This is a genomic window from Pseudoduganella sp. RAF19 (genome assembly GCF_052114165.1).
In the GTDB taxonomy this organism is placed as follows: domain Bacteria; phylum Pseudomonadota; class Gammaproteobacteria; order Burkholderiales; family Burkholderiaceae_D; genus Rugamonas.
This window is the reverse complement of the sequence record NZ_JBFREF010000012.1, coordinates 1-56,942: the sequence shown is the minus strand read 5'-3', so window position 1 is coordinate 56,942 and position 56,942 is coordinate 1. Positions and strand designations below refer to the sequence as shown.

At 61.4% G+C, this 56,942-nt stretch carries 53 protein-coding genes and 1 pseudogene (1 of these 54 running past the window's edge); 26 read left to right on the top strand and 28 right to left on the bottom strand.

The genetic code is table 11. The features are described 5' to 3' along the window. The 12 genes from carB to pstS all read right to left on the bottom strand — a co-directional run. On the bottom strand, positions 1-893 hold the 5' portion of the coding sequence (gene carB, locus AB4Z19_RS27125) for a carbamoyl-phosphate synthase large subunit (protein WP_442036684.1). The gene continues 2,326 nt to the left of window position 1, outside the view; only the first 893 of its 3,219 coding nucleotides appear in the window; the start codon lies at positions 891-893; its stop codon lies beyond the left edge, outside the window. Continuing rightward, a complete protein-coding gene (gene carA / locus AB4Z19_RS27120; RefSeq protein ID WP_442036681.1) occupies positions 894-2,057 on the bottom strand; it encodes a glutamine-hydrolyzing carbamoyl-phosphate synthase small subunit in 1,164 nt (387 codons plus the stop codon). Between the two features lie 315 nt (positions 2,058-2,372). Beyond that, complete coding sequence (locus AB4Z19_RS27115) at positions 2,373-2,894, bottom strand: GNAT family N-acetyltransferase (protein WP_442026516.1); 522 nt, start codon at positions 2,892-2,894, stop codon at positions 2,373-2,375. Positions 2,895-2,929: 35 nt separating this feature from the next. Beyond that, a complete protein-coding gene (locus AB4Z19_RS27110) occupies positions 2,930-3,334 on the bottom strand; it encodes a GlcG/HbpS family heme-binding protein (RefSeq protein WP_442026515.1) in 405 nt (134 codons plus the stop codon). 11 nt (positions 3,335-3,345) lie between these two features. Beyond that, the gene (locus tag AB4Z19_RS27105; protein WP_442036679.1) at positions 3,346-4,347 is read right to left on the bottom strand and encodes a patatin-like phospholipase family protein; all 1,002 of its coding nucleotides are present in this window, start codon (positions 4,345-4,347) and stop codon (positions 3,346-3,348) included. 56 nt (positions 4,348-4,403) lie between these two features. Then, positions 4,404-5,735: a phosphate regulon sensor histidine kinase PhoR gene (gene phoR / locus AB4Z19_RS27100; RefSeq protein ID WP_442026513.1), complete on the bottom strand. Its 1,332-nt coding sequence runs from the start codon at positions 5,733-5,735 to the stop codon at positions 4,404-4,406. Next, on the bottom strand, positions 5,732-6,424 hold the full coding sequence (locus AB4Z19_RS27095) for a response regulator (RefSeq protein WP_442026512.1): 693 nt from the start codon (positions 6,422-6,424) through the stop codon (positions 5,732-5,734). Before AB4Z19_RS27095 ends, phoR begins: the two co-directional genes overlap by 4 nt. Positions 6,425-6,432: 8 nt before the next feature. Next, positions 6,433-7,140 (bottom strand): phosphate signaling complex protein PhoU, encoded by a 708-nt coding sequence (gene phoU, locus AB4Z19_RS27090; protein ID WP_442026511.1) that lies wholly within the window; start codon positions 7,138-7,140, stop codon positions 6,433-6,435. 32 nt (positions 7,141-7,172) lie between these two features. Then, complete coding sequence (gene pstB, locus AB4Z19_RS27085; protein ID WP_442036677.1) at positions 7,173-7,937, bottom strand: phosphate ABC transporter ATP-binding protein PstB; 765 nt, start codon at positions 7,935-7,937, stop codon at positions 7,173-7,175. 18 nt (positions 7,938-7,955) lie between these two features. Continuing rightward, a complete protein-coding gene (pstA, locus tag AB4Z19_RS27080) occupies positions 7,956-8,813 on the bottom strand; it encodes a phosphate ABC transporter permease PstA (protein WP_442026509.1) in 858 nt (285 codons plus the stop codon). Beyond that, positions 8,810-9,781 (bottom strand): phosphate ABC transporter permease subunit PstC, encoded by a 972-nt coding sequence (gene pstC / locus AB4Z19_RS27075; RefSeq protein ID WP_442036675.1) that lies wholly within the window; start codon positions 9,779-9,781, stop codon positions 8,810-8,812. Before pstC ends, pstA begins: the two co-directional genes overlap by 4 nt. 201 nt (positions 9,782-9,982) lie before the next feature. Next, positions 9,983-11,020: a phosphate ABC transporter substrate-binding protein PstS gene (gene pstS / locus AB4Z19_RS27070; RefSeq protein ID WP_442029012.1), complete on the bottom strand. Its 1,038-nt coding sequence runs from the start codon at positions 11,018-11,020 to the stop codon at positions 9,983-9,985. 173 nt (positions 11,021-11,193) lie between these two features. Here pstS and ppk1 point away from each other — a divergent pair, with 173 nt between their 5' ends. Continuing rightward, on the top strand, positions 11,194-13,287 hold the full coding sequence (gene ppk1 / locus AB4Z19_RS27065; protein ID WP_442036673.1) for a polyphosphate kinase 1: 2,094 nt from the start codon (positions 11,194-11,196) through the stop codon (positions 13,285-13,287). A 25-nt stretch (positions 13,288-13,312) separates the two neighbouring features. Continuing rightward, a complete protein-coding gene (sixA, locus tag AB4Z19_RS27060; RefSeq protein ID WP_442026050.1) occupies positions 13,313-13,777 on the top strand; it encodes a phosphohistidine phosphatase SixA in 465 nt (154 codons plus the stop codon). 272 nt (positions 13,778-14,049) lie between these two features. Here sixA and fliD read toward each other — a convergent pair whose 3' ends face one another. From fliD to alr, 4 genes are all read right to left on the bottom strand, one after another. Further along, positions 14,050-15,378, bottom strand: coding sequence for a flagellar filament capping protein FliD (fliD, locus tag AB4Z19_RS27055; RefSeq protein ID WP_442036671.1), 1,329 nt, complete (start codon positions 15,376-15,378; stop codon positions 14,050-14,052). Between the two features lie 84 nt (positions 15,379-15,462). After that, entirely contained in the window at positions 15,463-15,786 is a 324-nt protein-coding gene (locus AB4Z19_RS27050; RefSeq protein ID WP_442026048.1) for a PilZ domain-containing protein, read from the bottom strand. Positions 15,787-15,856: 70 nt separating this feature from the next. Further along, the gene (gene radA / locus AB4Z19_RS27045; RefSeq protein WP_442036669.1) at positions 15,857-17,230 is read right to left on the bottom strand and encodes a DNA repair protein RadA; all 1,374 of its coding nucleotides are present in this window, start codon (positions 17,228-17,230) and stop codon (positions 15,857-15,859) included. A 3-nt stretch (positions 17,231-17,233) separates the two neighbouring features. Then, positions 17,234-18,322 carry an alanine racemase gene (alr, locus tag AB4Z19_RS27040; RefSeq protein WP_442036668.1) on the bottom strand — a complete coding sequence of 363 codons (1,089 nt, stop codon included), beginning with the start codon at positions 18,320-18,322 and terminating at the stop codon, positions 17,234-17,236. A 130-nt stretch (positions 18,323-18,452) separates the two neighbouring features. Between alr and lplT the strand changes: the two genes are divergently transcribed. Continuing rightward, complete coding sequence (gene lplT, locus AB4Z19_RS27035) at positions 18,453-19,715, top strand: lysophospholipid transporter LplT (RefSeq protein ID WP_442026045.1); 1,263 nt, start codon at positions 18,453-18,455, stop codon at positions 19,713-19,715. A 34-nt stretch (positions 19,716-19,749) separates the two neighbouring features. Here lplT and AB4Z19_RS27030 read toward each other — a convergent pair whose 3' ends face one another. From AB4Z19_RS27030 to tsaB, 4 genes are read right to left on the bottom strand one after another with little or no spacing between them, the layout of a single operon-like run. Beyond that, positions 19,750-20,760 carry a DUF1853 family protein gene (locus AB4Z19_RS27030; RefSeq protein ID WP_442026044.1) on the bottom strand — a complete coding sequence of 337 codons (1,011 nt, stop codon included), beginning with the start codon at positions 20,758-20,760 and terminating at the stop codon, positions 19,750-19,752. Continuing rightward, positions 20,744-22,189 carry a uracil-DNA glycosylase gene (locus AB4Z19_RS27025; RefSeq protein WP_442036666.1) on the bottom strand — a complete coding sequence of 482 codons (1,446 nt, stop codon included), beginning with the start codon at positions 22,187-22,189 and terminating at the stop codon, positions 20,744-20,746. Before AB4Z19_RS27025 ends, AB4Z19_RS27030 begins: the two co-directional genes overlap by 17 nt. Then, the gene (gene rimI / locus AB4Z19_RS27020) at positions 22,186-22,659 is read right to left on the bottom strand and encodes a ribosomal protein S18-alanine N-acetyltransferase (RefSeq protein ID WP_442027548.1); all 474 of its coding nucleotides are present in this window, start codon (positions 22,657-22,659) and stop codon (positions 22,186-22,188) included. Before rimI ends, AB4Z19_RS27025 begins: the two co-directional genes overlap by 4 nt. Next, positions 22,656-23,429, bottom strand: a complete 774-nt coding sequence (gene tsaB, locus AB4Z19_RS27015; RefSeq protein ID WP_442027546.1) for a tRNA (adenosine(37)-N6)-threonylcarbamoyltransferase complex dimerization subunit type 1 TsaB — start codon at positions 23,427-23,429, stop codon at positions 22,656-22,658. The genes rimI and tsaB overlap by 4 nt, the downstream gene beginning before the upstream one ends. A 37-nt stretch (positions 23,430-23,466) precedes the next feature. Here tsaB and AB4Z19_RS27010 point away from each other — a divergent pair, with 37 nt between their 5' ends. After that, on the top strand, positions 23,467-23,892 hold the full coding sequence (locus AB4Z19_RS27010; RefSeq protein ID WP_442027545.1) for a thioredoxin family protein: 426 nt from the start codon (positions 23,467-23,469) through the stop codon (positions 23,890-23,892). Positions 23,893-23,957: 65 nt separating this feature from the next. Here the strand turns inward: AB4Z19_RS27010 and AB4Z19_RS27005 are convergent, their stop codons facing one another. Then, positions 23,958-26,228, bottom strand: a complete 2,271-nt coding sequence (locus AB4Z19_RS27005; protein ID WP_442027544.1) for a molybdopterin cofactor-binding domain-containing protein — start codon at positions 26,226-26,228, stop codon at positions 23,958-23,960. 15 nt (positions 26,229-26,243) lie between these two features. Next, positions 26,244-29,360 carry an EAL domain-containing protein gene (locus AB4Z19_RS27000; protein WP_442036664.1) on the bottom strand — a complete coding sequence of 1,039 codons (3,117 nt, stop codon included), beginning with the start codon at positions 29,358-29,360 and terminating at the stop codon, positions 26,244-26,246. Positions 29,361-29,479: 119 nt separating this feature from the next. Between AB4Z19_RS27000 and AB4Z19_RS26995 the strand changes: the two genes are divergently transcribed. Then, on the top strand, positions 29,480-29,986 hold the full coding sequence (locus tag AB4Z19_RS26995) for a DUF1993 domain-containing protein (protein WP_442027441.1): 507 nt from the start codon (positions 29,480-29,482) through the stop codon (positions 29,984-29,986). Positions 29,987-30,130: 144 nt separating this feature from the next. On the opposite strand, the gene AB4Z19_RS26990 is transcribed toward AB4Z19_RS26995, so the two are convergent. Both AB4Z19_RS26990 and AB4Z19_RS26985 read right to left on the bottom strand, forming a co-directional pair. Then, positions 30,131-30,325 carry a DUF1289 domain-containing protein gene (locus tag AB4Z19_RS26990; protein WP_442027442.1) on the bottom strand — a complete coding sequence of 65 codons (195 nt, stop codon included), beginning with the start codon at positions 30,323-30,325 and terminating at the stop codon, positions 30,131-30,133. Beyond that, a complete protein-coding gene (locus tag AB4Z19_RS26985; RefSeq protein ID WP_442027443.1) occupies positions 30,325-30,885 on the bottom strand; it encodes a DUF1415 domain-containing protein in 561 nt (186 codons plus the stop codon). Before AB4Z19_RS26985 ends, AB4Z19_RS26990 begins: the two co-directional genes overlap by 1 nt. Before the next feature lie 181 nt (positions 30,886-31,066). On the opposite strand from AB4Z19_RS26985, the gene AB4Z19_RS26980 reads away from it, so the two are divergent. From AB4Z19_RS26980 to AB4Z19_RS26950, 7 genes are all read left to right on the top strand, one after another. Then, complete coding sequence (locus AB4Z19_RS26980) at positions 31,067-32,404, top strand: transglycosylase SLT domain-containing protein (protein ID WP_442027444.1); 1,338 nt, start codon at positions 31,067-31,069, stop codon at positions 32,402-32,404. A 181-nt stretch (positions 32,405-32,585) separates the two neighbouring features. Beyond that, on the top strand, positions 32,586-33,377 hold the full coding sequence (gene fabI, locus AB4Z19_RS26975; RefSeq protein ID WP_442036662.1) for an enoyl-ACP reductase FabI: 792 nt from the start codon (positions 32,586-32,588) through the stop codon (positions 33,375-33,377). 229 nt (positions 33,378-33,606) lie between these two features. After that, positions 33,607-34,467, top strand: a complete 861-nt coding sequence (locus AB4Z19_RS26970; protein WP_442029559.1) for an SPFH domain-containing protein — start codon at positions 33,607-33,609, stop codon at positions 34,465-34,467. Between the two features lie 33 nt (positions 34,468-34,500). Then, a complete protein-coding gene (locus AB4Z19_RS26965) occupies positions 34,501-34,665 on the top strand; it encodes a hypothetical protein (RefSeq protein WP_442036660.1) in 165 nt (54 codons plus the stop codon). Between the two features lie 315 nt (positions 34,666-34,980). Further along, the gene (locus AB4Z19_RS26960) at positions 34,981-36,633 is read left to right on the top strand and encodes a DEAD/DEAH box helicase (protein ID WP_442036658.1); all 1,653 of its coding nucleotides are present in this window, start codon (positions 34,981-34,983) and stop codon (positions 36,631-36,633) included. 261 nt (positions 36,634-36,894) lie between these two features. Next, on the top strand, positions 36,895-37,791 hold the full coding sequence (locus tag AB4Z19_RS26955) for a L,D-transpeptidase family protein (RefSeq protein ID WP_442036656.1): 897 nt from the start codon (positions 36,895-36,897) through the stop codon (positions 37,789-37,791). Positions 37,792-37,800: 9 nt separating this feature from the next. Beyond that, a complete protein-coding gene (locus tag AB4Z19_RS26950; protein ID WP_442029607.1) occupies positions 37,801-38,544 on the top strand; it encodes a M23 family metallopeptidase in 744 nt (247 codons plus the stop codon). Here the strand turns inward: AB4Z19_RS26950 and AB4Z19_RS26945 are convergent. Next, complete coding sequence (locus tag AB4Z19_RS26945) at positions 38,535-39,071, bottom strand: DUF882 domain-containing protein (RefSeq protein ID WP_442029609.1); 537 nt, start codon at positions 39,069-39,071, stop codon at positions 38,535-38,537. The two genes, AB4Z19_RS26950 and AB4Z19_RS26945, sit on opposite strands and share 10 nt — an antisense overlap. A gap of 98 nt (positions 39,072-39,169) precedes the next feature. Here AB4Z19_RS26945 and AB4Z19_RS26940 point away from each other — a divergent pair, with 98 nt between their 5' ends. The 5 genes from AB4Z19_RS26940 to AB4Z19_RS26920 all read left to right on the top strand — a co-directional run bounded on the left by AB4Z19_RS26940 (position 39,170) and on the right by AB4Z19_RS26920 (position 44,600). Next, positions 39,170-39,598 carry a MarR family winged helix-turn-helix transcriptional regulator gene (locus AB4Z19_RS26940; protein ID WP_442036654.1) on the top strand — a complete coding sequence of 143 codons (429 nt, stop codon included), beginning with the start codon at positions 39,170-39,172 and terminating at the stop codon, positions 39,596-39,598. Next, positions 39,595-40,854, top strand: coding sequence for an MFS transporter (locus AB4Z19_RS26935; RefSeq protein WP_442036652.1), 1,260 nt, complete (start codon positions 39,595-39,597; stop codon positions 40,852-40,854). The genes AB4Z19_RS26940 and AB4Z19_RS26935 overlap by 4 nt, the downstream gene beginning before the upstream one ends. Positions 40,855-40,864: 10 nt before the next feature. Further along, complete coding sequence (locus AB4Z19_RS26930) at positions 40,865-41,827, top strand: LysR family transcriptional regulator (protein WP_442028170.1); 963 nt, start codon at positions 40,865-40,867, stop codon at positions 41,825-41,827. 155 nt (positions 41,828-41,982) lie between these two features. Next, positions 41,983-43,266 (top strand): Glu/Leu/Phe/Val family dehydrogenase, encoded by a 1,284-nt coding sequence (locus AB4Z19_RS26925; RefSeq protein ID WP_442028169.1) that lies wholly within the window; start codon positions 41,983-41,985, stop codon positions 43,264-43,266. Positions 43,267-43,367: 101 nt separating this feature from the next. Further along, positions 43,368-44,600, top strand: coding sequence for a malic enzyme-like NAD(P)-binding protein (locus tag AB4Z19_RS26920; RefSeq protein WP_442036650.1), 1,233 nt, complete (start codon positions 43,368-43,370; stop codon positions 44,598-44,600). A gap of 1 nt (position 44,601) precedes the next feature. On the opposite strand, the gene AB4Z19_RS26915 is transcribed toward AB4Z19_RS26920, so the two are convergent. After that, the gene (locus AB4Z19_RS26915; protein ID WP_442036648.1) at positions 44,602-45,447 is read right to left on the bottom strand and encodes a lipase family protein; all 846 of its coding nucleotides are present in this window, start codon (positions 45,445-45,447) and stop codon (positions 44,602-44,604) included. A 3-nt stretch (positions 45,448-45,450) separates the two neighbouring features. Continuing rightward, positions 45,451-47,271: a DUF885 domain-containing protein gene (locus tag AB4Z19_RS26910; protein ID WP_442036646.1), complete on the bottom strand. Its 1,821-nt coding sequence runs from the start codon at positions 47,269-47,271 to the stop codon at positions 45,451-45,453. A 97-nt stretch (positions 47,272-47,368) separates the two neighbouring features. Between AB4Z19_RS26910 and AB4Z19_RS26905 the strand changes: the two genes are divergently transcribed. Beyond that, entirely contained in the window at positions 47,369-49,432 is a 2,064-nt protein-coding gene (locus tag AB4Z19_RS26905) for a prolyl oligopeptidase family serine peptidase (RefSeq protein WP_442036644.1), read from the top strand. Between the two features lie 141 nt (positions 49,433-49,573). Continuing rightward, the gene (locus AB4Z19_RS26900; RefSeq protein ID WP_442028976.1) at positions 49,574-49,906 is read left to right on the top strand and encodes a hypothetical protein; all 333 of its coding nucleotides are present in this window, start codon (positions 49,574-49,576) and stop codon (positions 49,904-49,906) included. A 17-nt stretch (positions 49,907-49,923) separates the two neighbouring features. Here the strand turns inward: AB4Z19_RS26900 and senA are convergent, their stop codons facing one another. Continuing rightward, positions 49,924-51,123: a selenoneine synthase SenA gene (senA, locus tag AB4Z19_RS26895; RefSeq protein WP_442028975.1), complete on the bottom strand. Its 1,200-nt coding sequence runs from the start codon at positions 51,121-51,123 to the stop codon at positions 49,924-49,926. Positions 51,124-51,158: 35 nt separating this feature from the next. Between senA and senB the strand changes: the two genes are divergently transcribed. The 7 genes and pseudogenes from senB to AB4Z19_RS26860 form a co-directional block, all read left to right on the top strand. Beyond that, complete coding sequence (senB, locus tag AB4Z19_RS26890; protein ID WP_442028974.1) at positions 51,159-52,226, top strand: selenoneine biosynthesis selenosugar synthase SenB; 1,068 nt, start codon at positions 51,159-51,161, stop codon at positions 52,224-52,226. Beyond that, a complete protein-coding gene (selD, locus tag AB4Z19_RS26885; protein WP_442036642.1) occupies positions 52,223-53,272 on the top strand; it encodes a selenide, water dikinase SelD in 1,050 nt (349 codons plus the stop codon). Before senB ends, selD begins: the two co-directional genes overlap by 4 nt. A gap of 118 nt (positions 53,273-53,390) precedes the next feature. Then, positions 53,391-53,867: a cupin domain-containing protein gene (locus tag AB4Z19_RS26880; protein WP_442029947.1), complete on the top strand. Its 477-nt coding sequence runs from the start codon at positions 53,391-53,393 to the stop codon at positions 53,865-53,867. A 175-nt stretch (positions 53,868-54,042) separates the two neighbouring features. Next, positions 54,043-54,603 carry a GNAT family N-acetyltransferase gene (locus AB4Z19_RS26875; protein WP_442030377.1) on the top strand — a complete coding sequence of 187 codons (561 nt, stop codon included), beginning with the start codon at positions 54,043-54,045 and terminating at the stop codon, positions 54,601-54,603. Positions 54,604-55,394: 791 nt separating this feature from the next. Then, positions 55,395-55,697: a DUF5076 domain-containing protein gene (locus AB4Z19_RS26870; protein WP_442030309.1), complete on the top strand. Its 303-nt coding sequence runs from the start codon at positions 55,395-55,397 to the stop codon at positions 55,695-55,697. 59 nt (positions 55,698-55,756) lie between these two features. Further along, a complete protein-coding gene (locus tag AB4Z19_RS26865) occupies positions 55,757-56,551 on the top strand; it encodes a hypothetical protein (protein ID WP_442036640.1) in 795 nt (264 codons plus the stop codon). A gap of 65 nt (positions 56,552-56,616) precedes the next feature. Beyond that, positions 56,617-56,942: pseudogene (locus AB4Z19_RS26860) on the top strand (hypothetical protein); the annotation flags it as partial.

Here is a 56,942-nt window from a genome sequence, read left to right as displayed (position 1 = left end):
ATGACGATCATGCGGCCGTCTTTCGGGTTGATCGAGAACTGCACGTTGGAACCGCCGGTGTCCACACCGATCTCGCGCAGCACCGCCAGCGAGGCGTTACGCATGATCTGGTATTCCTTGTCGGTCAGAGTCTGTGCCGGAGCGACGGTGATGGAGTCGCCGGTGTGCACGCCCATCGGGTCCAGGTTTTCGATCGAGCACACGATGATGCAGTTGTCCGCCTTGTCGCGCACCACTTCCATCTCGTACTCTTTCCAGCCCAGCAGCGATTCTTCGATCAGCAGCTCATTGGTTGGCGAGGCTTCCAGGCCGCGTTTGCAGATGGCTTCGAATTCTTCTTCGTTGTAGGCGATACCGCCGCCGCTGCCGCCCATGGTGAAGGACGGACGGATGATGGTCGGGAAGCCCACTTCGCGCTGCACGGCCCACGATTCTTCCATCGAGTGCGCCACGCCGGAACGTGCCGAACCCAGGCCGATCTTGGTCATCGCGTCCTTGAACTTGGCGCGGTCTTCGGCCTTGTCGATGGCTTCCGGCGTTGCGCCGATCAGTTCGACCTTGTATTTATCCAGCACGCCGTTGCGGTGCAGGTCCAGCGCGCAGTTCAGCGCGGTCTGGCCGCCCATGGTCGGCAGGATCGCGTCCGGCTTTTCCTTGGCGATGATGCGCTCCACGACTTGCCAGGTGATCGGCTCGATGTAGGTCACGTCCGCCATTTCCGGGTCGGTCATGATGGTCGCCGGGTTGGAGTTCACCAGGATGACCTTGTAGCCTTCTTCACGCAGGGCCTTGCAGGCCTGTGCGCCGGAGTAGTCGAATTCGCAGGCCTGGCCGATGATGATCGGGCCGGCGCCAATAATCAGGATGCTTTTAATGTCTGTACGTTTTGGCATTTATTTCTTCTCCGCGGCTTCCATCATGGTGATGAAGCGGTCAAACAGGTAGGCGACGTCGGTCGGGCCGGGCGATGCTTCAGGGTGGCCCTGGAAGCAGAAAGCCGGCGTGTCAGTGCGGGCAAAGCCTTGCAGCGAGCCGTCGAACAGCGACACGTGGGTCACGCGGCAGGTGGCAGGCAGCGTGTCCGCATCCACAGCGAAGCCGTGGTTCTGCGAGGTGATCATCACCTTCTTGCTGTCCAGGTCCTGTACCGGGTGGTTGGCGCCGTGGTGGCCGAACTTCATCTTCAGCGTTTTCGCGCCGGAAGCCAGGGCCATGATCTGATGGCCGAGGCAGATACCGAAGGTCGGGATCTTCTTGGCCAGGAATTCCTTGGTGGCGGCAATCGCATAATCGCATGGCTCAGGATCGCCAGGACCGTTGGACAGGAACACGCCGTCCGGGTTCAGTGCCAGCACGTCGGCGGCGCTGGTCTGCGCAGGAACCACGGTGACCTTGCAGCCACGCGATGCCAGCATACGCAGGATGTTGCGCTTCACGCCGAAGTCATAGGCGACCACGTGGAACTTCGGATTCTCGACTTTGCCGTAACCTTTGCCCAGTTCCCACTCGGTTTCGGTCCATTCGTAGATCGATGGCACCGACACGACTTTCGCCAGGTCCATGCCGTTCAGGCCCGGGAAGTTGCGCGCCAGCTCAACGGCTTGTGCGACGGATGGCTCATTGCCTTGCGTGCCCACCAGGATGGCGCCGGCCTGCGCGCCCTTTTCACGCAGGATGCGGGTCAGCTTTCGGGTGTCGATACCGGCGATGGCGACGATGTTCTCGGCCTTCAGGTAGTCGGTCAGCGACTGGTGGGAGCGGAAATTCGATGCCAGCAGCGGCAGGTCACGGATGATCAGGCCGGCAGCATGGACTTTGGTGGCTTCGACGTCTTCGGTGTTGATACCGTAGTTGCCGATATGCGGATAAGTCAGGGTGACGATCTGGCGGGAATAGCTCGGATCGGTCAGGATTTCCTGATACCCGGTAATGGAGGTGTTAAAAACGACTTCGCCCGTCGTATGACCGGCAGCGCCAATGGAAAATCCTTTGAAGATAGTTCCGTCAGCGAGGGCCAGGATGGCTGGAACGGCAGGGCCAGAAAAAAATGGCGGCAAGGGCAACTCCTGTAAAGTTACCGTAGCGGCGCCACTCAGACAACCCACAGGGAACCCGGGCGCATTTGCCAGGCTTGCAGGTCAGATGATGATGGGATGAGAGGTAGGCGCTACGGTCGAATAGTAATTGGCTAAACCTTTGAATTATAACCCATTCTCGCCCGTTCGGCAATCCTGTCACAAGCCTGTCACGAAGCCGTTTGCGCCAGCACCAAACCCGACCCGCGCGGCCCGGCAATGCCTGAACAGCGCGCCGAAGCCAAACCGCGCTGGGCGCAGGCGCTCTAGATGCGGGTAGCGTGGAGTCTTCGCGCGCTAGGCCGCGTCGCGGTGGCGCTCAAACAGGATCTGGTCGTACCAGGCGCCCTGGTGCTGCATGCTGCGCGTGGCGCGGCCGTAGGCGCGGAAGCCATTGCGTTCCAGCACGCGCACGGAAGCCGCATTCTCAGGCCGCGAGTTGGCTTCAATGCGCCAGAAATCCAGTTTGCCGAACGCTTCATCCAGCAGCAGCGCCACTGCGCGCGAGGCCACGCCGCGGCCGGCGTGAGCCTGGCCGATGCGGTAGCCCAGCGAGGCCTTGTTGAAGGCCACCCGCTGCACCCCAGTCAGGTTCACGCGGCCGATAATTTCGCCGCCGGATTTCAGCAGATATTGATGCGACAGGTCGAGATCGCGCTCGCGCTGGGCAATCGCCAGCGAAGCGCGGACCATCTCGATGCTGTAGTAAGAAGGATCGCGCGGAACGACCCAGTGTTCAAACCACGCGCGGTTGGCCGACTCGAACGCCAGCAGGTCATCGGCATCGCCGACGACAGCGGGAGCGAGCACCAGGTCCATGCGCGAAGGGAGCGGCGAAGCCGGCAGCGAAGGCCTTAGCCCAGCGCGGCGATACCCGCCTTGGCGATCTGCGCATCTTCCGTCGACTTCACGCCGGACACGCCCACCGCGCCAACCGTGTGGCCGTCGATCACAATATTCACGCCGCCTTCCAGCATGCCTTCAACGCCCGGCGCGCTGAGGAAGGAAGTGCGGCCGTTGTTAATGATCTCTTCGTAGATGCGCGATTCGCGGCGGCCCAGCGCGGCAGTGCGCGCCTTGGAAGGAGCAATGTGCGAGGACATCGGCGCCGCGCCATCCAGGCGCTGGAACCACAGCAGGTGGCCGCCATCGTCGCAGATGGCAAAGCTCACGGCCCAGTTATTCGCCTTGGCTTCAGCTTCGCAGCCGGCAGCAATCTTCTTCACATCTTCCAGGGACAGGTACGGCTTGGTTTGCATGGTTCTCTTCCTTATTGCACTGCAGGCTGCTCGCGCAGCGCTTTCAGCTTCTGTTTGATCTGGCCCATCACGGCCATGGTGGCACGCTCGCCGGCCTGGATGGCCACGGCGCGGTTCTTGAAATCGCTGGACGCCATCTTGCCCAGCGGCGGCTGGATCACGATGTCCGCATCGCGCAGCTCCAGCTGGTTGATGCGCTGGCCCATGATGGAGAAGGTCTGCATGATGACCTCCAGCGAAGAATTGGTTTGCTGCGATTCAGCCTGGGTCGAGATATTGACCGCGATGATGAAGTCCGCGCCCATCTCGCGCGCAAAGCGCACCGGCACCGGCGCCACCAGGCCGCCATCGACATAGGTATGGCCCGCAATCGTCACCGGCTGGAACACGCCCGGCACGGCGGAACTGGCGCGCACAGCCATGCCCGTATTCCCGCGCTGGAAAAGAATCGGCTGGCCGGTCTTCAGGTCGGACGCCACGGCGCCGAAGGGGATCTTCAGCTTCTCGATGGCGCGGTGGTTCACCGCCTTGTTCACATACGCCTGCAAGGCCTCGCCTTTCAGCACGCCGGACGACTTGCCGAACAGCGGCAGCGCCCAGTCGGAAATGGCCGATTCGTCCATATCGTAGGCCATCTTCTGCAAAGTGCTGGCGTTGTTACCGGCCGCATAAAGCGCGCCGACCACGCTGCCCGCGCTGGTGCCGACCACCAGGTCCGGCGTGATGCCATTCGATTCCAGGGCCTTGATTACGCCGATGTGCGCGAAGCCGCGCGCGGCGCCGCCACCGAGAGCCAGGCCAATGCGGACTTTGCGCAGCTGCGGAGGCGCTTCAACGACGGCCGGCTGCGCCGGCGCCGTGGCGTGCGCGTCAGGTGTTGTGGGTGAGCCAGGCGTAACCGGCTGCACGGCACCGGACGGCACCGCAACGGGCTGGGATGGAGTTGGATTTGTCTGGCAGCCGGCCAGCGCCAGGGCTGCCAGCGCGGCCAGGGTAAAACGTTTCAAATACATGTATGGTTATGAGATCTGCACGGGTTGAGCGTGCAGATTGTAACGCATACCGGACATCACACCGTCTGTTCCGGCCCTACCAGGGTCTCGACCTGCTGCGGCGCGCTGGAAAGTGCCTTCGGCAGGCTGACGGTAAAGGTGCTGCCGTGTCCTGCTTCCGAGGTGATGGTCAGCTTGCCGCTGTGGCGCAGCAGCACGTGCTTGACGATGGCCAGGCCCAGGCCTGTGCCCTGCGTCTCGCGCGAGCGACTCTTGTCCACGCGGTAGAAACGCTCGGTCAGGCGCGAGATGTGCTCAGGGTTGATGCCGATGCCCGTATCCTGCACCTGGAACTGCACGCCGCTTGGCGTATCTTCCCAGCGCAGATGGATGGTACCGCCCACCGGCGTGTAGCGCACCGCGTTGGACACCAGATTACCGAAGGCGCTGTGCAGTTCGTCCACGCTGCCCATTACGTCGCCGCCCTTCACTTCCAGTTCGATGGTGTGCTTGCCGTTGGAGAGCGCGCGGCCTTCGTGCAGCAGCTGCTCCATCAGCTTGGTCACGTCCACGCGCTCCGGGCGCATCGGATGATCGACAGATTCCAGGCGCGACAGCGTCAGCATGTCCTCGATCAGGTGCTGCATGCGGTGGCCCTGCTCCATCATCAGCTTCAGGTGCGAAGCGCGGGTTTCCGCATCCAGATCCATCGACGCAGCGATTTCCAGGAAGCCCACGATCACGGTCAGCGGCGTTCGCAGTTCGTGCGAAGCGTTGGCCACGAAGTCGCGGCGCATCATCTCCGCGCGCTGGGTTTCCGTCACATCGTGCGTGACGAGAATCTGGCGGCGGTTTTCAAACGGGATGATGTGGACGATCAGCTTGCGCTCGCGGAAGCTCAACGTCAGCGGCTGCTCATAGCGGCCCAGGATCAGGTAATCCATGAAGTCCGGGCTGCGCACCAGATTGGTCACGCGCATGCCTTTGTCGCGGTCATGGCGCAGGCCCAGGTGCTCTTCCGCAGCCGGGTTACACCACTCCAGGAACAGCACGTCGTCCATGATGACCACGCCGTCCGGCAGCAGGTGCATGGCCTGGCGGAAGCGCGCCAGCCACTCGGTCAATTCAGCCTGGTTCTTTTCGTCGTCGCGGCGCAGGCGGTACAGGCGCGCGAACACGCCGGTCCACTCGCCCCAGCCATCCGGCAGGCGGCTGCTTTGCGGATCGTCCAGCCACTGGCTGGCCTGGAACAGGTAGCGCAGCTGGATCAGAATCCACGCCAGCATGCCGACGAAGGTCACGAAGGCCGCAGCCGATGGTCCGAACATCCACCATGCCAGGCCCGCCGCGGCCAGCAGGAGGCCCATGCGCACGGCAACGGGCACCCAGAACAGAACGAGCGGGTTCATGATTTCTCGGACAGCATGTAGCCGACGCTGCGCACCGTGCGGATCAGGTGTTCAGCCTCTTTCAACGCCTTGCGCAGGCGCAGCACATGCACATCCACGGTACGCTCCTCAATGACCACGTGGTCGCCCCACACCTTGTCCAGCAGCTGGCTGCGCGAGAACACGCGCTCCGGGTGGGCCAGGAAGAACTTCAGCAGCTTGTACTCGGCGTGGCCGATGTCGATCTTGCTGTCGTTCAGCGATACGGTGCAGCTGACCGGGTCCAGCGTGACCGGACCGGCCTTCATCAGCGTCTCCGCCAGCTCAGGGCTCTTGCGGCGCAGCAGCGCGCGCGAACGGGCCAGCAGCTCGCGTGGCGAGAACGGTTTGGTGATGTAGTCGTCGGCGCCGCTGTTCAGGCCAGCCAGCTTGTCCTCTTCCATGCTCTTTGCCGTCAGCATGATGATGGGGACATTGCCGAAGTGGCGGTCGCCGCGAATGCGCGCCAGCAGGCGCAGGCCGCTCTGGTCGGGCAGCATCCAGTCCAGCAGCACCAGCTGCGGGGTACGGGTCTGCATGTATTCCCAGGCTTCCTGCGTGCTCTGCACAGAAACGCAATGCCAGCCGGCTTCGCGCAAGGAGAACGTCACCAGCTCAACGATCGCCGGTTCATCTTCAACAATCAGTACAGTCGTCTTATCCGATGCCATTGCTTACCTTATTCTGGGCTGGCCTCGGGTGCGGGTGCGGCAACGCGGCTGTGGCGGATGTCCTTGCCTTCCACCACATAGATCACGTATTCGGCGATGTTCTTGGCGTGATCGCCAATGCGCTCGATAGCCTTGGCCACCCACATCGTGTCCAGTGCCGCCGAGATTGTACGCGGATCTTCCATCATGAAGGTAATCAGATTGCGCATGATGGAGCGGAACTCGTGGTCGATGATCGCATCCTGGGCGATCAGCTGGAGCGCCTGCTTGCCGTCGTTGCGGGCGAAAGCGTCCAGCGCATCGTGCAGCAGATCGCTGGTCGCATTGGCGATGGAACGCACCATTTCGTAGTGGTTCACGGTCACCGCGCCGCGGCCGTGCAGGCTCTTGGCGGTACGGGCGATCTTGGCCGCTTCGTCGCCGATGCGTTCCAGGTCGGTGATGACCTTGATGGTGGCCATCACGGTACGCAGGTCATTGGCGGTCGGCTGGCGGCGCACGATCAGGTGGCTGCACTGGTCGTCCAGCTGCACTTCCAGCTGGTTCACATTGTCGTCTTCGCGGATCACGCGGTCGGCGCGCTCAATGTTCCCGATGCGGAAGCAGGTCATGGCGTCGAGGAACTGGGTCTCGACGATGCCGCCCATCAGCAGAACCTTGGAGCGGATCGCTTCCAGTTCGTGATCGTACTGCTTGCTTGAATGTTCGCCCATCATGGCAATCTCTCCGAATTTATGTAATTTTTTTGTTAGCCGAAGCGGCCAGTGATGTAATCCTGGGTTTCTTTACGCGCAGGATTCATGAAGATCTGGTCGGTCTCACCGAATTCCACCAGCTCGCCCAGGTACATATAGGCCGTGTAGTCCGAGCAGCGCGCTGCCTGCTGCATATTGTGGGTCACGATGGCAATGGTGTAATCCAGCTTCAGCTCACTAATCAGTTCTTCGATCTTCGACGTCGAGATCGGGTCCAGTGCGGAAGTCGGCTCGTCCAGCAGCAGAACGTCCGGCTTCACAGCCACGCCGCGCGCGATGCACAGACGCTGCTGCTGGCCGCCGGACAGCGACAAACCGCTCTTGCTCAATTTATCTTTCACTTCGGTCCACAGGGCGGCCTTCTTCAGCGCCCATTCCACGCGCTCGTCCATCTCGCCCTTGGACAGGTCTTCATACAGTCGCACGCCGAACGCGATGTTATCGTAAATCGACATCGGGAACGGAGTCGGCTTCTGGAACACCATGCCCACTTTGGCGCGCAGCATATTCACGTCCAGGCCTGCTTCCAGGATATTGCGGCCGCGGTAGGCAATCGTGCCTTCCGCGCGCTGGCCCGGGTACAGGTCGTACATGCGGTTCAGCGTGCGCAGCAGGGTCGATTTGCCGCAGCCGGACGGGCCGATGAAGGCGGTTACTTTTTTCTCGTGGATGTCCAGGTTGACATTGTGCAGGCTGCGCGTCTTACCGTAGTAGAAGTTCAGGCCGGAGATTTCGATAATTTTGCTTGCTTGGGTCATGATCTCTTTAGTCTTGGATTATTTCGGCGCATTCTGTGCAAATACGGTACGCGACAGGATATTCAGGCCCAGCACGCTGAAGGTCACCAGCAGCGCGCCCCCCCATGCCAGGGCTCGCCAGTTGTCGTATGGGCTCATCGCGAACTGATAAATCACCACCGGCAGGTTAGCCATCGGCTGATTCATGTCGGCGCTGAAGAACTGGTTGTTCAGGGCCGTGAACAGCAGTGGTGCGGTCTCGCCGGACACGCGGGCCACAGCCAGCAGCACGCCGGTCACCACGCCAGCCTTCACGGCGCGCAGGCGCACCATGGTCGATACTTTCCAGCGCGGGGTGCCCAGTGCGTAAGCGGCTTCTAGCAGCGAGTTCGGCACCAGGCGCAGCATATTGTCGGTAGCGCGCACCACCACCGGAATGGCGATCAGGGACAGCGCCAGCGAACCGGCGAAACCGGAGAAGTGCTTCAGGTTCGCCACGTACAGGGCGTACACGAACAGGCCAATCACGATCGACGGCGCCGACAGCATGATGTCGGTCACGAAGCGGGTTACCTGCGCAACCTTGTTATCGTCGCCGTATTCGGCCAGATAAATGCCGGCCAGGATGCCGATCGGGGTCGCCACCAGGGTGGACAAGCCGACCATCAGCAGCGAACCGAAGATGGCGTTCCACAAACCGCCGCCTTCGCTGCCGGGAGCGGGCGTGGTGGCGGTGAACATGGAGCCGCTCAGGGCGCCCACGCCGTTGACCAGCAGGGTCGCCAGAATCCACAGCAGTGCGATCAGGCCGAACGCCATGGCGCCAACCGACAGGGCGATGCCCGCGCGGTGCACCAGCAGGCGGCGGCGATAAACGGGATTATTCGTATTAATCATTTCACGCCCTCCTTGCGCGACATGCCCATCAACATCAGCTTCGCGGCGGACAGCACGATGAAGGTAATCACAAACAGGAACAGTGCCAGCGCATACAGCGAGGACACGTGCAGCGGCGTCGACGCCTCTGCGAATTCATTGGCCAGAGTGGAAGCGATACTGTTACCCGGCGCGAACAGCGAGCCGCTCAGTTCATTGGCGTTACCGATCACGAAGGTCACCGCCATGGTCTCGCCCAGCGCGCGGCCCAGGCCCAGCATCACACCGCCGACCACACCGGTCTTGGTGTAAGGCAGAACGATCTTGCGCACCACTTCCCAGCGGGTACAGCCCAGGCCGTATGCCGATTCTTTCAGCACGGCCGGCACGATTTCAAACACGTCGCGCATCACGGATGAGATGAAAGGAATAATCATCACCGCCAGGATCAGGCCGGCAGTCACCATGCCGATACCCATGGTCGGGCCGCTGAACAGCACGCCGATCCAGGGCAGCTGGCCCAGGGTGGCTTTCAGCAGCGGCTGCACATACGTGCCGAACATCGGCGCGAACACGAACAGGCCCCACATACCGTAGATGATGGATGGTACGCCGGCCAGCAGCTCAACCGCCGTGCCCAGCGGGCGGCGCAGCCAGACCGGGCAGATCTCGGTCAGGAACAACGCAATGCCAAAACTCACCGGGAAGGCAATCAGCAGCGCGATCGCCGAGGTCACCAGGGTGCCGACGATGGCGATGGCCGCGCCGTAGTTATCATTGACCGGGTCCCATTCGACGGTGGTGATGAAAGCCGGACCAAAGTGGGACAGCGCCGGAATGGCGCCGTGAATCAGGGAGATGATGATGCCGACCAGTACGACCAGAACAGTCAGTGCGAAGGCCATCGTCACCTTGTGGAAGATGAAGTCCTGTAGTCGCTGCTTGCGCATGATCGAATGCATGGCAGCGCTCGAGACGGCGTCGCTCATGGCCGACTCCGGTAATTGGATAGGAGGAGAGGTGATTTCAGCACTCATGAAGTTTTCTTATAGATGTAGGCTAGCCGGGAAGCCCTGATACAGGATTTCCCGGCTAACCCCCTCGCCACTACCGGCGGGTCAATGACCCGCCCTACGAGGAGGTAGCCCGGCCGTCCGGGCGTAGGGCGGATCATTGATCCGCCGCGCTCATTAGTAGATTGCTTTGCCCGAAGCGTCTTTCAGGTTAGCTTTCCAGGAATCCTGGACCAGCTTCACAACGGATGCTGGCAGTGGTACGTAGTCCAGTTCGGTAGCAGCAGCGCCGCCGTTCTTGAAGGCCCAGTCGAAGAACTTCACGACTTCCTTGCCGCGTGCAGCGTCAGCCTGTGCCTTGTGCATCAGGATGAAGGACACGCCGGTGATTGGCCAGGATTGCTTGCCAGCCTGGTCGGTCAGCACCACGCCGAAACCTGGGGTCTTGGTCCATTCCGCGTTGGCAGCAGCGGCCTTGAAGTTGTCATCATCAGGCTGCAGGAACACGCCATCCTTGTTCTTCAGCTGGGTGTGGGACATCTTGTTCTTCTTGGCGTAAGCCCACTCGACGTAGCCGATGGAGCCTTTGATACGCTGCACGTTAGCAGCCACGCCTTCGTTACCTTTACCGCCCACGCCGGTAGCCCACTTCACAGCGGTGCCGGAACCGATCTTGGTCTTGAACTCTGGGGAGGACTTGGACAGGAAGTCGGTGAACAGGAAGGAGGTGCCGGAGCCGTCAGCGCGGTGCACCACGGTGATTTCGTCAGCTGGCAGCTTCACGCCGGCGTTCAGAGCAGCGATCGCGCCGTCGTTCCACTTGGTGATCTTGCCCAGGTAGATGTCAGCAACAACCGGACCGGTCAGCTTCAGCTGGCCAGGAGCTACGCCATCCAGGTTAACCACGGTCACCACACCACCCATGATGGCTGGGAACTGCATCAGGCCGTCAGCGTCCAGCTCTTCTGCTTTCAGAGGCATGTCGGATGCGCCGAAATCAACGGTCTTGGCTTTGATCTGTTTGATACCAGCGCCGGAACCGATGGATTGGTAGTTCAGGCCGTTGCCGGTAGCTGCCTTGTAGGACTCAGCCCACTTAGCGTAAATCGGGTAAGGGAAAGTTGCGCCTGCGCCGGTCATGTCCGCTGCAAAAGCGCTAGCGAACGTCATTGCCGCGGATGCGCCAACAACGAAGGAGGTCAACAACTGTTTCATACGCATATCAAGATCCTCTTGGGGGGTTGGGGTTGAATGCTGCGCAGTGTATGACGTCAATATTACAGCTTTATGACATAACTAAAATTCATTTTTGTATGGTCATAAACCTGTCACAAAGCTTAATTACACTACAATAAGGCCAATGAAACAGTAAAAAAATGACAAGTACCATGAAACCGGAACTCCGCGCCGAAGCCGCTAAACAGGCAATCTTTTTGGACCGGGAGCTGTCGCAACTGGCATTTAACCGCCGTGTGATGGCCCAGGCCGAAGACCCGGCAATTCCGGTACTGGAACGACTGCGCTATCTGTGCATCGTCAGCAGTAATCTGGATGAATTCTTTGAAGTACGCGTGGCCAGCCTGCTGGCTGCCGCGGTGGAAGGCGATATGGCCGACCACCCTGCCCTGCAAAGCACCCTGGCCCGCGTCAGCGAAGAGTGCCACGGTCTGGTGCGCCGCCAATATGAGATATTAAATACCGCAGTGCTGCCGGAACTGCGCGCCCAGGGCGTGCACATCGTGCGCCACTCCGAGCGCAACGAAGCGCAGCGCGCCTGGGTCAAGGAATATTTCGAGCGCGAAGTGCGCCCCCTGCTGACCCCGATCGGCCTCGATCCGGCCCACCCCTTCCCGCAGGTTATTAATAAGAGTCTGAACTTTATCGTGGCGCTGAGCGGCAAGGATGCCTTCGGCCGCGGCACCGCGATTGCCATCGTGAAGGCGCCGCGCGTGCTGCCGCGCGTGGTGCGCCTGCCGGACCACCTGTCGCCGCACGGCGTATCGTTCTGCCTGCTCTCTTCTATTATTCACGCCCATATTTCCGATCTGTTCGCCGGCCGTGACGTGATGGCATATTCGCAATTCCGGGTCACCCGCGATTCCGATCTGTGGGTCGATGAGGATGAGGTCAAGAATCTGCGCCAGGCCCTGAAGGGGGAGTTGCAAGGCCGTCAATTCGGCACCTCGGTGCGGCTGGAAGTGGCCAAGAACTGCCCGCCGGAGCTGTCCCAGTTCCTGCTCGACCAGTTCGGCCTGGACCAGACCCGCCTGTATCAGGTGGATGGCCCGGTGAATATGGTGCGCCTGAACGAAATCGTGGACCAGTCGCGCAAGCCGGAACTGCGCTGGCCGCCATTCGTGCCGGGCAGCCTGACCAAGACCGTGGCCAGCGACATCTTTGCCACCCTGCGCAAGAACGATATCCTGCTGCACCATCCTTACCAGAGTTTCCAGACCGTTATCGACTTCATCCGCAGCGCCGCGCTTGATCCGAACGTGGTGGCGATCAAGCAAACCGTCTACCGCACCGGCATGAACTCCGACCTGATGGAAGCCCTGATCGCGGCCGCCCGTAGCGGCAAGGAAGTGACCGTGGTGGTGGAACTGATGGCGCGCTTCGACGAGGAAGCAAATATCAACTGGGCCGACAAGCTGGAACAAGCCGGCGCGCAGGTGGTGTACGGCGTGGTGGGCCTGAAGACCCACGCCAAGATCGCCCTGGTGATACGCCGCGATGAAGGCGGCCTGTGCTACTACGCCCACCTCGGCACCGGCAACTACCATCCCTCGACGACCAAGCTGTATACCGACTTCGGCCTGCTGACGGCCGACCCGGCCATGGGCCGCGACGTCAACGAGGTGTTCATGCACCTGACCAGCCTGGCCAAGCCGCAAAAGCTCAGCAATATCTGGCTGGCGCCGTTCTCACTGCAATCCGAGATCATCAAGGCAATCAAGAACGAACAGAAAATTGCAAAGAGCGGGCGTCCGGCGCGGATTATCGCTAAAATCAATGCATTGACCGACGAGCCGGTTATCCGCGCGCTCTACGCCGCTTCGAAAGACGGTGTGAAGATCGATCTGATCGTACGCGGCGCGTGCATGCTGAAGCCGGGCGTGCCGGGCCTGTCGGAAAACATCAAGGTGCGCTCCATCATCGGCCGCTTCCTTGAACACAGCCGCATTTATTACTTCCGCAATGACCTGGCGCATGACATCTACCTGGCCAGCGCGGACTGGATGAACCGCAATCTGCTGCGCCGCATCGAGGTGGCCTTCCCTATCCTCGACCGCAATCTGAAGCGCCGCATTCTTGCGGAAGGTTTGAATCCGTACCTGAAGGACAACTCCAACGCATGGGAGCTTGAACCCGACGGCCACTACCAGCGTCGCAAGGCGCGCGGCAAGCAGAAGGCGTTCAGCGCCCAGCAGCACCTGATGGAGACGTTAGGCAGTCCGGCCGTACCGACGGCCGCCGATTGAGAGTCTGCTCATGGGAGGACGTCGTATGGACCTGATCTTGTGGCGGCACGCCGAGGCCGAGCCCGGCGGCCCTGATTTGCCCGATATGGAACGCGCCCTGACAGCCAAAGGCCAGAAACAGGCGCGCCGCATGGGCCAGTGGCTGGATTCGCAGCTGCCGGAGTCCTGCCGCGTCCTCGTCAGTCCCGCCGTGCGCACCGTGCAAACCGCGGAGGGCCTGGGCCGCAAATACAAGACCCATCCCGACCTGGCGCCCGACGCCGATCCGCAAGACATTCTGAAGGCCGCCAATTGGCCCTTCTCGAAAGAGGCGGTGCTGATCGTCGGCCACCAGCCTACCCTCGGCCAGTGCGCCGCGTTGCTGATGACGGGCGAGGAACAGGATTGGGAAATGAAGAAAGGCGCCGCCTGGTGGTTCGTGATGCGCGAGGAAGACGAGCAGACCAGCCTCTACCTCAAAGCCGTGATGCAAGCCGATCTGGTGAAATAAGCGGCCGCTTGCAATTGCATGTTTTGCTGCTAAAGTTTAGTTGTATCAACTAAGGAGCAGCTACCGGCAACGGCAGCTGGATCGTTATGTGGGCCCTGTTCACTCTGGGGATCTTCGGAGCGATGATCGCGTTGATCGCGTGGGAAATCGTGACCGAATCCCGTGGAGCACATCACAAGCTGATCGACCGCTACCACGAGTAGCACCAGGCTTCATCGAAGCACGGCTCCGCAGCGGACCTTCAGGGCGCCGCCGACGGAGCCTTCGTTTTTTCAGGCGAAGAAGTCGAACAGCGAGCTGGGGCCGTTATAGCCCGGCAGCGCGGAATTGCCGCCCTGCTGCTCCTGCTGCGTGTAGAACTGGGCCAGCACCTGGGCTTGCGCCGTCAGGGTTTGCGTCAGCTGGGTCTTCTGGGTGTTCAGCGACGCCACCTGCTTGTTGACCTGGGTGACTTCGCGGCTGATGACGCCGGTCTTCGAATCGGTCAGCGCGTCGATCTTGCTGTTCAGCTGGTCGGCAATGCCCTTGCCCTCATTGGTGAACAGTTTCGACACCGCATTCGGATCGGCCGCGATCGCTGCATTCAGCTTCTTCTCATCCAGTACCAGTTTGCCATTGCTGAAGGTCAGGCCCGCATCGGCCAGCTTGGATGCCGAACTGCCACCGCCAGTCTTGACCAGCTGCTCCAGCTGGCTCGACACCTGGTTCAGCGCCGTATCGCCTTTCAGATCGCCCTTCTGCAGCGTGGCCAGGCGGTCGCTCAGGGTATTGAAACCGGCCACGAAGGCACTGACGTTTTTCGCGATCTGCGAGCTGTCGCTGCTGATGGTAACGTCGGCCTTGCCCTTGCCCTGCAAGGTCAGCGTGGTGCCGGCAATCGCGTCGTCGATGCTGTTATCGGCGCTGCGCACTTCCTTGCCGTCGACGGTCAGGATGGCATCCTGCGCCGCCTGGCTCTGGGTCAGATTGCTGAACAGGTTCTTTACGGCCGCGTCGCCACTGACGCTGAATTTCAGGCTGTTCGCTTCGCCGCTGGCGCTGCGGATTTGCAGCGCATAGCCGGTGCTGGACTTGATCACGCTGCTGTCGATGCCCGCATCTTTCAATGCGCCGGCAATACCGTTCAGCGTATTGTTGTGGCTGTCGATGGTGATGGTTTTGTCGCCGACCTTGATGGTGGCGGGGGAACCGGTGCCGATCTGGCTGTCCGCCGAATCGAAAGAAGCTCCGTTCAGAATCTGGTTTTGCGCCAGCTGGCTGACATCTATCTTGTAAGTGCCTGCCTTGGCCGTGCCGTTGGTCGCGGCGCCCAGCACGCCCTTGGTGGACACGCTGGCGCTCGTGCTGAGCCCGCTGCCCGCCAGGCTGTCGGCGATATTCTGGAACAGCGCCAGCGCACTTTGCAGCTGGCCCAGGCCGGACAACTTGGCCTGCGTGCTGGTGATGTTATTGTTGAGCCGGTTAACCACGCCCTTCTGCGACGCCAGCGTCTGCTCGACCCGCGCCGCCACGGTGGACGACAGCGTATTCGACGCGCCGGCATTGCCGAGACTGGCAGTAGTGCCGTACATGGACGTGAGAAGGTTGCTGACGTTATTCATAGCTTAGCAATGAGCCAATAAAGGACGAAATGATCATCATTGTCCAGTATAGCCTGAGAATCAAAACGCCGAGCAGACCGGGATTTACCGCATGAATTTGGTGATGGCGCCCGCGGCGTCGTTATCCAGTGGCAGGAAGGTAAAGCCGATCTTGAATTCGTCGCCGCTGAAGATGCAGTGACTTGCTTTTCCGCGGCAACTTACGATTTGCGGCTTGCCGTCGACCAGCATTTCGAACACGAGTTGGCCAGTCTGGCCAATGGTGACCTTGTGTTCCGATGTGAGCGACATCCCGGCCAGGCCGAGGTCGAAGGTGCGCGCCAGCATTGGTCCGCCGCCTGCATCCATGACGATCATCGCTTTTACACGCAGGATTTTGCGCGCCCCTTGCCTGCTATCCACCAACATTGTGCTTAATCCAAAGTTTCTTACAAGCCTAGTATTGTACTGCGCATTCAGCGATGATGTGAATCAAGTATTACTGCAATTCCCGCAAACGGCTGAAGGCATCGTCGATGCGTTCCACCGGAATGATGGTCATGCCCTCGATCGGCTGCTTGGGCGCATTCGCCTTCGGGATCATGGCCACCGAGAAGCCCAGTTTGGCCGCTTCGCGCAGGCGCTCCTGGCCGCGCGGCGCGGGCCGGATTTCGCCCGCCAGCCCCACTTCCCCGAACACGACGAAGCCGCGCGGCAGCGCCTTGTTACGCATGGAGGAATTGATCGCCAGCAGAACCGCCAGGTCGGCGGCCGGCTCGGTGATTTTCACCCCGCCCACCGCGTTTATGAACACGTCCTGGTCGAAAGCCGCAATGCCGGCGTGACGGTGCAGCACTGCCAGCAGCATCGCCAGGCGATTCTGCTCCAGACCAACCGACAGCCGGCGCGCGTTGGGCAGATGGCTGGCATCCACCAGCGCCTGGATTTCCACCAGCAACGGACGCGTGCCCTCCTGCGTTACCATCACCACCGACCCAGGCACCTGGCTGTCGTGCTGGGACAGGAACAGCGCCGAAGGATTCGACACGCCCTTCAGCCCCTTCTCCGTCATGGCAAACACGCCCAGCTCATTGACCGCGCCAAAGCGGTTTTTAATGGCGCGCACCAGGCGGAAGCTGGAATTGTTATCGCCTTCGAAGTACAGCACCGCATCGACGATATGCTCCAGCACGCGCGGACCGGCCAGCGAACCCTCTTTCGTCACGTGGCCGACCAGAATAATGGTCACGCCCGTGGTCTTCGCCATGCGCGTCAGCTGGGCCGCGCATTCGCGCACCTGGGCCACCGAGCCGGGCGCCGACGTCAGCGCATCCGAGTACAGCGTCTGGATCGAGTCGATCACGGCCACCTGCGGCTTGATGTCATTCAGCGTGGCGAGAATTTTCTCCAGCTGGATCTCGGCCTGCAGCTTGAGGTCCTTGGCGTCGACCGCCAGGCGCTTGGCACGCAGCGCGATCTGCGCGCCAGACTCCTCGCCCGATACATACAGCACGCTCTTGACCTGCGACATATTCGCCAGGGCCTGCAGCAGCAGGGTCGATTTGCCGATGCCCGGATCGCCGCCGATCAGCACCACGCCGCCCGCCACCAGGCCGCCGCCCAGTACGCGGTCGAATTCTTCAATGCCGGTGCCGAAGCGCGGCACATCCAGTGCCTCGATATCCTGCAGCGACAGCACGGGCGCGGTCTGCGCCAGCGATTGATGGGTTTGCGAGAAGCGGTTGGCGCCCGCCGCCTCGATGACGGTTTCCACCATCGTGTTCCACTGCTGGCAGGCGGCGCACTGGCCGGTCCATTTGCTGGACACGCCACCGCATTCGCTGCAGGTGTAGTTGGTCTTTGCCTTCGCCATGGATCAGGCCTCGACCACGCGCACACGCGGCGCCACGGCGCACATCAGCTCATAGCCGATGGTGCCGGCGGCAGTTGCCACGTCATCGATCGGCAGGCCTTTACCCCACAGAGTGACTTCACTACCGATCTTCGCATCCGGCACCGGGCCAAGATCCACGGTCAGCATGTCCATCGACACACGGCCCACGATACGGGTGCGCACGCCGTTCACCAGCACCGGTGTATCGACCGGCGCATGGCGCGGATAGCCGTCCGCATAGCCACAAGCCACTACGCCAATGCGCATCGGACCTTCCGCCTCGAAGCGGCTGCCATAGCCGACAAAGTCGCCCTTGGCGATGTCCTGGATGCCGATAATTTCGCTGGCCAGCGTCATGGCCGGCAGCAGGCCGAATTCTTCCGCCGTCTTGCCGCCCGGCGTGCCGCCATACAGCATGATGCCGGGACGAACCCAGTCGCTCGGCAGCGCCGTGCCCAGGTCCGGCATCAGGAAAATGCCAGCCGAATTGGACAGGCTGCGCTGGCCCGGAATGCCGTCAGTCGCGGCCTGGAAGCGGCGGATCTGTTCATCGATCGGCATGCAGGGATGGGCGCGCTCGTCGGCGTTGGCGAAGTGGGTCATCAGCGTGATCTCGCCTACCTGCGGCAGCGCGCGCAGGCGCTCGTAAGCGGCGCGGAACGCTTCCGGCTTGAAGCCGAGGCGGTTCATGCCGGTGTTCATTTTGAGATGCACATTGACGGCGCGCGGCAGGCGGGCGGCTGCCAGCAGGTCGATCTGCTCGTTGCAATGGACCGAACCGTTGATGTCATGCTCGGCCATCATTTCGATGTCGGCCGCGTCGAAGAAACCTTCCAGCAGCAGGATGGGCTTGGTCCAGCCCAGCTGGCGCAGGCGCAACGCGTTGTCGGGCTCGATCAGCGCCAGGCCGTCCGCCTCCGCGAAGCCGCGCATCGCACGTTCCAGCCCGTGGCCGTAGCCGTTGGCCTTGAGCACGGCCCAGGCTTTGGACTGCGGCGCACAGGCCCGCGCACGGGCCAGATTGTGTTTCATTGAATCAATATGGATGCGTGCTTCGATGGGCCTTGGCATGGCGTAAAACGAGGGTCGAAAAGGAATCCCGCATTTTACCTTAGAGGGGTCTTAGGCACGGGTGTGATTTCTTGGGAAACCACCCTTTCCATGGTATAAAGCATGCCGAGATAAGTTTTCGGGCCCCAGAATGAATCGTGGTTTTTATACCATCATGGCAGCGCAGTTCTTTTCGTCGCTGGCGGACAACGCATTGTTGTTCGTGGCGATCGACCTGCTCGTTTCCATGAAATCCCCGGCGTGGATTACGCCGCTCCTGAAGCTGTCGTTTGTGCTGTTTTACGTGCTTTTGGCTGCATTTGTGGGCGCTTTCGCTGACGCGCTGCCCAAAGGCCGCGTCATGTTCATTGCGAACCTGATTAAGATTTTCGGCTGCATTCTCATTTTCACGCATGTGCATCCGCTGGCTGCTTATGCGGTCGTGGGTTTTGGCGCGGCGATTTATTCGCCGGCTAAATACGGCATCCTGACCGAATTGCTTCCCGCCGAGAAACTCGTGGCGGCAAATGGCTGGATTGAAGGTTTGACGGTGACCTCGATTATTTTCGGCACCGTAATGGGCGGTGCACTGGTCGCGGGCCGCGTGTCGGCCTGGCTGATGAGTATCGACCTTCCTTACATCGACACCGGCATCGACACCACCACCGAAATGGCGCTGTGCGTGGTCGGCGGTACGTATGTGCTGGCGGCCCTGTTCAATCTGAAGATTCCCGATACCGGCTGCGTCTATCCTCATCAGGAGCGCAATCCGGTCAAGCTGATCACCGACTTCTCCAACTGCTGCGTGATCCTGTGGAAGGACAAGCTGGGCCAGATTTCCCTCGCCGTGACCACCCTGTTCTGGGGCGCCGGCGCAACCCTGCAGCTGATCGTGCTGGAGTGGGCCAAGAAATCGCTGCACATGAGCTTTGACAAGGCCACCAGCACCGTCGGCATGGTCGCAATCGGTGTGGCGCTGGGCGCGGCGCTGTCGGCCCGTTTCATCAGCCTGCGCAAATCGCTGACCGTGATCCCGCTGGGTATCGCGATGGGCGTGATCGTGATGGGCATGATCTTCGTCGATACGACTTATCTGGCGTATCCGCTGCTGGTACTGGTCGGCATTCTGTCCGGTTTCTTCGTCGTGCCGATGAACGCCCTGCTGCAGCACCGCGGCCACGTGCTGATGAGCGCTGGCCATTCGATCGCCGTACAGAACTTCAATGAGAATCTGTCGATCCTGACCATGCTGGCCATCTACTCGCTGATGCTGCGCCTGCGCCTGGATCTCAATGTCATCATCGTGCTGTTCGGGCTCTTCGTCGCGGGAACCATGCTGATGGTGATGCGCGTGCATGCAGCCAACCAGCGCGAGCACGATTCGCTTGCGCTGATCGGCGAGCACAAGCACTAACGCTGTTCGGGCACGGCGGATCGGACGATCCGCCCTACAGCGGCAGGCTTCCGCTTTCACGGCGCGTCCGGGCTCGGTCGCGCCAGTCGTCCGGCACCACGAAGCCGCGCTCCGTTTCCACCAGCCAGCCATCCGCCTCGGCCACCGTCGCGACCATCACAGGCGATGGATCGATGGCGAATTTTTCAGCTAGCACTTGCAGCAACTCGTCGCGCGTCAGCGGCGCCGGTGTTGGCGGCAGTTGCGCAGCCTCGCCCAGCGCCGGGCGCGCTGCAGCGATCTTCAGCGGCGCCAGCCACTGCAGGCGCGGCATGACCACGAAGCGCTCGCCTTCCGCCGCGGCTTGTGCGGACAAGGTGCGCCAATATCCGCGGCAATGGCCGGGCGACACGCCTTCAATATTCCACTCCCTGCCTTCTTCGTAAAACAGCCAGCCCTTCACCAGCGCCTGCGCTTTCACGACCGGCTCCGGCAGCACCAGCTGCGCGGCCGGATGCCGCGAGATTTGCAGCTGATGGCTGAAGATCTTGCGCATCTTGAGCCCCAGCGTATCGGCCAGATTTGGTCCGACGAGGTGATTGAATTTGCCCGGATCGGGTTGGCCATCGAGCAGATAGAACTTGGTCGCGAATTCGATATGGCGCAAGCCGCCCTCCTCGCGCAGCAGGAAGTCGAATTCGCCGATGGTGCCATTGCGTCCATCGCGGATTTGCAGGCCGTGCGCGGCCAGTACGCCTTGTTCGGCGTAATAGAAGGCCATCAGCTTTTCAGCGTACAGGCCAAGGCGTGAGTAGAAGCGGTTGCCGAGGGCTTGCTCGACCGGCGTCGGATCGGCGTCGAGGTCGGCCAGCCAGTTGGCGACGGCGGGCGTTGGCGCGCCAAGTGCCGCGATCTTACCGTGCCAGTGAGCGCTGTTCGCATCGAGCAGGTCGGGGGAATCAAGCAGCCAGGCCAGTGCGCGCACATGGGGGCGCGTCAGGTGGCCCCATGTGCGCTGGAAGCGCGCCTGGTAAGTGGATGCTGCCGGTTTAGCGGCGTCCGGCATGGGCGGACTTGGCCAGGCACAGGTCGGCCCATGCCTTGGCCTTTTCTTCCGGCCGCTTCAGCAGGTCGGTTGGATGATAGGTTGCCACGACCGGCACTTCGCCGTGCAGCATGATGCGTCCACGCGCGGCGGCGCCGAGCAGACCTTTGGCGCTGGTATGGCCGACGGCGACCACGACCTTCGCTTGCGTCAGCTGCAACTCGCGTTCCAGATACGGACGGCAGGCTTGCAGCTCTTGCGCGGTCGGCAGGCGCTGGCTGCCGTCTTCGTTCGCGGGACGGCATTTCACCAGCGTGGTGATATACGCGCCCTTCTCCGTGCTCTGATTCACTGCGCGCAGCATATTGTCCAGCAGGCGGCCAGGATTACCGGTGATCGGCTCGGCGAATTCTTCATCGTCCTGATTTGGCGCAGTATCGAGCACCAGCCAGCTTGCCTGCTCGTCGCCGCGACCAGTGACGGCGGTTTCGCGCGTTTTGCACAGGTTGCAGCGCGTGCACGATTTCACAGCCGCTTGCAGCTCCGGCCAGTCCATCGCTGCGATTTCCTCGTCCGTCACCGGACCGCTGGCTTGCGAGCGCGCGGCAGCCGCACGTGGCTGGTGAGCCGCGGCTCGCGGCACGGCCGGCACGTCATCATCCCAAGCCGACTCCCGCGCCGGCGCCGCAGGCGCAGGTGCGGCCGACGTATGCCGTGCCCCTGCCGCAGGCGCGGACGGTTGCCGCGCGGCTGGCGTGTGTTGAGGCCCTGCCGCAGGCGCGGACGGTTGCTGCGCGGCGGGCGCAGGCTGAGAACGCGTAGCGGCTGCAGAAGGCTGCGGCGCGACAGCGCCCGGCGCTGCCGGCGCGTCGCCCCACGCTGATTCTTGCGCAGGCGCAGCTGGCGCAGGCCGGCGCGCATGTGCTGCGGGAGGCTGCGATGCAGCGGCGCCTGATGCTACGGGCATGTCGTCCCATGCTGATTCTTGCGCAGGCGCAGCTGGCGCGGGCCGGCGCGCATGTGCAGCGGCGTCTGGTGCTGCGGGCATGTCGTCCCAGGCTGAGTCTTGCGCTGGCGAAGCGGCGGTCGATGCTGCGGGCGTGTCATTCCATGCCGACGCTTGCGCCGGCGCGGCGGATGCAGGCTGCTGCGCGGCAAGCGCGGATGGCTGCGGCGCGGCAGGGAATGCTTGTCGCTGGGCGGCGGGTGGCGCGGACTGGATCGCGGCAGCGGAGGAGGTCACAGGCGCAGGCGATGCGGCGGCGGCGGTGGCGGAGGTCACGGGCGCGGGCGATGGTGCGGCGGCTGAAACCTCAGTCGCAGCGATGGCAGCAGCTTCGGCGACCGCATCTGCGGCAACATCGGCTGCACGCGCGCGCAGGCGCCACTGCGGCCCCACGCCCATCTCTTCAAGGAACACCGCGCTGCGGTGTGGCAGCGATCCGCTCATAGGGCATAACGCATGACGATTGCGTCCTCGCGTTGCTGGTTCGCGGCCGGGTAGTAGCCCTTGCGGCGACCGATTTCGTTAAAGCCGTAGCGCTGGTAGATCTCCAGCGCGCGTACGTTCGATGGACGCACTTCCAGCAGCATAGACTCCATGCCCAGCCCGCGCGCCAAAGCCACTGACTGATTCAGCAGAAAGCGTCCCAATCCCTTGCCCTGCCACTGCGCCGACACCGCCACATTCAGCAAATGGGCTTCGTCGACAATCGCCATGATCAGAAAATAGCCAAGCAGCTCGCGGTCCTGCGCACGCAGCACCCAGGCCTGATATCCCTGTGCCAGCGAATCGGAAAAATTAGCACGCGTCCAGGGATGCGGATAGACCGCCTGTTCGACGGCTACCACTTCATCCAGATCGCCTTCCTGCATTGGCTCGTAGACCAGCCGCGCCAGATCCCAGACGTGTTGTTTCATGCCTGCGACGCCTTCATTTCTGCGCGCTCTTCCTTGGTGTACGCGACCTTGTTGCGCAGGTAGAGCGGTTGCGCTTGCGCTGCGGGCACGGCGTGGCCGGCTTCGAACAGGCGCGCGCCCAGTTGGGCGATTTGCACGGCGTGCGGCATGATGTTCGCGTAGGCGCCAGCCGCGAAAGGCTTGCCGGCAAAGGCATCCGGATAGGCCGAGAAGCCATTGCCGCAAGCGGCCAACGCGGACGCAGCGGAGCCGGAGGGCGCCGAAGCCGCGGCGCCAGTGGAGGCGGCCACGGGGGCGGCAGCGAGCGCGCCCGGCGCGGGCACAACGTCCTGTGGCGCGGATAGCGCGGGTTCGAGGGTTGCGACCGGCGCGTCGCCGTCGAAGCGGTACTGCGCCCAGTACACCTCATTCATGCGTGCATCCAGCACGGCCAGCACCGCGTCGGCGCCGTGCGCCTGACGGCAGGCCAGCGCCATCGCATCCAGCGTCACCACGGGTACCAGCGGCAGCTCGGCGCCAAAGCCCAGGCCCTGCGAAATGCCGCAGGCCGTGCGCACGCCGGTGAACGAACCCGGGCCAGCACCATAGGCAATCGCGTCGCAATCGCGCAAAGCGATGCCCGCCTCGTCCAGCAGCTCCTGCACCATGGGCAGCACGGATTGCGAGTGCGTGCGCACGCCGGAGGATTCGCGGAAGATTACCTCCCCGCCGCGCAGCAACGCGCAGGAGGCCATTTCGGAGGACGTTTCGATGGCAAGAATGATAGGCATAAGCGATATTTTAACCTGCCATGTACAATACGTCCCCATGCACAGCACTACTTTACATGCAGATAACCGCGCCGAAGTGGCAACCGCACTGGCTCAGGACCGCCTGATCGTGGCCTGCCTGTGCGCGGCATGGTGCGGCACCTGTTCCAGCTACCGCGCCGTGTTCGAGGAGCTGGCGTCGCGCCATCCCGACAAGTATTTCCTCTGGGTGGACATCGAGGACCACGCCGATATCGTCGGCGACCTGGATGTCGAGAACTTCCCTACCCTGCTGATTCAGAAGCACGAAAACGTGGCGTTTTTCGGCACCATGCTGCCGGACCCGAACGTTGCGCATCGCCTGATTGAAACCCAGGCCGCGCTGTCCGAGGATGAACTTGCGCGTCAGGCGCGCTCGACGCCGGAGCGCCAGCAGTGGCAGCGGGAATGCAATCTGAAGTCCCTGCTGGACGCTGCCACGTAGGGCGGATCATTGATCCGCCGTGCATGCTGATTGGCGGCGCCAAAGCGGCGGATCGATGATCCGCCCTACGCCAGGCGCAGTGGCAGGCTTCTGAGACGCTGGCCGGTCAGCTGGAAGACGGCGTTGGCAATTGCCGGGGCGACCGGCGGCGTTGCCGGTTCGCCGACACCCTCCGGCGGCTCGGTACTCAGGATAATCACGGTTTCAACGTGCGGCACTTCGTTCATGCGCGGCACGGGGAAATCGCCGAAATTGCTCTGTTCGACCTTGCCATCCTTGATCGTAATCTCGCCGCTCAGCGCACCGGAAAGTCCCCACACCACTGCCGATTCCACCTGCTGCGCAATGATGTTCGGATTGACCGCCAGCCCGCAGTCGATGGCGCACACCACCTTGTGCACCTTGATCTGCTTGCCGATCACCGACACTTCCGCCACCTGCGCGACAATCGTACCGAAGGACTGATGCAGCGCCACGCCATGTGCGCGGCCTTCCGGCGGCGTACCGGCCTTGGTCACAGCCGCATTCAGCACCGCCAGGTCGCGTGGATGATTCAGCAGCATGGTGCGGCGGAATTCCACCGGATTCTTGCCCGCCGCATGCGCCATCTCGTCGATGAAGCTTTCCTTGAAAAAGGCGTTGTGCGAATGGCCCACCGAGCGCCAGTTCCCCAGCGGGACGGCGCTTGGCACGATGACGTGCGCGATCTGCTGATTCGGCACCTCGTACTGCATATCGTAAGCGCCCTCGGACGTGGCGCGGTCCGGGCCAGCCGCCGGCAGTGCGAGATTGCGCTTGCCGAACTGGTGGTTCAGCGCTCCGCCGCCGGACTTCACTTCCCAGCTGATCAAATTACCGCCTTCATCCAGGCCGCCCTGGAATTGCGCAATCGCGCAGGGACGGTAGACGTCGTGCGTGATGTCCTCTTCGCGGGTCCAGATGACTTGCACCGGTGCGCCTTTGCATTCGCGCGCCACGGCGACGGCTTGCGCCACCATGTCCGCCTCCAGGCGGCGCCCGAAGCCCCCGCCCAGCAGGTGCTCATGCAGAACGACGTCCGATTCTTTTACGGCCGCCGCGATGGACGCTGCACGCACCGCAAAGGTCTGCGCCTGGGTGCCGAGCCAGACATGGGCCTTGCCATCCTTGACCTGGGCCGTGCAATTGATCGGCTCCATGGTCGCATGCGCCATGAAGGGCGCGCGGTATTCGGACTTCACCGAGCGCAGCGCGCTCTTTGCGGCGGCCTTCATATCGCCGCTGCTGTGATAGGTAAAACCGCTTTCCTTTTCCAGCGCGTCCGAAATCTCGGCGTAAATCTGTTCGCTGGAGATCTTGCCCGCCGGGCCGGGCTCCCAGCGGATCGCCAGCGCCGCCGCGGCCTGCTTCGCTTGCCAGAAGGTTTTGGCGACAACGGCCACGCCGGCGCCGGCGCCCATATTCGGTTCGATGGCGCCGCTGAAATCGATCACACTCAGCACACCCGGCATATGCAGCACGTCGGCCGGATTGATGCCTTTGATGCTGCCACCGACGTAAGGCGACATGCGCACCGCCGCGTAAATCATGCCTTCCGGCCGCGCATCGATACCGAACGTCGCCGTGCCCTCGGACTTGATACGCGAATCGCGGCGCGGCGTGCTTTGGCCAACGAGGCGGAAATTGTGCGGATCTTTGAGCTTGATTTCGTTCGGCTGGCCGACGGCGGCAGGCGCCGCCAGGCTGCCGTAGCTGGCTTTCCGGTTGCTGATGTCGTGATACAGGTAACCGTCTTCGGTGCGCACCTGCTCCGGCGGCACTTTCCATTGACGCGCCGCTTCGGCCACCAGCAAGCCGCGCGCGGTGGCGCCGGCTTCGCGCATCGGTCCCCATGCATCCTTCACGCTGGACGAACCGCCGGTAATGATGATGCCCAGCTCACGCGCCACTTTCCCCAGCATCCACTGGGAGAAATGCTTCACATTGCCCTCATCGTCCGGATGGAAAGGCAGGTTCTCGCGCAGCACCGCGACATTGCTGTAGATCTTGTCGATCGGCGCCTGCACCAGGCGGATCGACGACAGCGGCACATCCAACTCTTCCGCCACCAGCATGGGCAGCGCGGTATGCACGCCCTGCCCCATTTCGGCGCGCGGCATGGCCAGGGATACCGTGTTATCGGGCGAGATCGCAATCCAGCCGTTCAGGGCGACATCGCCATCCTGTAGCGGCAAGGCTTGTTTGCTTTTCAGGCGCTGGCGCGGCGGCATCACGCCCCAGCCCACAATCATCGCCCCTGCCACGGCCACGCCGCTCAGCAGGAAGCGCCTTCTCGAAAAACGGGTCGGCTTTAGCATCCGTATTGTTCCCTTTTATGGCAGCCAGCGCTGCAGCAGGTCGTCCGGCATCACCGGACGGCTGTAGAAGTAGCCCTGCGCCTGATTGCAACCGTGGCGCAGCAGGAAGGCCGCCTGCTCGTCCGTCTCCACGCCTTCCGCGATGACGGACAGGTTCATGCTCTTACCCAGCTGGATAATCGCAATGGCGATGGCCTCGTCGTTGACGTCGGTTGAAATATCCTTGATGAAGCTGCGGTCGATCTTCAACGTCTGCACCGGCATCTGCTTCAGGTAGGCCAGCGAGGAATAGCCGGTACCGAAATCGTCAATCGCCAGTGAGACGCCTACCGCGTGCAGGTCGTTGATGAAGGCCAGCGCGTCGCCGGTGTTCATGATCAGCGACTCGGTCACTTCCAGCTGCAGGCGATGCGGCTCCAGGCCCGTTTCGGCCAAAATGTCGCGCACCATGGCGACCATCGAGCCGCGATCGAACTGCTTGGCGGACAGGTTGACGGCAATCTTCGGCACATTCAGACCGCCTTCCTGCCAGCGCACCATCTGGCGGCAGGCTTCGTACAGCACCCACTTGCCCAGCTGGTTGATGAAGCCGGTGTCCTCGGCCAGCGGAATGAAGCGGATCGGCGGCACCAGACCCAGTTCCGGGTGGTTCCAGCGCACCAGCGCTTCCACGCCGATCAGGCGGCCCGTATCGATTTCGACTTGCGGCTGGTAGTTCAGGAAGACTTCTTCCTTCTCGATGGAGCGGCGCAGGAAGGTTTCCAGGCGCAGGCGCTCCACGCCCTCGCCCGTCATCGACGGCGCGTAGAAGCGATAGCCGTTACGGCCGCGGGCCTTGGCCTGGTACATGGCCACGTCCGCGTTACGGATCAACATGTTCAGGTCGGGCGCATCGCCAGGGAAGATCGAGATACCCACCGAGCAGGTCACGAACAACTCGTGGCCAGCCACCATGAAAGGCTGTTCGAACATGCCGACCAGTTTTTCGGCCACCAGGCTGGCGCCGTACTGGCCGTCCACATTCTCCAGCAGCACGATGAATTCGTCGCCGCCCAGACGCGCCAGCGTATCGCCTTCGCGCAGCTTCTCGGACAGCGCATGCGCCACCTGTTTCAGCAGCTCGTCGCCGATATGGTGGCCCAGCGTGTCGTTGACGTTCTTGAAGCGGTCCAGGTCAATGAACAGCAGCGCCAGCTGCTCGTTGTCGCGCGTGGCGCGCTGGATGGCGTGCTGCAGACGGTCGTTGAACAGCAGGCGGTTCGGCAGCTGGGTCAGCGGGTCGTGGTGCGCCAGGTGATCCAGCTTTTCCTGCGATTCCTTGACCAGCGTGATGTCGCTGAACACGCCGACGTAGTGGGTGGTGACGCCGTGCGTGTCGCGCACGGCGGTCAGGGTCAGCCACTCCAGGTATTGTTCGCCGTTCTTGCGCAGGCTCCAGATCTCGCCGCGCCAGTAGCCGGTGGTGACCAGCTCTTTCCACAACTCGTTGTGGAAGCTGTCGTCGTGACGGCCGGAGCGCGTGAGGTTGCGGTCCTGGCCCAGGGCTTCCGCTTCGGTGTAGCCGGTGATTTGCGTGAAGGCGGGATTCACGGCCACGATGGTGCCCTTGTCGTCGATGACCATCACGCCGTCGGCAATGTGCTCCAGCACCGTGGCGGACAGGCGCAGCTTTTCTTCCGCCTCCTTACGCGCGGTGATGTCGGCGTAGACCCAGATCGAGCCTTCGTTGGAGCGGTTCTGGTCGATCGCGCAGCCGGACACCATGCACCAGAACAGCGTGCCATCGCGGCGGCGGTAGTGGCGTTCCTCGCTGAAGTATTCGCCTGCGCCCAGGGTCGGGTACTGGCGCGCGCCGGCCGATTCGAAGTCGAAGGACGTCGGGAACACTATCGCGGTCGAGCAGCCCACCATCTGGCCCGGCTCGTAGCCGAACAATTCTTCGCAGCGGCGGTTGACCGACACGATGGTCCGATGGCGTACGAACATCACGCCGAACATCACGTTGTCCAGAATCGCGCTCTGCTCGGCCAGCAGGGCCTCGATGCGCATTTCGTTGTGCTTACGCTGGCTGATGTCGGAAATGATGCCGTCCACCCAGCTCGCCTGGCCCGCTTCGCCCATTTGCGGCTGGCCGTTTTCCGCCACCCAGCGCTCGGTGCCGGTGGCGTCGATGATGCGGTATTCAATTTCGTAAGGCTTGCCCTCTTCCAGCGCGGCCACCACGGTGCGGCGCTGACGCTTGCGGTCTTCCGGGCAAATCAGGTTGGCCCAGGCGTGCGTCGTGCTGCGCATGAACTGCGAAGCGGAGTAGCCGGAAATGTCTTCAATGGCATCCGACACGAAATCGATCGGGCCATCCGGGCGGTAGCGGAACACGGCGCCCGGCACCTGGGTCACGATGGTGCGGAAGCGCTCTTCGCGCTGGCCGATGTCTTCGAACAGGTGTTTGATCGCGACCCGCATCTGCTCCAGCTGGCTGGCCAGGCGGCCCAGCTCATCGTTGCTGCGCAAGTCCATACGGGTTTCGAAATCGCCGTGCGACAGGCGGTCGGAGAAGCGCATCAGCTTGCGCAGCGGCTTCAGCAAACGCGAATTCAGGAACAGGATGATCAGCACCAGCGACATGGTCAGCTGGGCGGCCAGCACGAACACGTAAGACCATTGTTTGTCGCGCAGCTCGGCCTGGCTGCGAGCGTCGTCCATCTCGACCATGATGCGGCCGATCTTTTCGCCGCGCACCAGGATCTCGCGCTCGGCGCGGTAGACATTGCCGATCTGGCGCTTGGGCGCCTCCATGTGCATGAACTGGGTGTCGGCCTGGCCGGTCACTTCCACGCGCAGCACGGAACGGTCGCGCATCACGGATTCCACCAGCGAGTGGGCGGATTCCGCATTCATATTCCACAGGGATTCCTGCATGCCGAGCGCCAGGATGTCGGCGTTGCGCTGCAGGGATTCGTTCAGGGCGGTGCGTGCGGATTGCTGCTCGTGCACGCCGATCAGCAGATAACTGCCGATTGCTGCGGGAATGACCAGTCCACCAAACACCATCAGAAGCAGCGAGCCGTAGATGGATAGTCCATACAGGGCGCTCAGACGGGATCTCAGTTTTCGGTATAAATGACTAGCCATGCAGGACGGTTGAGTTGAAAAACATACCCATCAGCAATTATGCACATAAACTCTATGAACAGTCACCCTTATTGAGAGCATTCTTGCTATGATCGCCGCTCTTAACTGAGGAGCATCTTATGTCGTTTTCCATGTATTCCGCGTCCGTTCCGGTGTTTCGCCAGATTCTGAATAGCCTTTTGGTTATCCTGGAGAAGGCTGAGGCCCATATCGAAGCGAAGAAAATCGATCCGAACGCAGTGTTGCAATTCCGTCTCTTCCCGGACATGCTGCCCTTCACCCGTCAGATCCAGATCGCTGCCGACTTCGCCAAGGGCGCAGGCGCGCGCCTGGCCGGCCAGGATGTGCCGTCGTATGAAGATACGGAAAAGACCTTTGGTGAACTGAAGCTGCGCATCACGCGCACCATCGCTTTCCTGGACAGCCTGCCGAAGGCCGCCATCGAAGAAAGCGCCCAGCGCGCTGTAACTACCGGTTCCGGTGAAAAGCTGAAGAACTGGGTGGGCCAGGAGTATCTGGTGCATTACGCACTGCCACACTTCTACTTCCACGCCACCACGGCTTATGACATCCTGCGCCATAACGGGCTGGAAATCGGCAAGAAGGATTTTATCGGCACCTGGTAATTCAGGCACGGCGGGTCAATGACCCTCCCTACGCGGCGCCGCGTGACAAATCCGGGATGCGCCGCGCGGGAATTCCGGCCATCGTCGCAACGCACGGCAGCTCGGGGGGGGCAGCGTAGGGCGGATCATTGATCCGCCATTGCGTCACGTGTTGCGGCGCGGATAGCCCTGCGCGAGAATGCGCGTCCAGACCTTTTCTTTCTCCTGGGCGCTCATGGAAACCCAATGCGCCACCTCGATATAAGTCCGGCCGCAACCGCGGCAGATCTCATCGAAAGTGGTCGAGCAGACCGCCACGCAAGGCGTATCCGGCCGCTCAGGCAATTTCTGCTCGCTCATCACTTCACCTCAAGGCCCAGCTTATCCCAGCCCTCGTGGCCCAGTTCTTCCATGGTTTCGATGTTCTTCTCGAAAATGGCTTCGGCTTCCGGGAAAGCTTCCACAGCGCGGTCGATGCTTTCCTCGCGCAGCAGGTGCAAGGTCGGGTAAGGCGAACGGTTGGTGTAGTTGCCGATGTCGTTCTTATCCGTGTCGGCGAACTGGTAGTCCGGGTGGAAGCTGGCCACCTGAATCTCGCCTTCCAGCTCCATATCCTCGACGGCCGCGTCGGCCACATCAAGGAATTCGTTATATTCCTCAAAGTCGTTCAGCACGTTTGGATGAATAATCAGGGTCGTGTCGACCTTTTCCGCCGGGGTGTCGGACAGATACTGAAGCTCGTCCATCAGCAGTTCCAGCAGTTCCTCCGGCGTTTCCGCCTCGGACACCACATAGCGGACCTGTTCCTTGATATAGACCGCCTTGGCGAAAGGACACAGGTTCAGGCCGATCACCGCCTTTTCCACCCATTTCCGGGTTGCTGCGATTACGGCACTATGATCCACGGGGGACTTGCTCATCTTCAATTCCTGAATGCTAAAACTGGATGCCAATTATACCCTTTCACTGAATAAACTCATAAAATTGCATAAGAAAATCAGTGACATAGCGCATTTTTGCTTGACTGAACCATGCATGATCCTTACACTCCGGGTTTAGATAGTCCGTCCGATGTTTCTTGTCCGACAACAGTGGAAAACTATGCAAGCACGAATTCAAACCGCCCTGCTGGCCGCGCTGATCGCTAGCGCAGCCCCGGCGATCAACGCAGCCGACATGGCCCTGCCGTTGAACGCCCCGGCGAAAACCAGCCCGTCCGACGCACCCAAGACCTTCGCCAAGCAAGCTGTAGCGGGCGAAGAAACCTTCCGTGAGACGGATGTATGGGGCCGCATTCGTTCCGGCTATGCCATTCCCGACGTGAACAACTCCCTGGTGGCCAAGCATGCCAAGTGGTATGCCGACCGTCCGGACTACATGGCCCGCACTTCGGCCCGCGCCTCGCTCTACCTGTACCACGTGGTCAGCGAGCTGGAAAAGCGCGGCATGCCGACTGAACTGGCCCTGCTGCCATTCATCGAATCCGCATTCAACCCGAACGCCCTGTCCAGCGCTTCCGCCGCCGGCCTGTGGCAGTTCATGCCCGGCACCGGCAAGGACTATGACCTGAAGCAGAGCGCGTTCAAGGACGACCGCCGCTCGGTTATTGCCTCGACCGATGCCGCCCTGACCTATCTGCAGCGCCTGTACGATATGTTTGGCGACTGGCACCTGGCTCTGGCCGCCTACAACTGGGGCGAAGGCAATGTGCAGAAAGCCGTCCAGCGCAACAAGGCCGCCGGCAAACCGGTCGATTTCGACAGCCTGGCTGATCTGATGCCGGCCGAGACCCGCAATTACGTGCCGAAGCTGCAAGCGGTGAAGAATATCGTCGCCAACCCGCAGCAGTTCGGCCTGAACCTGCCGCAGATCGACAACCAGCCTTACTTCGCGACGGTCGAAAAAACCAGCGATATGGACGTGGCAGTGGCCGCCAAGCTGGCCGAAATGTCGGTGGACGAGTTCAAGGCCTTGAACCCGCAGTTCAACCGCCCTGTCATCACCGGCAACGACCAGACCCAGATCCTGCTGCCGAAGGCAAACGTCGAGAAGTTCTACTCCAACCTGGCATCGTGGACCCATGCGCTTTCCAGCTGGACCACGCACAAGATCAGCAGCGCCCGTGAATCCATCGCCTCCCTGGCCCACAAATTCGGCACCACGCCGGAAGCGATCCGCATGGCAAACAACATCCCGACCCGCAGTGTGCTGAAGGCCGGCTCCACCATCCTGGTGCCGAAAACTTCCGCCATGGTGGATCAGGACATCCCTTCCGAAATCGCCGATTCCGCCACTGTCGCCCTCGATTCCGAGCGCACCACCGGCGGCAGCAAGCGCTACAAACAGGCCAGCGCGTCCAACACGAACGCGAAACCTGCTGTCAGCATGGTCAAGGCCCACGTCAAGCGTGACGCAGTAGGCCATCACAAAAGCAACTAACCCCGTTCCGCCACGACTTGGCAAACTTGCAGTCGTGGCGTCATGGCAATACAATCTCTGTCTTGCGTTGCGCATGCGGCGGATCAATGATCCGCCCTACGACCCTCGTCCGTCGTGATGCGTAGGGCGGATCATCGATCCGCCGAACCACCCAACACGCTGTACCCACTGGAGCAAATAGATGGCTTTCCTGCAAGGCAAAAAAATCCTCATCACCGGCGTTCTGTCCAACCGTTCGATCGCTTACGGCATCGCCCAGGCCTGCCACCGCGAAGGCGCTGAACTGGCGTTCACCTATGTCGGCGACCGCTTCAAGGACCGCATCACCGAATTCGCCGCCGAATTCGGCAGCAAGCTGGTGTTCGACTGCGACGTGAGCAGCGACGAGCAAATCAACAACCTGTTCGCAGACCTGGGCAAAGAGTGGTCGCAGCTGGACGGTTTCGTGCACGCCATCGGCTTCGCGCCTCGGGAAGCAATTGCCGGCGAGTTCCTGGACGGCTTCAGCCGCGAAAACTTCCGCATTGCCCATGACATCTCCGCTTACAGCTTCCCAGCCATGGTGAAAGCCGCCCTGCCGCTGCTGAAGCCTGGTTCCTCGGTGCTGACCCTGTCCTACCTGGGTGCAGTGCGCGCGATCCCTTACTACAACACCATGGGCCTGGCCAAGGCATCGCTGGAAGCGTCGGTGCGCTACCTGGCCGAAAACCTGGGCCAGCACGGCATCCGCTCCAACGGCATTTCCGCCGGTCCGATCAAGACCCTGGCCGCGTCCGGCATCAAGGACTTCAGCAAGCTGCTGGGCTTCGCCTCCAGCCACGCTCCGCTGCGCCGCAATGTGACCATCGAAGAAGTCGGCAACGCCTCCGCCTTCCTGCTGTCCGACCTGGCCTCCGGCATCACCGGCGACATCATGTACGTCGACGGCGGCTTCAGCCACGTCATGGGCCTGAACGCCAGCGACTACACCTGATCGCTGACTTCGCTCCAACCAAAAGCCGCCCACGAGCGGCTTTTTTTACACACAAAGCAAAAGCTGGTGGCAGGCACATCGTGCCTGCCACCTGGTTTCTGCCGTAGGTTCTGACCTGGTTTCCGCCGTAGGTTTTGACCTGGCTTCCGCCGTGGGCTCTGATTTATTTCTTGACAATACGAAACAGTGATCCTAAAGTGATATCACTTTGATCCCACATGGATAAATCATGACCCGTACCGAAAAACCGTTTTCTTCGTTTAGTGGCTATCTCGCCCTGGCAGTCGGCGTCGTTCTGGTTATTTTTGCCTTCCTCGCACTGGAAAACTTCCGGCCATTAATTGCCGTCGGGGCGGTTTTCTGCGCGATCCTGTCGTTTAGCGGCCTGTACATGCTGCGTCCGAATGAAAGCGCCCTGCTCACTCTGTTCGGCCAATACATCGGCACCGACCGCAGCGAAGGCCTGCGCTGGGCCTTCCCGCTGTACAGTAAGAAACGTCTGTCCCTGCGTGCGCGCAACCTGAACGCGCCGATCCTGAAGGTGAACGACAAGCGCGGTAATCCGATCGAGATCGCCGCCGCCATCGTCTGGCGCGTGAAGGACACCGCCCAGGCCATGTACGACGTCGACGATTTCGAGCGCTATGTCGCGATCCAGGCCGAAGCCGCCCTGCGCCACCTCGGCTCCCTGTACGCCTACGACGAGGGCGAAGACCTGGCCGAAGGCGAAACCACCCTGCGCGCCGGCATGGACGAAGTCGCCCACGCGTTGAAAGCCGAGCTGCAAGAGCGCATCTGCGCCGCCGGCGTCGAAACGGTGGACGCCAAACTGACCCACCTCGCCTACGCCCCCGAAATCGCCCAGGTCATGCTGCGCCGCCAGCAAGCCGAAGCCATCATCAGCGCGCGCCAAAAGATCGTGCACGGCGCCGTCAGCATGGTCGAAGCAGCGCTGAAAGGCCTGGCCGAGCGCGAGATCGTGGAACTGGATGCAGAACGCAAGGCAGCCATGGTCAGCAATCTGCTGGTGGTACTGTGCTCCGACAAGGACACCCAGCCCATCGTCAACACCGGCACCCTGTACAACTAAGCAATGGCAAGCCCCGGCAAAAAAGCCTTTCCCTTGCGGATAGACCCGGCGCTGTGGGAAGAACTGCAACGCCTGGCCGCCCGCGACCTGCGCAGCGTGAACGCGGAAATTGAGTTCCTGCTGCGCGAGGCCCTCGCACGCCGGGGCATCAAGCCCAAATTCGACGCTGCCTCGCCGCCCGGCGACGAGCAGCAATAGCTGCCAGGTGGCCGCCCTGGCCCCGCAGGCCACACCGCACGAAGAACCAGGTGCATAAGCCACGAAATTACTGTACAATGCTTCCCTTGTGCGCTGCACCAATACCGCAGCTGAAAATAAAAACACATATATAGCAGCTTCGCGAACCTTTGCCGGCATCCCAAAAAGTTGGATGCTGTCCATAAAGCCCCCCGCCCTGTGTGTCGAACTTTGACACCGTCCCGGCGCAAAGCTTTTGTGCCGAAATTTCTAAGTATTTAGAGTCGTTTCGTTGTTGGTTGGCGTAGCTATTTCCGATTTTTACGAAAGATATCAATGACTTTTGAAGCACTTGGCCTTAACCCGTCCATCCTCAGCGCCCTGACCGAAGCCGGCTACACCAAGCCGACCGCCGTGCAGGAGCAAGCCGTTCCGGCTGCCATCGCTGGTAAGGACCTGCTGGTTTCCTCGCAGACGGGTTCGGGCAAGACCGCAGCGTTCATGCTGCCGTCCCTGCACCGCCTGGCCGAATTCGGCAGCGCGCAGCAGCAGGGCCGTACTCCTAACCAGGAGAAGCAGGCTGCGTTCGCCCGCGGCGAGCGTCCTCGTTTCCGTCCAGCCCAGCCGAAGATGCTGGTGCTGACCCCGACCCGCGAACTGGCTCTGCAGGTCACCACCAATACCTCCAAGTACAGCGTCAACCTGCGCGCGATCAAGGCCGTGTCCATCCTGGGCGGCATGCCTTACCCGAAGCAGATGCAACTGCTGTCGCGTAACCCGGACATCCTGGTTGCCACCCCTGGCCGTCTGATCGACCACATGGAATCCGGCAAGATCGACTTCTCCCAGCTGCAGATTCTGGTGCTGGACGAAGCCGACCGCATGCTGGACATGGGCTTCATCGACGACATCGAAAAGATCGTCGCCGCTACCCCGGAAACCCGCCAGACCATGCTGTTCTCCGCGACCCTGGACGGCGTCGTGGGCAATATGGCCCGCCGCATCACCAAAGATCCACTGGTGATCCAGGTTGCAAGCACCACCGCGCGCCACGAGAACATCACCCAGCGCGTGCACTTCGTGGACGACCTGTCGCACAAGAACCGCCTGCTGGACCACCTGCTGCGCGACGAATCGCTGGACCAGGCCGTGGTCTTCACCGCCACCAAGCGTGACGCCGACACCATCGCCGATCGCCTGAACATCGCCGGTTTCTCGGCTGCTGCACTGCATGGCGACATGCACCAGGGCGCCCGTAACCGTACGCTGGACGGTCTGCGCCGCGGCAACGTGAAAGTGCTGGTCGCGACCGACGTCGCCGCGCGCGGTATCGACGTGCCGAACATCACCCACGTGTTCAACTACGACCTGCCGAAGTTCCCGGAAGACTATGTGCACCGCATCGGCCGTACCGGCCGCGCCGGCCGTAACGGCCAGGCAGTCTCCCTGGTGAACCACGCCGAAAACATGCACGTGCGCCGCATCGAGCGCTTCACCAAACAGACGATTCCGGTCGAAGTGGTGGAAGGTTTCGAGCCGAAGCGTTCCGCGCCTCCGCGCAACGCCAGCCGTCCGGGCGGCGGCGGTGGCTGGAAACCAGGCGACGGCCGTGGCGGCAAGCCAGGCCAGCGCAGCTTCAGCAACCCACGTAGCGAAGGCGGCCACTACCGCAGCGAAGGCAATCCATTCCGCGGCGACCGCAACAACGAAAGCCGTCCATTCCGCGCTGAAGGCAACTTCCGCAAAGAAGGCGGCGGCTTCCGCAACGACAGCCCAGGCTATCGTCCAGAGCGCAGCGAAGGCTTCCGCACTGAACGTAGCGAAGGCTTCCGCAGCGAAGGCGGCCAGCGCAACGAAGGCGGCTTCCGCAAAGAAGGCGGCAACTTCCGCGAGCGCGGCGAGTCCAACTTCCGCAACCGCGAAGGCGGCAGCTACAACAAAGGCGCGCCACGCAGCGACGCACCGCGCCGTCCTTGGGGCGACCGCTAATTAAGCCCTGCCCGGTTCGCTGGGCCTGACACCAAAAGGCTGAGTTCCGCACACGCGAACTCAGCCTTTTTCATTTGCACGGCCATATCCTTCGATTCAGAGCTGGTAGCGTACCTGCATGGGGTCCAAGGCGGCGGAAGTCGCAAATCGTTGACAACAGGAATCACAATCCTGGACTCTATCAGCTGAGCCATTCGTCAGCGATGCACTTAGTTCGTTCCCGAACAGAAGCGCGGCGGCGAACGCGGGAGACTGTCGGGCATGAAAACCTCGATCATTCCCCTGCTGTTGGCCTGTGCATGGGCGCAGGCCGAGACTGATGTGCCATCAGTGCTGCGTGCACAAGTGCTGCTCGATCGACACCACTTCTCGGTGGGCGAGATTGACGGGCTGTATGGCACGAATATGCGTCAGGCCTTGCTGGGTTTCCAGCATGCGAAGGGCCTGCCGGAAACGGGCAAGGCTGATAAGTCCACGCTGGATGCGCTGGATGACGGCCAGCCCGCGCTGGTCACTTACACGATTACGGACGCCGATATCGGCGGTCCATTCCAGCCTGTGCCCGAGTCAATGGCTGACAAGGCACGCTTGCCGTCGCTGGGCTTTTCCAGTGTCGAGGAAGCGCTGGGCGAGCGCTTTCACGCCAGCCCGGGCTTGCTGAAGAAGCTCAATAAGGGCAAGGACCTGCACCGCGCGGGCGAGGAAATTCTGGTGCCGAATATCGCCGGCGTGGAGCCGCTGCCGAAGGCGACAACGCTGGTGGTCAGCAAAAGCATGCACACGCTGATGCTGGTTGACTCCAACGGCCAGATCATCGCCCAGATGCCCGCCAGTACAGGCAGCGATCACGATCCACTGCCAATCGGTGACTGGAAAGTGAATGGCGTCGCGCGCAATCCGCCCTTCCACTACAACCCCAAGCTGTTCTGGGACGCGAAACCTGACGAAACCAAAGCGACGATTCCGCCAGGTCCGAATAACCCTGTCGGCGTGGTCTGGATCGATTTGTCGAAGGACCACTACGGCATTCACGGCACGCCGGAACCTGGCAATATCGGCCGTACGCAATCGCACGGATGCATCCGCCTCACGAACTGGGATGCGGCGCTCGTTGCGGACGCGGTCACGCCCGGCTTTGCGGTCGTGCTGAAAGAATGAGGAGGCCTTATGCGACCACTCGGCATTCTTATCCTCGGCGCTGTGATTGGCGCGGGAGGGACCATCGCCTATCTGAACCAGGTGCCGCTGCCGCGCACTGATACTGCGGAACCGGCGGCACCCACAACACCGGCACTGCCTGCGCCGCCGCAGCAGGCGGCGCCAACACCGCAGCCCGCGCCGGCACCTGCGACCGATTCCGAATCGCACGGAACGCCGCCGTACACCACGCCCGGCCAGGCAGCGGCCAATTACGCGAACGTGCCTGACACCAGCGGCGCGTCGATCGGCGGCGTCACCGCCGGACCCAATGCGCCGATCTCGGAACTGCAGGTGCCCGTCGCTGGCGTGACCGTCGGCCAGTTGAGCGACACCTTCAACCAGCCGCGCGGCACCGAACGCAAACACGAGGCGCTGGACATCCTCGCGCCGCGCGGCACGCCGGTGCTGGCGGCTGCGGACGGGACGGTGGTCAAACTGTTCAACAGCAAACCGGGCGGGCTGACGGTGTACGTGTTCGATCCAACCGAACGCTATTCCTACTACTACGCCCACCTGGACCACTACGCCAACGCGCTACAGGAAGGCCAGCACATCAAGCGCGGCGACCTGCTCGGCTATGTGGGCTCCACCGGCAATGCCGATGCGAACACGCCGCATCTGCATTTTGCGATGTTTGAATTAGGTCCGGAAAAGCATTGGTGGCAAGGGACGCCAATCGATCCCTATCCCATGTTCAGCCGTCACCAGTGACGCACGCGCCCAGTGTCCATATGGACGAACTGGGATGTCGGATAGTAGCCAACTCCCCCGCCCTTCAACGCCATCGCGGCCTTGTGCAGTTGCGCCAGGTCGCGTCCCGGCATGCGGATGTCGATCGCCTTGGCTTCCATGTGCATGCTGTGCTTTGCCACACCGCCGCTGCGATCGGCCAGCATCTGATTGGTTTCCGGTGAACGATAGCCTGAGATCACGTGAATCACCTCGTTATTGCTGAACTGCGAGCTGACCTTGTTCAGCAGGAGCAGCAACTCGGGGTCCATCTCCGCGATCTTGTTGTTGTAGTGGTCGCGCAGCAGGTGATTGATATCCTGCAGAGCATCGGGAATGAACTGGCCGCCGGCCCAGAACATGGTGCGCAGGGTTTCGCCGGTGTGGGTGTTGTAGAAGCGCAGGCTGCGCTCGTGGGGTGCCGCGATGGCCGCCCGCGCCAGGGATGGCAGGCTCAATGCAGAAGCCAGCGCCACCGAACTCTTGAGAAAAGATCTACGCTGATTCATGGCTTCATGATACCGGCCACGACATTTTGATGTTTTTATGGCGCGCGGCAAGAATTTACCATATACTTGATTACTCAAGCATCACTCATGGATAAATCATGGATCAAGCACTCGATTTCTGCCTGCGCCTGGCGCGGGCCAATGCGGCGATTGTGCGCCGCCTCGACACCGTACTCGGCGGCCACCACGGCCTGAGTTTCAGTGATTTCATGCTGTTGCAGCACCTGGCGCGCGCGCCAGGCGGACGCTTGCGCCGCGTCGACCTGGCCGAACGCCAGGGCCTGACCGCCTCCGGCGTCACCCGCACCCTGCTGCCGCTAGAAAAAACCGGCTGGGTGGCACGGCAGGCCGACGAGCGCGATGCGCGCGTCGGCTATGCCGTCATCACTCCCGCTGGACATGTATTACTCGACAACGCTACGCTGACAGCTCGTGAAGCGTGCGACGAATTACTGCGTCATTCACGACCTGACCAGCTGGACGCCTTAAGCGCCGTGCTGGGCAACTTGATCGGACCCGGACTATGAATCCCTCTCTGAAAAGTAACGCAAACTTCCGCTGGCTGACGTCTGGCGGTCTGCTGTCCATGCTCGGTGATCAGTTCACCATGGTCGCCCTGCCCTGGCTGGTGCTGAAGCTGAGCGGCGATCCGCTGTCGCTGGGCCTCGTGCTGGCGCTGATGGGCGTTCCCCGCGCGATCTTCATCCTGATCGGCGGCGCAGTGGTCGATCGCTACTCGCCGAAGCGCGTGATGATGCTGACCAAGCACGCCAGCACCGTGCTGCTGGCCGTGCTGGCTGCGCTCACGCTGACCGGCCACGTCAGCCTGCCTGCGCTGTATGCATTGGCGCTGGGCATTGGACTGGCGCAGGCGTTCAGCATCCCGGCCGGCACCTCGATGACGCCGCAAGCGATTCCGCGCGACCTGATTCAGGCCGCGAACGGCACCATGATGAGCATGCGCCAGCTGACCTTCCTGGCCGGTCCATTGCTCGCGGCAGTGCTGCTGGCGGTTGCGGACAATGACCGCCAGCTCGGCCTGGCGTTCGCCTTCGACAGCTTCAGCTATGCAGTCTCCGCATGGACGCTGTCGCACGTGACGATACTGCCACGGCCGGACGCCGGCGGCGCTGCGGCACCAGCGGCGCAAGCACCGCAAGGCATCGGCGCCGTGCTGCACTCCGTGGGCGAAGGCCTGCGAATGGTGTGGCGCGATGTCGAAATGCGCACCTGTTTCGCTTACTGGGGCCTGGTGTCGCTGTTGATCGGCGGTGCGATGCAGGTCGCCTTGCCAGTGCTGGCGAAAGACCGCCTGCACGGCGCGGCAGCACTCGGCATTCTGATGGGCGCACACGGCGGCGGTACGCTGCTTGGCATGATCGCTTCCGGCATGAGCGGCAAACTGCGCCTGCCGCGCTTTGGCGCCATGCTGCTGACGGTGGACTTCTTCGCAGGCCTGATCCTGTTCCCGCTCGGGATGATCACGACCACCTGGCAAGGCGCGGCGCTGCTGATTGCCCTTGGTCTGCTGGGAGGCTTCATGCAGGTCGGCGTGTTCACCTGGATTCAGCGCCGCGTATCGCCGCAGATGATGGGACGCACTATGAGCATCTTCATGTTCATCCTGTTCGGCCTCGCGCCGCTGTCGGCGGCGGTTGCAGGCTGGCTGCTGAATTATGTGTCGTTGCAACTGGTCTTCGAAGGCGGCGGCATCATTCTGGTGGTGTGCGCAGCGGCCGCGTGGACGTTCACGCCAATGAGGCACATCGAAGCCGCACGGTAAAATCACGGCTATGGAAACCAAATGGCTCGAAGACTTCATCTCCCTCGTTGAAACGAACAGTTTCAGCCGCTCGGCGCAGCTGCGTCACGTGACGCAGCCTGCGTTTTCGCGGCGTATTCAGTCGCTGGAAAACTGGGTCGGTACGGACCTGATCGACCGCACCTCGTATCCAACGCGCGTCACGCCGGCGGGCATGGTGTTCTACGAGCAGGCGCTGGAGATGCTGGGCCAGATCAACGGCGTGCGCGAGCTGTTGCGCGGCAAGCGTGCGGCGACGCAGACCAGTATCGACCTGGCTGCGCCGCACACGCTGTCGCTGACGTTCATCCCGAAGTGGATCTCGGATCTGGAGACCAACTTTGCACCGATTAACAGCCGACTGATGGCACTGAACGTGCACGACGCCGTGCTGCAACTGGTGGACGGCGGCTGCGACCTGGTGCTGGTGTATCACCATCCGCGCCAGCCGGTGCAGCTCGATCCGGGCCGCTACGACATGCTGGTGATGGGCCGCGAAGCCTTGCGTGCCTACGCCCGCTGCGACAAGGCGCGGCAACCGGAGTTCACGCTGCCAGGGCGCAAAACATCGCCCATCCCCTTCCTTTCCTACACCAACAATGCCTATCTTGGCCGCATGGTCGATCTGATCCTGAGCGACACCAAACAGGCGCTGCATCTCGAAACGCATTTCGAAACCGATATGGCCGAAGGCCTGAAGATGATGGCGCTGGAAGGCCGCGGCATCGCCTTCCTGCCTGAATCCGCGGTCACGCGCGAAGTTAAACAAAAACTTCTGGCGCCCGCCGGCGGCGACCGCGGCGACTGGGAAATCGAGATGGAAATCCGCCTGTATCGCGAGCGTCCAAGCCCCGCCAGGCCTGGAAAACCCGTGGTTTCGCGGCTGTGGGAGTACCTCGAAGAACAGCAGCAACCGGCGGATAAAAAACGCCGCATTCCCGCCTCCGAACGATAGCCTTTTGACAGGTTATGCAAATTTTGCATAACCGAATGCGCATACAGCATTGGCTGGCTTTGTGCCTCAGGCGTAGGATTCGCCTCGCTCGATATCAGAACAAAAGCAAGAACCACGATATCAACCGAACAATCGCGAATCAGAGGAGTCACACAATGACGAACCACGCACTGCCTTCTTACCTCAACGCCGACGATCTCGGCCCATGGGGTCAATACCTGAAACAAATCGACCGCGTTACCCCACACCTGGGCAATCTGTCCCGCTGGGTGGAAACCCTGAAGCGCCCGAAGCGCATCCTGGTTGTTGACGTACCTATCGAACGTGACGATGGCACGATCGCTCACTACGAAGGCTACCGCGTGCAGCACAATATGTCGCGCGGCCCAGGTAAAGGCGGTGTGCGCTTCCACCAGGACGTAACCCTGTCGGAAGTGATGGCCCTTTCGGCATGGATGACGGTGAAAAACGCCGCCGTCAACGTGCCATACGGTGGTGCAAAAGGTGGTATTCGCGTTGATCCGAAGACCCTGTCCCGCGGCGAACTGCAGCGCCTGACCCGTCGCTACACCAGCGAGATCAGCCTGATCATCGGCCCAACCAAGGACATCCCGGCTCCGGACGTGAACACCAACGAGCAAGTGATGGCCTGGATGATGGACTCCTACGCCATGATCGAAGGTAATCTGTCGACCGGCGTGGTGACTGGTAAGCCAATCTCCATGGGTGGCTCGCTGGGCCGCCGCGAAGCAACCGGCCGCGGCGTGTTCGTGGCTGGCCGCGAAGCAGCTGCAAAGCGCGGCGTGGCAATCCAGGGCGCACGTGTTGCAATCCAGGGCTTCGGTAATGTGGGCGGCGTTGCTGCCACCATGTTCGCCGATGCGGGCTCCAAAGTCGTCGCAGTTCAGGACCACACCGGCACTGTGGTGCACGCCGGCGGCCTGGATGTCGCAGCACTGCACAAGTTTGTTGCAGAAACCGGCGGCGTGGCGAACTTCCCTGGTGCAGAAGCCACTCAGGACCGTGATTCCTTCTGGGGCATCGAATCTGATATCCTCATCCCTGCGGCGCTGGAACAGCAAATCACCGCCGCAAACGCACCGAAGATCCGTACCAAGATCATTCTGGAAGGCGCAAACGGCCCTACCACCCCAGAGGCCGACGATATTCTGAACGAAAAGGACATCCTGATCGTTCCTGACGTGCTGGCCAACGCTGGCGGCGTAACCGTGTCATACTTCGAGTGGGTGCAGGACTTCTCCAGCTTCTTCTGGAGCGAGGAAGAAATCAACGCTCGTCTGACCCGCATTATGCAAGACGCGTTCAACTCGGTTTGGGAAGTCGCTCAAGAGAAGAAGGTATCCCTGCGTACCGCAACCTTCATCCTGGCATGCACCCGAGTGCTGGCTGCACGTGAAGTGCGCGGCCTGTATCCGTAAAAATACTAATTACAGGCGCCCTCGCGGCGCCTGCAATATACGCCCGCAACAGGTGATTGCCTGCTGCGGGCGTTTTTCGCAATGAAAAAGGACAGAAAATAATGAGCAGCTTGGAGCAAAAAGCTCTTGCATACCACAGTGAAGGCACGCCAGGTAAGCTGGCGATTGCAGTAACCAAGAGCGTCGGCAACCAGGACGACCTGGCGCTGGCCTACTCGCCGGGCGTTGCTGTGCCCTGCGTGGAAATCGCCCGCGATCCTGCGCTGGCGTACGAATACACTGCAAAAGGCAATCTTGTCGCAGTGATCACGAATGGCTCGGCAGTGCTGGGCCTCGGCAATATCGGCGCACTGGCCGGCAAGCCGGTCATGGAAGGCAAAGTCGTGCTGTTCAAGAAGTTCGCCGGCATCGACTCCTTCGACATCGAGATCGACGAAACCGATCCGGACAAGCTGGTGGACATCATCGCCGCCCTGCATCCGACTTTCGGCGGCATCAACCTGGAAGACATCAAAGCGCCTGAGTGCTTCTATATCGAGCGCAAACTGCGTGAGCGCCTGTCGATCCCGGTCTTCCACGACGACCAGCACGGCACCGCCATCGTGGTGGGTTCCGGCATGCTGAATGCCGTCGAGATGACCGGCCGCGATATCTCGACCGTGAAAATCGTCTGCTCCGGCGCGGGCGCTGCCGCTATCGCCTGCCTGGAACTGCTGGTGGATATCGGCGCCAGCCGCGAGAACATCTTCGTCTGCGATTCCAAGGGCGTGCTGACCAAGGCCCGCAACCTGACCGGCGAAAAGGCCGACTGGGTGCAGGACACCACGGCCACGACCCTGTCCGAAGTGATCGTCGATGCGGACGTGTTCCTCGGCCTGTCCGGTCCTGGCCTGCTGTCGCAAGCCGACGTGAAGTCGATGAAGAAGGCCCCGATCATCTTCACGCTGGCCAATCCCGAGCCAGAGCTGCGCCCTGAACTGGTGCGCGAAGTGGCGCCGGATGCGATCATCGCCACCGGCCGTTCGGACTACCCGAACCAGATCAACAACGCCCTGTGCTTCCCTTACCTGTTCCGTGCAGCGCTGGACACCGGCGCCACCACGATCAACCAGGACATGAAGCGCGCCTGCGTTACCGCCCTCGCCGGCATCGCCCGCAGCGACGAGCGTTTCAGCAAGGACTACGTGGTTCCTGGCCTGCTGGACGACCGTCTCCTGTCGCAAGTGACGCCGAAGATCGCTGCCGCCGCCATGCGCAGCGGCGTGGCACGCAAGGAGCTGGACCTCAACGCCTACGCGGATCGCCTGACCGCATTGGCCAAGACCCTGCTCTGACCTAAGCTTCGCGCAGGCCCAGCAAGGCGCTGATGTAGTTGATCATGGCGTGGTCCGCAAGACCACGCGTCAGCACATTGCCGGGCCTGAGTTTATAGATGACGTAATTGACTTCCGCTCGCGCGCGGTCTGCCGCCATGGCGAAGTCCCCCGCCGCCGGCAGGTATTTGCCGTTGCGGTTGAGGTAGCGCGCGCCTTCCAGATGGGTGTACTGCAGCAGCAGCCCACACGGCGGCACCTGCGTCACATCATCGCAGCAATCGATATACCGCTCCACATCCCGCCGCAGCAGACGTGCTGCAAATTCGCCGTTGCCCACGCGCGGTGATCCGAACGTCACAAGCCGCGCCTCCGTAAAATCCGCCGATGCCGCCAGCGTCGCCAGTGCCGCCCCCAGGCTGTGCCCCGTCAGCGTCAACTGATCCGGCGCCTGCTGCTTGACCCAGTCCCGCAACTGCGACGCAACGCTTTCATAGCATTGTGCAAAGCCCGCATGGACTTTGCCACCGCCGCGCCAGGGCTTGCTCAGGAATCGCGCGTCCGCCACCAGATCGTAAAGGGAGTTCGGCTGCGTCCCACGAAAGGCAATGTAGGCGCGGCCGTCGGCAGCCTTGCAGGCAAAGGCTTGCGTGCCTGTCCCGGCATCGTTAAAGAAGGTGTACTGCGTGAGCCCAGCCAGCGCACAGGCTTCCGAAACGGCCGGCGCAGGATCGAAGTACGCCAGCCGCGACAGCTCGGCGCAGCGCGCCGCTTCCGGCCAGCTTGCCGCCGGTCCGCCCACTACACCAAACAACGGCGGCATAGTCGCCGGATGAAACAGTGATGCAAGACTAGCGTCGTACTTCATGGTTCACGCTCCTTTACGTGCGGCGATCCAGTCGTTGATGACGCGCTCCAGCACCGTCAGCGGCAGCGCGCCGTGGCTGAGGACTTCGTTGTGAAACTGCTTGAGGTCGAACTTGTCGCCCAGTTCCTGCCTGGCGTGTTCGCGCAAGCCGAGGATGGTGAGCATGCCCACTTTGTAGGCCAGCGCCTGCCCCGGATCAACCAGGTAGCGCTCAACTTCCGACGTCGCTTCGGAGGTACTCATGCCCGTGTTGTCGACCAGATATTCAATGCCCTGCTGGCGCGTCCAGTGCTTGTAATGGATGCCGGTATCGACCACCAGCCGCGCGGCGCGCATCAACTCGTCGCGCAAGCCGCCCAGCCGGTCAAGGGGCTCCGGCTCCAGTCCCATTTCCCCCGCCAGATGCTCCGCATATAAAGCCCAGCCCTCCTGGTAGGCCGAGAAGCCGATGATCTTGTGGAAGAAGGGAATGCCCTTCAGTTCCTGCGCCAGCTGGATTTGCAGATGGTGGCCCGGCAGGCCCTCGTGATACGCCTCGGTGCGCATGGTGTACTTCGGCATCTTGTCCACCGCGCGCATATTCACGTAGAACACGCCGGGACGCGAGCCGTCGAAGGAGCCGGGAATGTAGTAAGCACCCAGCCCGCCGGACTGCGTTGCTTCCGGCACCGGACGTACTTCAAGCCGCAGCCTGGGCACCATGTCGAAGGCCTGCGGCAACTGCTTGCGCGCTTCGTCGAGGATGGCCTGGTAATCGTCCAGCATGGCCTTGCGGCCTTCCGCCGTATTCGGATAATGCTGCGCCGGGTCTTCCGCCAGCTCCGTCATGCGGTCGCCAATGCTGCCTTCGGTCATGCCGTGCGTGCGCAGGATCTTGTCCATCTCCGCCGACACGCGCTCCATCTCCGCCAGTCCCAGTTCATGAATGCGCTGCGGCGACAGATTGGTGGTCGTGTAATGCTTCACGCACCAGGCGTAATACGCATCGCCGTTCGGCAGCGCCCAGGCGCCGCGGTTGCCCGTGATACGCGGCGCGATGTCGTGAAAGTGCTGGATCAGCGTCACGTAAGCGGGATAAACGCTGGTCTGGATCGCATCGGCGACTTGCGCCAGCAGCTCCTTGCGGGTTTGCTCATTCATCTCCGCCAGCGGAATCTGGTCCAGCTTTGCGGCAAAGCTGGTGTACAGCGTGTTCTCGCGCGCGGGACGGCCGGCAAACACCTGCAGCTGCTCCATCACACGGTCGATCATGAACTTGGGTGGCAGCACTCCAAGGTCTTCCTGCACGCGCAGCGACTCCACCAGCTGCTCGAACTTGCGCGGGAATTTGCGCAGGCGGGCGATGTAGTCTTCCGCCTCGCCTTTCGTTTTCACCTGATGCACATCCGCCATGAACTCCGGCAGTGCAGTCTGCAAGCCATGCACCTGATTGACGGGGAAGCCGTAGAACATGAAAGGCTCACCGTCGATTTCCGACTGCAGAAAGTAATGCAGCGTGTCGTAGGAAATCTGCGCATTGCGGCTTAAATCGCTGCGGTCGTAGCCTTCCAGCGTGGTGAGATCGGACTTCAACTCATCCATCACGGCGTGGGCATGCGCCGGCGAGGCGTCATCCAGCCGCGTGCTGTAAAACTCCGCCCAGGAAGGCAGCACGCGCATCGACGACAACATCTCCGGGCTCTTCAACGCATAAGACGTAAAAGCCCGCAGATAAAACCACTCCAGCTTCAAAGGCTTGAAGTACCAGGTCTGGGTCAGCAAGGCCACAACGACAAAGGCCACTGCCATGACCGCAGTCAGCAGCCGGGCCGCCATACGCGTCATACAGTTTCTTTCTCGGATGATGAGGATAACGCGCATTATAATGCCCGCTTGGCTCGCCATAAGCTTGCCATTTTTGATAACAGATCGGAGATACCGAATGACTCTACGCCTGCTGGTTATGGGCGCCGCCATCGCTGCGGCAACCAGTGCTGTCGCCGCGCCGCGCGGCCTGACTATCGAAGACCTTGCGTCCATGGACCGCGTTGGCAGCCCCGCGCTGTCGCCGGACGCAAATCGCGTCGTCTACACCGTGCGCAGCACGAATATGGAAAAGAACCGCGGCATCACCCAGTTGTGGATGATCGACCTGCGCGCTGCCAAGCCAAGCCCGGTGCAGCTGACCCAGCACGACTCCAGCAGCCACGATCCTGAGTGGTCGGCCAACGGCGACGCGGTCTACTTCCTGAGCGGCCGTTCCGGCTCGTCCCAGGTGTGGCGCCTGCCGCTGAGCGGCGGCGAAGCCGTCAAGGTCACCGATACCCCGGTTGACGTGGAAGCCTTCCACGTTTCTCCGAAAGGCGACCGTATCGCCCTCTCCTTCGCCGTCTACCGCGATTGCGCCGACCTGGCCTGCAGCAAAAAGCGCGAAGACGACAAGGCCAAGAACAAGGCCACCGGCAAGATCTACAACGAGATGTTCGTGCGCCACTGGGACACCTGGGCAGACGGCCGCCGCAACGTGCTGTACTCGGCGCCGATCGACGCCTCCGGCAAGGTCACCGCGCAGCCGGTCAGCCTGAGTGGCACACTGGACGGCGACGTGCCATCCAAGCCTTTCGGCGACGCGAAAGAGTTCACCTTCAGCCCTGACGGCAAGAACATCGTGTTCTCCGTGCGTGCACAAGGCAAATCCGAATCCTGGTCCACCAACTTCGACCTGTATGAAATCCCGGCCGCGGGCGGCGCCGCTCCGCGCAACCTGACCGCGGACAATCCGGCATGGGACACCAAGCCAGCCTTCTCCCCGGACGGCAAGACCCTGGCCTACCTGGCCATGGCGCGTCCCGGCTTTGAAGCGGACCGCTTCAAGATGGTGCTGATGGATGTCGCCACCGGCAAGAAGCGCGTGCTGGCCGATAACTGGGACCGCTCCATCGCCGACTTCGAATGGCGCGCCGACGGCAAGGCCCTGCTGGCCAATGCAGACGACGTCGGCAACCACCGCCTGTTCTCGCTGGATGCGTCCAGCGGCAAGGTCACCGCCCTGACCGGCAAAGGCTACGCGGGCGAATTCGATACCGCCAAAGACACCGTCATCGTGTCGCATGCCAGCCTGTCCGGCGGCGCCCAGCTGATCAAGCTGAAGGCCGACGGCGGCGAGCAGGCCGGCACCCAGCTGACCTGGGCCAATGCCGACCGCCTGAAAGACATCAAAATGGGCGAGTACGAGCAGTTCTCCTTCCAGGGCGCGCACGGCGAAACCGTGCATGGCTACGTGATGAAGCCATGGAATGCTGAACCGGGCAAGAAGTATCCGGTCGCCTTCCTGGTGCACGGCGGCCCGCAGGGCAGCTTCGGCAACTCCTGGAGCTATCGCTGGAATCCGCAGGTGTACGCCGGCGCGGGCTATGCGTCCGTGTTCATCGACTTCCACGGCTCCACCGGCTATGGCCAGAAGTTCACCGACGCCATCAGCGGCGACTGGGGCGGCGCACCGCTGGAAGACCTGCAGAAAGGCCTGGCAGCAGCCGTGGCCAAGTACGACTTCCTGGACCGTGACCGCAGCTGCGCACTGGGCGCATCCTACGGCGGCTACATGATGAACTGGATCGAAGGTAACTGGAGCGATGGCTTCAAGTGCATCGTCAACCACGATGGCGTGTTCGACCAGCGCGGCATGGCATTCGCTACCGAAGAACTGTGGTTCACCGAGTGGGAAAATGGCGGCACCTACTGGGCCAACCCGGCGCTGTATGAAAAGTTCAACCCGGTCAATTTCGTCAGCAAATGGAAGACCCCGATGCTGGTGGTACAGGGCGACCTGGACTTCCGCATCCCGACCGCGCAAGGCCTGGGCACTTTCACCGCGCTGCAGCGTCAGGGCATCGAATCGAAACTATTGGTATTCCCGGATGAAAACCACTGGGTACTGAAGCCTGCCAACTCGATTCTGTGGCACCACACCGTCATCGACTGGCTTGACAACCACCTTAAGAAATAAGTATTGCCAGTAAGCCACAAGGCCGCCCGCGAGGCGGCCTTTTTCTTGCATATGAGGCGATCGCGGCAGATAATGAGGATATAGTGTTGCCTTCCCACACTAATATTTAATAACAGACAATATTGCACCTCGAGCGCCGCCATGCATGACCTACACGACAACTCTGGCGCAGCGATGACCGACCCGGCTACTGGTAGCGACGGTCACGATAACCTGCTCCAATACGATCCAAACCGTTTACTCGATTTCCTGATCGAGCACATGAAACTGAAGAACGACGCCGCCCTGGCGCGTGCGCTGGCCATCATGCCTCCGATGATCAGCAAGGTACGCAGCCGCCGTGCCGCCATCTCCCCGGCCCTGCTGGTGGTGATGCACGAAGCAAGTGGCGTAACCATCGAGAAGCTGCGCGAAGAAATGGGCGACCGCCGCCTGGCCTTCACGCCGATTCCCGATTCGCTGTTGCTGCGCTAAGCGCCGCCTGCGCTGATTCAGCGCGCGCAGGTACGCAAGCCGCAGAAGATATCGTCGCGCTCAGGCAGGTAGAAGTTACGGAACTTCGCCGACCCAAGGCGCGACGGCGTCGCGAATGAGGCGCCGCGCAGCACCTGATGTGTGCTGAACCACGGCGCGGAATACTCACGATAACGGTCCGCCTCGAAGCCCGGATAGGGTTCGAACGGCGATGCCGTCCACTCCCACAACTGCCCCCACTGGAACGCCGGATGGCCGTAGAGCGCCGCGTATTCCCATTCCGATTCCGTTGGCAGGCGGCGTCCCGCCCACATGCAGTAAGCCTGGGCCTCATACAGATTGATATGGCGCACCGGCTCATAGCGCGCCAGCGTGGCCGGCTGGCCGAAGCGCTGGGTATGCCATTGCCCGCCCTCGCGCTGCCAGTAGCGCGGCGCCGAGCGTTCCTGGCGCATCAGCCAATCCGCGCCGGCGATGCTCCAGTATTCGCGGCGATCATAGCCGCCGTCTTCCACAAAATCCGTGTACTGCGCGTTGGTGACCAGGGAGGCGTCCATGCTGAATGGCGGGACGTAGCAGGGATGGGCGAACTTCTCGTTATCGAAAATGAAACCGCCAGTGTCGGCAGTGCTGCCCAGCTGCAGGGTGCCGCCGGGGAAAGCGATTTCCTGCTGCGCGCTGCGCGACGGCTCATCGCGCGTCAGCTCGGGCGGCGCCTGCAGGCCGAGGGTTTGCAGGGTATAGAGGAAGGCCTCACCGTGCATGTCTTCATGCGCCAGGACCAGGCGGTAGGGATACAGCGCTTCGTCCGTATTCGGTTCGCGGCTCAGTTTATCGAGCACGCGGTCCAGCACTTCGTGGCAGTAGGTTTTTACGCCGCCGGTCGTCGGCAAATCCAGCGTCCAGCGGCTGCGGTGCGGCACGTTGGCCGAGTCGAACCAGTCGTCGCCCTTGCGCAGCATGGATTGAAAAAGCGCGTCCGCAGGATGGCTGGACGCTGCTTCGCGCAGGATGAACCACTCCGCAAACCAGGCGGTGTGCCCCAGTTCCCAAAGAGGAGGATTCACAATGCGCAGCTGCGGCACGCGCATGGCTTGATCCATGCCCGCGGCAGCAAAACATTCGAACAGGCTAAGCGTATAATTCCGCGCATTCTGCAAGGCGTCGGCCAGCTGCTGGGTGCGCGCGTTTCGGAACGAAGCTGTAATGGAAGTCATAACCGATTGTAGCGACTTTTTAGTGACAAGCACCAGTGAGCAAGCCCACAATCTGCATCGTCAGCCCCGCCCTCGCCGCTGCCAATAACGGCAACTGGCAGACGGCCAGCCGTTGGGCGGGCTTCCTCGCACCGCGCTACGACGTATCGATCTGCACCGACTGGTCCGATGTATCGTCAGCAGCGGCGTCCACACCGCCTGCCGCCACGCCGCCCCGCGATGCAGCTGCAGCGGCATCCGCGCCGGACTTGTTAATCGCCCTGCATGCTCGCCGCTCCGCTTCATCGCTGGCCGCCTTCCGCGCCGCACACCCCGAGCGCCCCACCCTGCTCGTGCTGACCGGCACTGACCTATACCGCGACATCCATTCGGACGCCAGCGCCCAAGCCTCCCTGGAGGCAGCGCACGCCCTGGTCGTCCTCCAATCCGCCGGACTCGACGAACTCCCCGCCGCCGCCCGCCCCAAAGCCCACGTCATCTACCAATCCGCCCACCTTGGGGCCAAACACCCTGGGGTCAGATCCGACATTCGTACACAAGCTCAGCAGCATGAGATCGTCATGATTGGCCATTTGCGCGATGAAAAGGACCCGCTGACCTTCATGCGCGCGGCGGAGTTCGTGCGGAAGCCGTCGGCACGTCTGGTGCATATCGGCGGCGCACTGGATGCGGCGCTGGGCGAAGCAGCGCACGCGACACAGAACGCGGCGGCCGGACGCTATGAGTGGCTCGGCGCCCTGTCCCACGACCAAACCGTGGAGCGGTTGCGTAGCGCGCACGCCATGGCCATCTGCTCGAGGATGGAAGGCGGCGCCAACGTGATTATTGAAGCGGTGACCAGCGGCGTCCCCGTGCTGGCCAGCGACATCAGCGGCAACCGCGGCATGCTGGGCGAGGACTACGAAGGCTATTTCCCGCTCGGCGATGCGCAAGCGCTGGCAGCGCTGATCGACCGCAGCGTGAGCGATCCCGCCTGGCTGCAGCGCCTGCGCGCGCAATGCGCCGCACGCGCCAAACTATTTGAACCCGCGACCGAGCAGGCAGCCTTGCTCACTTTGGTAGATAATCTGCTCCATCAGAACCAGGAAAGACCTCAAAAATGAGCACTGAACAAATCAAACTGACCTCCTTCTCCCATGGCGGCGGCTGCGGCTGCAAGATCGCGCCCGGCGTGCTGTCCGAGATCCTGAAGAACTCCAGCGGCTTCCCTGTGCCGAAGGAACTGATGGTCGGTATCGAAACCGCCGACGACGCCGCCGTCTACAAACTGAATGACGAACAGGCGCTGATCGCCACCACCGACTTCTTCATGCCGATCGTCGACGATCCCTTCGACTTCGGCCGCATCGCCGCCACCAACGCCATCTCCGACGTGTACGCCATGGGCGGCACCCCGATCATGGCGCTGGCCCTGGTGGGCATGCCGATCAACAAACTGCCGATTGAAACCATCGGCCAGATCATCAAAGGCGGCGAATCCATCTGCGCCGAAGCGGGTATCCCGATTGCCGGCGGCCACACCATCGACTCCGTGGAACCGATCTACGGCCTGGTCGTGATGGGCCTCGTGCATCCATCCAAAGTAAAGCGCAATGCCGATGCCAAGGCAGGCGACGTGCTGGTGCTGGGCAAGCCGCTGGGCGTGGGTGTGCTGTCCGCCGCGCTGAAGAAGAACGTGCTGGACGAAGAAGGCTACAAGGCCATGATCGCCAACACCACCAAACTGAATAAGCCAGGCAAGGCGCTGTCCGACCTGCCGGGCGTGAATGCGCTGACCGACGTCACCGGCTTCGGCCTGCTGGGCCACCTGCTGGAACTGGCGCGCGGCGCCAAGCTGACGGCAAAGCTGAACATGTCGCAGATCCCGCTGCTGCCTGGCGTGGAAAAGCTGGCACACGACGGCTTCTTCACCGGCGCGTCCAGCCGCAACTGGGAAGCCTACGGCAAGGACGTCACCCTGTCGCCGAACATCACCCAGCCGCAGCACACCCTGCTGACCGACCCGCAAACCTCGGGGGGCCTGCTGGTGTCCTGCGATCCTTCCGCCGTGGACCAGGTGCTGGAACTGTTCCGCAGCCACGGCTTCGGCGAGGCTGCCGTGATCGGCGAAATGGCCGCCGGCGAGCCGCGCGTTCAAGTAGCTGCATAATTCATCACACCGACCCGGCTCACGCTTCCGGACGATCAGCCCCGGAAGCGCGTGCCGCAGATCGGAACCGCTTAGCCCTGATTTGCAGCGACACCAGCAGCCCAACATCAGCCATAACATGCCAATCGTCCGCGCCGCACAACGACAAGTTGAAACGATTGAAACATCAGACCCGCGTGTCACGAACCGCGAGGAATGGATCAGCGAGCCAGGCGGACTGACCCAGGTCGGCGCGTTCATCCACATGCTGGCGCCCGGCACCAGGTCATCGATCAAACATTGGCACGAAGCCGAAGATGAACTTGTGTATGTGCTCGAAGGCGAGCTCACGGTTATTGAAGGAGAAGAAGAGCAGGTGCTGACGCCGGGAGACGCCGCAGCCTTCCCGAAGGGCAGCCCTGTTGGCCACTATCTCTGGAACAAGAGTGCAGCTTTGGTCCGTTGCATGATTATCGGTACACGCGCAGAGGTTGATCGTGTCACTTATCCCGACCATGATCGGATACTACACCGTGATCGGTCCTTGCCTGATGACGTATGGACCGACGCATCTGGCAACTCGGCTGAAAGTCCATACAAGCACTGGTTACCTTAAACGTTGACTGTCCAACTGCCGCAGCTCGCGTCCTCGGCCTGCGCTTCCAGCCACCGTGGAGAACCGGGCCTTTAGTCCACTTCAATTCGAGAAGAACAGCAATTCGTGTTGTGACTGTAGATGATCACGCTCAGCGGCCCCGCGAGCCTGATGACAAAAAGGTATACCTTGTCCCATGAGAGAAGCAATTACACTTACTACGCGGCGCCTGCTGTTGCGAAAGTGGAGTGAGTCAGACCGCGCGCCGTTTGCCGCCATGAACGCTGACCCGGCTGTGATGGAATTTTTCCCGTCCGTGCAGTCGCGCGAAATGAGCGATGCCAGTATCAACCGCTGGCTTGAGCAATTCGCATCGCAGGGTTGGAGTAACTGGGCAGTGGAGCTTCGTGCGACGGGTGAATTCATCGGTTTTGTGGGCTTGTCCGTGCCGATACGCCGTCTGCCCTTCTCGCCTTGCGTCGAGATCGGTTGGCGTTTGGCTAAGCGTTATTGGGGCCAAGGATATGCCAGTGAAGCAGCTACGGCGGTGCTCGATTGCGGCTTCAATCGGCTTAAGTTGGAGGAAATCGTTTCCTTCACAGCACTAAGCAACCTGCGATCACGCGCTGTGATGGAACGTATCGGTATGTACAACACGCACGCCGACTTCGATCATCCGGCCTTGGGGGAAGGACATCCTTTGCGCAGGCATTGCCTTTACAGATTAAAGCGCGAGGAATTCCTTGCCCGCATTTAGGATGAAGAAGGTCGGGATTGCGAGGAGCCTCAACCCTGTCCCACTCTCGCTTTCGGACGAACGGAGCAGCTTGGTAACACCACGATTCTTCGTAACGACAGAATCGTGCTCCCGGCTTGTTGGCCACATTCGGCCAAAGGCGGCTCATAGTGTCTCGACGTAATGCACTGAATTAATTGAATGGGACTGATGTATGCCTAGAGGGACCCGCCTGAGGAATATTGCCATCGGTTTGTGCGGCTCATTCAATAGCCGGAACAACGATCTGAATGGTTACTGGGCAATCGGCAAACTACGTTCGCTGGCCGAGCAGTATGGTCGGACCACGGTAATACTTGATTTGCTGACGCTATCCATTCTTCCGTCATCGTCTGAATTCGCACCTGTATTGGCGCGCTATCGCCGTCTTCTTGAAAAGCTGGCGAATCTCTCGCGAATCGGACTAGAGGAAATCACGACGGCACGTGTCGCGCTTGACTTCGCACCCCCACCCTGGCCTAGGATTAGCTACTACAAGCGAGAATGGGGTGATCAGTTCACCCTAACCGTGACAATTAACGCGGAAGGAAGGGCCGCTGGTATAGCGCAGCACGGCGGCTATTGTCGGTCGCATGACCCCGTCCGCGAGTGCCGGTCAACTCGCCCCACATGGTGCTAGTGCGAATGCGCTTTGGGGCAACTTACGCCCGGTCGTGACAAATCGTGAACTTTGCAAGTGGGCAAGATGCTATTCTGGTTTGCAGGCCGAATCCGGCCAGAAGCAGCCGTCGAAAATTTATGAAGAGATTTGTATGAATGAACGCCCAATCCCGCCCGCAGCACAAAGAGACATTGAATCTGTCGAAATGCTGCGTGTTTGGTTGGCAGAGAGGCAGTTGCACTGCTCGCTAAAGATTGGCATGTACAGGGACAGCATGGGCATTGATGAGGAATTGGCCTGGGGAACAATACTGGCAGATGCAGCTAGGCATATATCGAGAGCTCTGTACCCTGAAGATGCAAGAGCGGAGGCAGCGGCGCTGCAAAAAATTCTCCATAGCTTTAATGACGAGGTTGCTGCGCCAACATCAGATGCCAAAGGCGGATTTGTATAATCGGCGGAATGCGGCCAGGAGCGGCCGCTCAAGCTAAGGTCAACCGATAAACTAAGCCAATGAAATTAATTTTGCATCTATTCATTTTAGTTTTAGTCACGTTAATGTACACAGACGCAGCCCATGCGCTTTGCCTCGACCCGAAGAGCGGAATCTCAGGATACAACGTTCCGCTTCGATCTGAGATACAGGCAGCTGATGCAATAGTCGTAGGCCGGGTATTAGTGGAAAATGAACTGAAAGAGGACAGAAGTGATCCTGAGGGAGTGACAGCATACAACGTCACGATCAAGGTTCTGGCAACCCTAAAAGGGCGATTGCCAAACGTCTTTTCGGTGCGCAACGAGAACCGGCCAATAGCGGACCCGGTCGGCAGAACACAAAATGATTCGAACGAAACTGGCATTGTCATGAACTTCAACAGCATACGACATCAAATTCTAAATGCCGGAGGCATTCCGGGAGAGCCCGCGCAAGAGAATGATTTTCTTGAGTTTGAGAACGCTCATCGGTTTAAGCTTGTGTCACAGGTTAGAGCGAACTACCTCATAATGAATGGAAGCGAATACTGCACAGAACCCGGTGGTTCCTGGATGAGATTTTGGCCGCTTGGTGAATGGCGCTCGGTCCATGATGCATTTCCGGATGACGGAATCGCAAAATCCCTGCCGTCTGGTACTTTCGTTTGCGCAGATTATGGATACGAATGCGTTTACTTCGTCGTTGATCTTACATCCCCACAGGGCCGTGTATATGGACTCGGACAAACTCATGCTGGAGTCGCGGGAGCTGATTTCGACGAGTTTGTCGCTCGCGTAGCCCAGGACAGCGACGAAGTGCATAGCTACCGATGATCTTGCCGATATCGGCCAGTTGCAGTCATTTGGGAACTTAAAAATTCAGTACGGACATATGAGTCATGATTTCTACAGCTTCAGAGTTTGTTCGCTTGCGGCAGAGCGCGATTCCCGACGAATACACTCGCGCCGCGAACGAATCAGCGAGCATCCAAGTCTGGGTGGAAGTTATTGAACACTTTCCCGATATGCTTGAATGGGTTGCTCATAACAAGACTGTACCGCTTCCGATCCTTGAGATTCTGTCGCTGAATTTGGACCCTAAAGTTCGCTATGCCGTTGCAGTAAAACGGAAGCTCAGCTCAGAACTATTTGATCGTCTTGCACGTGACCCGGACGAAACTGTTCGCGCCGCAATCGCGCATAACGCAAAGGTTCCAATTGAAGT

Bases quoted from the DNA above. Each gene is read 5' to 3' on its own strand.
- AB4Z19_RS27115 (WP_442026516.1), bottom strand. From the start codon at position 2,894: ATGGACCTGGTGCTCGCTCCCGCTGTCGTCGGCGATGCCGATGACCTG.
- AB4Z19_RS27110 (WP_442026515.1), bottom strand. From the start codon at position 3,334: ATGCAAACCAAGCCGTACCTGTCCCTGGAAGATGTGAAGAAGATTGCT.
- AB4Z19_RS27105 (WP_442036679.1), bottom strand. From the start codon at position 4,347: ATGTATTTGAAACGTTTTACCCTGGCCGCGCTGGCAGCCCTGGCGCTG.
- phoR (WP_442026513.1), bottom strand. From the start codon at position 5,735: ATGAACCCGCTCGTTCTGTTCTGGGTGCCCGTTGCCGTGCGCATGGGC.
- AB4Z19_RS27095 (WP_442026512.1), bottom strand. From the start codon at position 6,424: ATGGCATCGGATAAGACGACTGTACTGATTGTTGAAGATGAACCGGCG.
- phoU (WP_442026511.1), bottom strand. From the start codon at position 7,140: ATGATGGGCGAACATTCAAGCAAGCAGTACGATCACGAACTGGAAGCG.
- pstB (WP_442036677.1), bottom strand. From the start codon at position 7,937: ATGACCCAAGCAAGCAAAATTATCGAAATCTCCGGCCTGAACTTCTAC.
- pstA (WP_442026509.1), bottom strand. From the start codon at position 8,813: ATGATTAATACGAATAATCCCGTTTATCGCCGCCGCCTGCTGGTGCAC.
- pstC (WP_442036675.1), bottom strand. From the start codon at position 9,781: ATGAGCGACGCCGTCTCGAGCGCTGCCATGCATTCGATCATGCGCAAG.
- pstS (WP_442029012.1), bottom strand. From the start codon at position 11,020: ATGAAACAGTTGTTGACCTCCTTCGTTGTTGGCGCATCCGCGGCAATG.
- ppk1 (WP_442036673.1), top strand. From the start codon at position 11,194: ATGAAACCGGAACTCCGCGCCGAAGCCGCTAAACAGGCAATCTTTTTG.
- sixA (WP_442026050.1), top strand. From the start codon at position 13,313: ATGGACCTGATCTTGTGGCGGCACGCCGAGGCCGAGCCCGGCGGCCCT.
- fliD (WP_442036671.1), bottom strand. From the start codon at position 15,378: ATGAATAACGTCAGCAACCTTCTCACGTCCATGTACGGCACTACTGCC.
- AB4Z19_RS27050 (WP_442026048.1), bottom strand. From the start codon at position 15,786: ATGTTGGTGGATAGCAGGCAAGGGGCGCGCAAAATCCTGCGTGTAAAA.
- radA (WP_442036669.1), bottom strand. From the start codon at position 17,230: ATGGCGAAGGCAAAGACCAACTACACCTGCAGCGAATGCGGTGGCGTG.
- alr (WP_442036668.1), bottom strand. From the start codon at position 18,322: ATGCCAAGGCCCATCGAAGCACGCATCCATATTGATTCAATGAAACAC.
- lplT (WP_442026045.1), top strand. From the start codon at position 18,453: ATGAATCGTGGTTTTTATACCATCATGGCAGCGCAGTTCTTTTCGTCG.
- AB4Z19_RS27030 (WP_442026044.1), bottom strand. From the start codon at position 20,760: ATGCCGGACGCCGCTAAACCGGCAGCATCCACTTACCAGGCGCGCTTC.
- AB4Z19_RS27025 (WP_442036666.1), bottom strand. From the start codon at position 22,189: ATGAGCGGATCGCTGCCACACCGCAGCGCGGTGTTCCTTGAAGAGATG.
- rimI (WP_442027548.1), bottom strand. From the start codon at position 22,659: ATGAAACAACACGTCTGGGATCTGGCGCGGCTGGTCTACGAGCCAATG.
- tsaB (WP_442027546.1), bottom strand. From the start codon at position 23,429: ATGCCTATCATTCTTGCCATCGAAACGTCCTCCGAAATGGCCTCCTGC.
- AB4Z19_RS27010 (WP_442027545.1), top strand. From the start codon at position 23,467: ATGCACAGCACTACTTTACATGCAGATAACCGCGCCGAAGTGGCAACC.
- AB4Z19_RS27005 (WP_442027544.1), bottom strand. From the start codon at position 26,228: ATGCTAAAGCCGACCCGTTTTTCGAGAAGGCGCTTCCTGCTGAGCGGC.
- AB4Z19_RS27000 (WP_442036664.1), bottom strand. From the start codon at position 29,360: ATGGCTAGTCATTTATACCGAAAACTGAGATCCCGTCTGAGCGCCCTG.
- AB4Z19_RS26995 (WP_442027441.1), top strand. From the start codon at position 29,480: ATGTCGTTTTCCATGTATTCCGCGTCCGTTCCGGTGTTTCGCCAGATT.
- AB4Z19_RS26990 (WP_442027442.1), bottom strand. From the start codon at position 30,325: ATGAGCGAGCAGAAATTGCCTGAGCGGCCGGATACGCCTTGCGTGGCG.
- AB4Z19_RS26985 (WP_442027443.1), bottom strand. From the start codon at position 30,885: ATGAGCAAGTCCCCCGTGGATCATAGTGCCGTAATCGCAGCAACCCGG.
- AB4Z19_RS26980 (WP_442027444.1), top strand. From the start codon at position 31,067: ATGCAAGCACGAATTCAAACCGCCCTGCTGGCCGCGCTGATCGCTAGC.
- fabI (WP_442036662.1), top strand. From the start codon at position 32,586: ATGGCTTTCCTGCAAGGCAAAAAAATCCTCATCACCGGCGTTCTGTCC.
- AB4Z19_RS26970 (WP_442029559.1), top strand. From the start codon at position 33,607: ATGACCCGTACCGAAAAACCGTTTTCTTCGTTTAGTGGCTATCTCGCC.
- AB4Z19_RS26960 (WP_442036658.1), top strand. From the start codon at position 34,981: ATGACTTTTGAAGCACTTGGCCTTAACCCGTCCATCCTCAGCGCCCTG.
- AB4Z19_RS26955 (WP_442036656.1), top strand. From the start codon at position 36,895: ATGAAAACCTCGATCATTCCCCTGCTGTTGGCCTGTGCATGGGCGCAG.
- AB4Z19_RS26950 (WP_442029607.1), top strand. From the start codon at position 37,801: ATGCGACCACTCGGCATTCTTATCCTCGGCGCTGTGATTGGCGCGGGA.
- AB4Z19_RS26945 (WP_442029609.1), bottom strand. From the start codon at position 39,071: ATGAATCAGCGTAGATCTTTTCTCAAGAGTTCGGTGGCGCTGGCTTCT.
- AB4Z19_RS26940 (WP_442036654.1), top strand. From the start codon at position 39,170: ATGGATCAAGCACTCGATTTCTGCCTGCGCCTGGCGCGGGCCAATGCG.
- AB4Z19_RS26935 (WP_442036652.1), top strand. From the start codon at position 39,595: ATGAATCCCTCTCTGAAAAGTAACGCAAACTTCCGCTGGCTGACGTCT.
- AB4Z19_RS26930 (WP_442028170.1), top strand. From the start codon at position 40,865: ATGGAAACCAAATGGCTCGAAGACTTCATCTCCCTCGTTGAAACGAAC.
- AB4Z19_RS26925 (WP_442028169.1), top strand. From the start codon at position 41,983: ATGACGAACCACGCACTGCCTTCTTACCTCAACGCCGACGATCTCGGC.
- AB4Z19_RS26920 (WP_442036650.1), top strand. From the start codon at position 43,368: ATGAGCAGCTTGGAGCAAAAAGCTCTTGCATACCACAGTGAAGGCACG.
- AB4Z19_RS26915 (WP_442036648.1), bottom strand. From the start codon at position 45,447: ATGAAGTACGACGCTAGTCTTGCATCACTGTTTCATCCGGCGACTATG.
- AB4Z19_RS26910 (WP_442036646.1), bottom strand. From the start codon at position 47,271: ATGACGCGTATGGCGGCCCGGCTGCTGACTGCGGTCATGGCAGTGGCC.
- AB4Z19_RS26905 (WP_442036644.1), top strand. From the start codon at position 47,369: ATGACTCTACGCCTGCTGGTTATGGGCGCCGCCATCGCTGCGGCAACC.
- AB4Z19_RS26900 (WP_442028976.1), top strand. From the start codon at position 49,574: ATGCATGACCTACACGACAACTCTGGCGCAGCGATGACCGACCCGGCT.
- senA (WP_442028975.1), bottom strand. From the start codon at position 51,123: ATGACTTCCATTACAGCTTCGTTCCGAAACGCGCGCACCCAGCAGCTG.
- selD (WP_442036642.1), top strand. From the start codon at position 52,223: ATGAGCACTGAACAAATCAAACTGACCTCCTTCTCCCATGGCGGCGGC.
- AB4Z19_RS26880 (WP_442029947.1), top strand. From the start codon at position 53,391: ATGCCAATCGTCCGCGCCGCACAACGACAAGTTGAAACGATTGAAACA.
- AB4Z19_RS26875 (WP_442030377.1), top strand. From the start codon at position 54,043: ATGAGAGAAGCAATTACACTTACTACGCGGCGCCTGCTGTTGCGAAAG.
- AB4Z19_RS26870 (WP_442030309.1), top strand. From the start codon at position 55,395: ATGAATGAACGCCCAATCCCGCCCGCAGCACAAAGAGACATTGAATCT.
- AB4Z19_RS26865 (WP_442036640.1), top strand. From the start codon at position 55,757: ATGAAATTAATTTTGCATCTATTCATTTTAGTTTTAGTCACGTTAATG.